The 57,671-nt window shown below is 70.8% G+C and carries 48 protein-coding genes and 1 pseudogene (1 of these 49 running past the window's edge); 27 read left to right on the forward strand and 22 right to left on the reverse strand.

The window, feature by feature from the left end:
* From ACTWQO_RS17295 to ACTWQO_RS17310, 4 genes are all read right to left on the reverse strand, one after another.
* Positions 1–405 (reverse strand): ATP-binding cassette domain-containing protein (locus ACTWQO_RS17295; protein WP_443238212.1); only part of this gene is annotated, 405 nt, incomplete at its 3' end.
* The gene (locus tag ACTWQO_RS17300; RefSeq protein WP_443238213.1) at positions 402–1,289 is read right to left on the reverse strand and encodes an ABC transporter permease; all 888 of its coding nucleotides are present in this window, start codon (positions 1,287–1,289) and stop codon (positions 402–404) included. The genes ACTWQO_RS17295 and ACTWQO_RS17300, both read right to left, overlap by 4 nt.
* On the reverse strand, positions 1,286–2,245 hold the full coding sequence (locus ACTWQO_RS17305) for an ABC transporter permease (protein ID WP_443238214.1): 960 nt from the start codon (positions 2,243–2,245) through the stop codon (positions 1,286–1,288). Before ACTWQO_RS17305 ends, ACTWQO_RS17300 begins: the two co-directional genes overlap by 4 nt.
* 4 nt (positions 2,246–2,249) lie before the next feature.
* A complete protein-coding gene (locus tag ACTWQO_RS17310) occupies positions 2,250–3,992 on the reverse strand; it encodes a peptide ABC transporter substrate-binding protein (protein WP_443238215.1) in 1,743 nt (580 codons plus the stop codon).
* A gap of 184 nt (positions 3,993–4,176) precedes the next feature.
* Between ACTWQO_RS17310 and ACTWQO_RS17315 the strand changes: the two genes are divergently transcribed.
* Together ACTWQO_RS17315 and ACTWQO_RS17320 are read left to right on the forward strand one after the other, a co-directional pair.
* Positions 4,177–5,373: an ROK family protein gene (locus ACTWQO_RS17315; RefSeq protein ID WP_443238216.1), complete on the forward strand. Its 1,197-nt coding sequence runs from the start codon at positions 4,177–4,179 to the stop codon at positions 5,371–5,373.
* A gap of 85 nt (positions 5,374–5,458) precedes the next feature.
* Positions 5,459–6,982: a M81 family metallopeptidase gene (locus ACTWQO_RS17320; protein ID WP_443238217.1), complete on the forward strand. Its 1,524-nt coding sequence runs from the start codon at positions 5,459–5,461 to the stop codon at positions 6,980–6,982.
* Here the strand turns inward: ACTWQO_RS17320 and ACTWQO_RS17325 are convergent.
* The 8 genes from ACTWQO_RS17325 to ACTWQO_RS17360 form a co-directional block, all read right to left on the reverse strand.
* The gene (locus ACTWQO_RS17325; RefSeq protein WP_443238218.1) at positions 6,963–7,580 is read right to left on the reverse strand and encodes a GTP-binding protein; all 618 of its coding nucleotides are present in this window, start codon (positions 7,578–7,580) and stop codon (positions 6,963–6,965) included. The genes ACTWQO_RS17320 and ACTWQO_RS17325 overlap by 20 nt on opposite strands.
* The gene (locus ACTWQO_RS17330; RefSeq protein ID WP_443238219.1) at positions 7,567–7,947 is read right to left on the reverse strand and encodes a DUF742 domain-containing protein; all 381 of its coding nucleotides are present in this window, start codon (positions 7,945–7,947) and stop codon (positions 7,567–7,569) included. Before ACTWQO_RS17330 ends, ACTWQO_RS17325 begins: the two co-directional genes overlap by 14 nt.
* Complete coding sequence (locus ACTWQO_RS17335) at positions 7,928–8,347, reverse strand: roadblock/LC7 domain-containing protein (protein WP_210579565.1); 420 nt, start codon at positions 8,345–8,347, stop codon at positions 7,928–7,930. Before ACTWQO_RS17335 ends, ACTWQO_RS17330 begins: the two co-directional genes overlap by 20 nt.
* Positions 8,348–8,358: 11 nt before the next feature.
* Positions 8,359–10,785 (reverse strand): sensor histidine kinase, encoded by a 2,427-nt coding sequence (locus tag ACTWQO_RS17340; RefSeq protein ID WP_443238220.1) that lies wholly within the window; start codon positions 10,783–10,785, stop codon positions 8,359–8,361.
* Positions 10,786–10,914: 129 nt separating this feature from the next.
* Positions 10,915–11,919 (reverse strand): substrate-binding domain-containing protein, encoded by a 1,005-nt coding sequence (locus ACTWQO_RS17345; protein WP_443238221.1) that lies wholly within the window; start codon positions 11,917–11,919, stop codon positions 10,915–10,917.
* Between the two features lie 228 nt (positions 11,920–12,147).
* Positions 12,148–12,951 carry an SAM-dependent methyltransferase gene (locus tag ACTWQO_RS17350; protein WP_443238222.1) on the reverse strand — a complete coding sequence of 268 codons (804 nt, stop codon included), beginning with the start codon at positions 12,949–12,951 and terminating at the stop codon, positions 12,148–12,150.
* A gap of 101 nt (positions 12,952–13,052) precedes the next feature.
* A complete protein-coding gene (locus tag ACTWQO_RS17355) occupies positions 13,053–13,466 on the reverse strand; it encodes a DUF6114 domain-containing protein (RefSeq protein ID WP_443238223.1) in 414 nt (137 codons plus the stop codon).
* Positions 13,466–14,143 (reverse strand): DUF6230 family protein, encoded by a 678-nt coding sequence (locus ACTWQO_RS17360; protein ID WP_443238224.1) that lies wholly within the window; start codon positions 14,141–14,143, stop codon positions 13,466–13,468. Before ACTWQO_RS17360 ends, ACTWQO_RS17355 begins: the two co-directional genes overlap by 1 nt.
* A 570-nt stretch (positions 14,144–14,713) precedes the next feature.
* On the opposite strand from ACTWQO_RS17360, the gene ACTWQO_RS17365 reads away from it, so the two are divergent.
* Positions 14,714–15,367 (forward strand): Tat pathway signal sequence domain protein, encoded by a 654-nt coding sequence (locus ACTWQO_RS17365; RefSeq protein ID WP_443238225.1) that lies wholly within the window; start codon positions 14,714–14,716, stop codon positions 15,365–15,367.
* 18 nt (positions 15,368–15,385) lie between these two features.
* Here ACTWQO_RS17365 and ACTWQO_RS17370 read toward each other — a convergent pair whose 3' ends face one another.
* Complete coding sequence (locus ACTWQO_RS17370; RefSeq protein WP_443238226.1) at positions 15,386–16,318, reverse strand: lytic polysaccharide monooxygenase auxiliary activity family 9 protein; 933 nt, start codon at positions 16,316–16,318, stop codon at positions 15,386–15,388.
* 372 nt (positions 16,319–16,690) lie between these two features.
* Here ACTWQO_RS17370 and ACTWQO_RS17375 point away from each other — a divergent pair, with 372 nt between their 5' ends.
* The 8 genes from ACTWQO_RS17375 to ACTWQO_RS17410 all read left to right on the forward strand — a co-directional run bounded on the left by ACTWQO_RS17375 (position 16,691) and on the right by ACTWQO_RS17410 (position 25,893).
* Positions 16,691–18,496 carry a S8 family peptidase gene (locus ACTWQO_RS17375; protein ID WP_443238227.1) on the forward strand — a complete coding sequence of 602 codons (1,806 nt, stop codon included), beginning with the start codon at positions 16,691–16,693 and terminating at the stop codon, positions 18,494–18,496.
* A 298-nt stretch (positions 18,497–18,794) separates the two neighbouring features.
* Positions 18,795–19,442, forward strand: a complete 648-nt coding sequence (locus ACTWQO_RS17380; protein WP_443238228.1) for a ScbR family autoregulator-binding transcription factor — start codon at positions 18,795–18,797, stop codon at positions 19,440–19,442.
* Positions 19,443–19,601: 159 nt separating this feature from the next.
* Entirely contained in the window at positions 19,602–20,780 is a 1,179-nt protein-coding gene (locus ACTWQO_RS17385; protein ID WP_443238229.1) for a damage-control phosphatase ARMT1 family protein, read from the forward strand.
* A gap of 122 nt (positions 20,781–20,902) precedes the next feature.
* Entirely contained in the window at positions 20,903–21,874 is a 972-nt protein-coding gene (locus ACTWQO_RS17390) for an ABC transporter substrate-binding protein (protein WP_443238230.1), read from the forward strand.
* On the forward strand, positions 21,871–22,671 hold the full coding sequence (locus ACTWQO_RS17395) for an ABC transporter permease (RefSeq protein WP_328354439.1): 801 nt from the start codon (positions 21,871–21,873) through the stop codon (positions 22,669–22,671). Before ACTWQO_RS17390 ends, ACTWQO_RS17395 begins: the two co-directional genes overlap by 4 nt.
* A complete protein-coding gene (locus ACTWQO_RS17400; RefSeq protein ID WP_443238231.1) occupies positions 22,668–23,510 on the forward strand; it encodes an ABC transporter permease in 843 nt (280 codons plus the stop codon). Before ACTWQO_RS17395 ends, ACTWQO_RS17400 begins: the two co-directional genes overlap by 4 nt.
* 19 nt (positions 23,511–23,529) lie before the next feature.
* Positions 23,530–25,134 (forward strand): benzoylformate decarboxylase, encoded by a 1,605-nt coding sequence (gene mdlC / locus ACTWQO_RS17405; RefSeq protein ID WP_443238232.1) that lies wholly within the window; start codon positions 23,530–23,532, stop codon positions 25,132–25,134.
* A gap of 9 nt (positions 25,135–25,143) precedes the next feature.
* Positions 25,144–25,893 carry an ABC transporter ATP-binding protein gene (locus ACTWQO_RS17410; protein WP_443238233.1) on the forward strand — a complete coding sequence of 250 codons (750 nt, stop codon included), beginning with the start codon at positions 25,144–25,146 and terminating at the stop codon, positions 25,891–25,893.
* A 48-nt stretch (positions 25,894–25,941) separates the two neighbouring features.
* On the opposite strand, the gene ACTWQO_RS17415 is transcribed toward ACTWQO_RS17410, so the two are convergent.
* Positions 25,942–27,180, reverse strand: a complete 1,239-nt coding sequence (locus tag ACTWQO_RS17415) for an endonuclease/exonuclease/phosphatase family protein (protein ID WP_443238234.1) — start codon at positions 27,178–27,180, stop codon at positions 25,942–25,944.
* Positions 27,181–27,346: 166 nt separating this feature from the next.
* On the opposite strand from ACTWQO_RS17415, the gene cyc2 reads away from it, so the two are divergent.
* Positions 27,347–29,503 carry a germacradienol/geosmin synthase Cyc2 gene (gene cyc2, locus ACTWQO_RS17420; RefSeq protein WP_443238235.1) on the forward strand — a complete coding sequence of 719 codons (2,157 nt, stop codon included), beginning with the start codon at positions 27,347–27,349 and terminating at the stop codon, positions 29,501–29,503.
* 29 nt (positions 29,504–29,532) lie between these two features.
* Here the strand turns inward: cyc2 and ACTWQO_RS17425 are convergent, their stop codons facing one another.
* A complete protein-coding gene (locus ACTWQO_RS17425; protein ID WP_443238236.1) occupies positions 29,533–31,062 on the reverse strand; it encodes a hypothetical protein in 1,530 nt (509 codons plus the stop codon).
* A gap of 48 nt (positions 31,063–31,110) precedes the next feature.
* On the reverse strand, positions 31,111–31,848 hold the full coding sequence (locus tag ACTWQO_RS17430; RefSeq protein WP_443238237.1) for a CTP synthase C-terminal region-related (seleno)protein: 738 nt from the start codon (positions 31,846–31,848) through the stop codon (positions 31,111–31,113).
* A gap of 93 nt (positions 31,849–31,941) precedes the next feature.
* Between ACTWQO_RS17430 and ACTWQO_RS17435 the strand changes: the two genes are divergently transcribed.
* The 4 genes from ACTWQO_RS17435 to ACTWQO_RS17450 all read left to right on the forward strand — a co-directional run bounded on the left by ACTWQO_RS17435 (position 31,942) and on the right by ACTWQO_RS17450 (position 35,945).
* Complete coding sequence (locus ACTWQO_RS17435) at positions 31,942–32,808, forward strand: LysR family transcriptional regulator (RefSeq protein ID WP_443238238.1); 867 nt, start codon at positions 31,942–31,944, stop codon at positions 32,806–32,808.
* 98 nt (positions 32,809–32,906) lie between these two features.
* Positions 32,907–33,533, forward strand: coding sequence for a PDZ domain-containing protein (locus ACTWQO_RS17440; protein WP_443238239.1), 627 nt, complete (start codon positions 32,907–32,909; stop codon positions 33,531–33,533).
* Positions 33,534–33,813: 280 nt separating this feature from the next.
* A complete protein-coding gene (locus ACTWQO_RS17445) occupies positions 33,814–34,941 on the forward strand; it encodes an aminopeptidase P family protein (protein ID WP_443238240.1) in 1,128 nt (375 codons plus the stop codon).
* 50 nt (positions 34,942–34,991) lie between these two features.
* Complete coding sequence (locus ACTWQO_RS17450; RefSeq protein ID WP_443238241.1) at positions 34,992–35,945, forward strand: aminoglycoside phosphotransferase family protein; 954 nt, start codon at positions 34,992–34,994, stop codon at positions 35,943–35,945.
* A gap of 105 nt (positions 35,946–36,050) precedes the next feature.
* On the opposite strand, the gene treZ is transcribed toward ACTWQO_RS17450, so the two are convergent.
* Positions 36,051–37,796 carry a malto-oligosyltrehalose trehalohydrolase gene (treZ, locus tag ACTWQO_RS17455; protein WP_443238242.1) on the reverse strand — a complete coding sequence of 582 codons (1,746 nt, stop codon included), beginning with the start codon at positions 37,794–37,796 and terminating at the stop codon, positions 36,051–36,053.
* A 174-nt stretch (positions 37,797–37,970) separates the two neighbouring features.
* Here treZ and ACTWQO_RS17460 point away from each other — a divergent pair, with 174 nt between their 5' ends.
* The 3 genes from ACTWQO_RS17460 (at position 37,971) to ACTWQO_RS17470 (ending at position 40,446) form a co-directional block, all read left to right on the forward strand.
* On the forward strand, positions 37,971–38,522 hold the full coding sequence (locus tag ACTWQO_RS17460) for an FHA domain-containing protein (RefSeq protein ID WP_443238243.1): 552 nt from the start codon (positions 37,971–37,973) through the stop codon (positions 38,520–38,522).
* Between the two features lie 128 nt (positions 38,523–38,650).
* Complete coding sequence (locus tag ACTWQO_RS17465; protein ID WP_443238244.1) at positions 38,651–40,030, forward strand: M14 family zinc carboxypeptidase; 1,380 nt, start codon at positions 38,651–38,653, stop codon at positions 40,028–40,030.
* Positions 40,027–40,446: an SSI family serine proteinase inhibitor gene (locus ACTWQO_RS17470; RefSeq protein ID WP_443238245.1), complete on the forward strand. Its 420-nt coding sequence runs from the start codon at positions 40,027–40,029 to the stop codon at positions 40,444–40,446. Before ACTWQO_RS17465 ends, ACTWQO_RS17470 begins: the two co-directional genes overlap by 4 nt.
* Before the next feature lie 70 nt (positions 40,447–40,516).
* Here the strand turns inward: ACTWQO_RS17470 and ACTWQO_RS17475 are convergent, their stop codons facing one another.
* The 3 genes from ACTWQO_RS17475 to glgX all read right to left on the reverse strand — a co-directional run bounded on the left by ACTWQO_RS17475 (position 40,517) and on the right by glgX (position 46,679).
* Positions 40,517–41,767, reverse strand: a complete 1,251-nt coding sequence (locus tag ACTWQO_RS17475) for a M14 family zinc carboxypeptidase (protein ID WP_443238246.1) — start codon at positions 41,765–41,767, stop codon at positions 40,517–40,519.
* A gap of 389 nt (positions 41,768–42,156) precedes the next feature.
* Positions 42,157–44,505: a malto-oligosyltrehalose synthase gene (treY, locus tag ACTWQO_RS17480; protein WP_443238247.1), complete on the reverse strand. Its 2,349-nt coding sequence runs from the start codon at positions 44,503–44,505 to the stop codon at positions 42,157–42,159.
* Between the two features lie 65 nt (positions 44,506–44,570).
* Positions 44,571–46,679: a glycogen debranching protein GlgX gene (gene glgX / locus ACTWQO_RS17485; protein ID WP_443238248.1), complete on the reverse strand. Its 2,109-nt coding sequence runs from the start codon at positions 46,677–46,679 to the stop codon at positions 44,571–44,573.
* 182 nt (positions 46,680–46,861) lie between these two features.
* Here glgX and ACTWQO_RS17490 point away from each other — a divergent pair, with 182 nt between their 5' ends.
* The 4 genes from ACTWQO_RS17490 (at position 46,862) to ACTWQO_RS17505 (ending at position 51,220) form a co-directional block, all read left to right on the forward strand.
* Positions 46,862–47,674 (forward strand): Tat pathway signal sequence domain protein, encoded by an 813-nt coding sequence (locus tag ACTWQO_RS17490; protein ID WP_443238249.1) that lies wholly within the window; start codon positions 46,862–46,864, stop codon positions 47,672–47,674.
* Between the two features lie 54 nt (positions 47,675–47,728).
* A complete protein-coding gene (locus tag ACTWQO_RS17495; protein ID WP_443238250.1) occupies positions 47,729–49,051 on the forward strand; it encodes a copper amine oxidase in 1,323 nt (440 codons plus the stop codon).
* Positions 49,052–49,153: 102 nt separating this feature from the next.
* Positions 49,154–50,392, forward strand: coding sequence for an SAV2148 family HEPN domain-containing protein (locus ACTWQO_RS17500; RefSeq protein WP_443238352.1), 1,239 nt, complete (start codon positions 49,154–49,156; stop codon positions 50,390–50,392).
* 105 nt (positions 50,393–50,497) lie between these two features.
* Entirely contained in the window at positions 50,498–51,220 is a 723-nt protein-coding gene (locus tag ACTWQO_RS17505) for a 3'-5' exonuclease (protein ID WP_443238251.1), read from the forward strand.
* Positions 51,221–51,380: 160 nt separating this feature from the next.
* Here ACTWQO_RS17505 and ACTWQO_RS17510 read toward each other — a convergent pair whose 3' ends face one another.
* Positions 51,381–52,244, reverse strand: coding sequence for a phosphotransferase enzyme family protein (locus ACTWQO_RS17510; RefSeq protein WP_443238252.1), 864 nt, complete (start codon positions 52,242–52,244; stop codon positions 51,381–51,383).
* Between the two features lie 170 nt (positions 52,245–52,414).
* On the opposite strand from ACTWQO_RS17510, the gene ACTWQO_RS17515 reads away from it, so the two are divergent.
* From ACTWQO_RS17515 to mgt, 4 genes and pseudogenes are all read left to right on the forward strand, one after another.
* Positions 52,415–53,356 carry a carbohydrate ABC transporter permease gene (locus ACTWQO_RS17515; RefSeq protein WP_443238253.1) on the forward strand — a complete coding sequence of 314 codons (942 nt, stop codon included), beginning with the start codon at positions 52,415–52,417 and terminating at the stop codon, positions 53,354–53,356.
* Entirely contained in the window at positions 53,353–54,186 is an 834-nt protein-coding gene (locus ACTWQO_RS17520; protein ID WP_443238254.1) for a carbohydrate ABC transporter permease, read from the forward strand. Before ACTWQO_RS17515 ends, ACTWQO_RS17520 begins: the two co-directional genes overlap by 4 nt.
* The gene (locus tag ACTWQO_RS17525) at positions 54,186–55,490 is read left to right on the forward strand and encodes an ABC transporter substrate-binding protein (protein ID WP_443238255.1); all 1,305 of its coding nucleotides are present in this window, start codon (positions 54,186–54,188) and stop codon (positions 55,488–55,490) included. Before ACTWQO_RS17520 ends, ACTWQO_RS17525 begins: the two co-directional genes overlap by 1 nt.
* Positions 55,487–56,744, forward strand: a pseudogene (gene mgt, locus ACTWQO_RS17530) (macrolide-inactivating glycosyltransferase). Before ACTWQO_RS17525 ends, mgt begins: the two are co-directional and overlap by 4 nt.
* 71 nt (positions 56,745–56,815) lie before the next feature.
* Here the strand turns inward: mgt and ACTWQO_RS17535 are convergent.
* Positions 56,816–57,671 carry the end of an MMPL family transporter gene (locus tag ACTWQO_RS17535; RefSeq protein WP_443238256.1) on the reverse strand. It continues 1,400 nt past the right edge of the window, so 856 of the gene's 2,256 nt are visible here — the last part of the coding sequence; its start codon lies beyond the right edge, outside the window; it ends in the stop codon at positions 56,816–56,818.

Consider the following 57,671-nt stretch of genomic DNA (forward strand, 5'->3'; position numbering starts at 1 on the left):
CAGCAGCTCGACCGCCTCGCGGGCCGCCTCCTTGGCGGAGACGGGACGGTGGTTGCGTACGACTTCCGCTATCTGCTTGCCGACGCGGGTCAGGGGGTCGAGAGCGGTCGCGGGCTCCTGGAAGACCATGGACGCGGTACGGCCGCGCAGCCGGGCGAGTTCGGTTTCGGAAGCGCTGACGACGTCCGTGCCGTTGATCGTCACCCGGCCCGATGTGCGTGCGGTGCTCGGCAGCAGCCCCATCGCCGCCAGCGCGACCGTCGACTTGCCGGAGCCGGACTCGCCGACGAGGGCGAGGGTCTCGCCCGGCCGTACGCACAGTGATATGTCACATACCGCGGGGACGTCGCCGATGTCGGTGGAGAACGTCACGTCCAGATGCTCGACGTCAAGAATGCCGCTCATCCGCGCCCCCTCACGTCGAAGGCGTCGCGCAGCCCGTCACCGATCGCGTTGAACGCGCAGACGACGAGGATGATCGCGAGGCCGGGCGGCACGATCAGCCACCAGCGGTCCGAGTACGCCGCCGTCAGACCGGCCGACAGCATGCCGCCCCAGTCCGTCGCCGGCGGCTGGACGCCAAGACCGAGATACGACACATACGCGACGAGCAGGATCGCGTCGGCGACCTGGAAGGTGGCCGCGACGACGATCGTCGACACGGAGCCCGGCAGGATGTGCCGGACGATGGCCCGGCCGTGCGTACCGCCGGTCGCGCGCAGCGTCAGCACGTAGTCACGATTCTTGAGCGTGAGCGTTTCCGCCCGCACCAGCCGGGACGGGACCAGCCAGGACACCAGACCGAGCACGACGATCAGGCCGACCGTGTCCGGCGTGGTGATCGCCGAGACCACCAGCAGGATGAACAGCGCCGGGATGGCGATCCCCGCGTCCACGACCCGCATCATCACCGCGTCCACCCAGCCGCCCGCATACCCCGCGACCGCACCCCACAGCGTGCCGATCACGGTCGCGAGGACCCCGGCCGCCAGCCCCACGAGCAGCGACACCTGCCCGCCGTACATCAGCCGCCCGAGCTCGTCGTGCCCAACGGCGTCCGTCCCGAGCCAATGCTCGGCGCCGGGTGGGAGGTTGACCTGGGTGAGGTCGGTGTGGGTCTGGTCGGTGGAGTACAGCAACGGCCCGACGAAACAGAAGAGCAGAAAGAGGCAGACGACGATGAGCCCCCCGACGGCAAGCTTGTTGCGAACGAAGCGCCGACCCCCCAGGGGCGCGGGGAACTGCGCGACCAGCCCCCACCGGCCCGCGGCTTGAGTACCACCGGTCACACCCCACCCACCTTCACCCGCGGATCCACAACCCGCTGAACGACATCCGCAAGCAACGACCCCACAACCGTCGCCACGGAAATGACAAGAACGCACCCCAGCAGCACCGGATAGTCCGAGGCCTGCGCGGCACTCCAGAACAGCAGCCCCATACCGGGGTAGTTGAACAGCTGCTCGACAACCAGCGCACCGCCGAACAGCACCGGCACGTAGTACCCGAGCATCGCCACCACCGGCGTCAGGGAGTTCCGCAGCACATGCCGGAAGAGGATCGCCCGCTGCCGCGCACCGCCGGCCCGCGCGGTGCGGACGTAGTCCTCGGAGAGGTTCTCCAGCGTCGCCGCCCGCATGTACCGGCTGAACACGGCCACCATGGAGGCCGCACCCGTGACCACCGGCAGCACCAGCGCGGCCGGATCCGCGAACACCTGGGCCAGCGTGTCCCCTTGGGGAGCCTGGGACGGGAACCAGCGCAGGGTCTGGGTGAAGAGCAGGATCAGCACGAGACCCAGGAAGTAGACAGGCGTCGAGTACGCGACGAAGCTCAGCGCGGTGATGACGTAGTCCGTCGGCTTGTTGCGCCGCACCGCCTGCCACATGCCCAGGGGGACCGCGAGCAGCAGCCCGACCAGTGCGGACAGCACGGTCAACACCAAGGTCTTCGGCAGGCGTTGCTCGATCAGCCGGGAGACCGCTTCATTGAGGGTGAACGACGTGCCCAGGTCGCCCTGGAGCAGATTGCCCAGGTAGTAGACGTACTGGACGGGCAGCGAGCGGTCCAGGCCCTGTTCGTGGTTGAACGCGGCGATCTGCTCGGCCGTCGCCTGCGGGCCGAGGATCCCGCGTGCGGGACCCCCGGGCAGCGCGTGCAGCAGACAGAAGACGACGATGGTGACGATCAGGATGACGGCCAGAGCCTGGAGAATCCGACGGGTCAGGAAGAGGACGGTTTCCATGGGGTCAGCTGGTCCACTTCCACTGCGCCGGGTGGAAGTTGGCGAGCGAGTCCTGGGAGAAGCCGCCGAGACCGTTCTTGACGACCGAGACCTGGTAGACCGGCTCCGGCAGCCAGATCACCGGCAGGTCCTTGGCCAGGGCCGCGCTGTAGTCCTGGATCGCCTGGTTCGAACTCGACGTCGTGGAGGCGGAGATGAGCTTGTCGACCTCCGGGTTGGAGTAGTTGCCGAAGTTCGAGCCGCCCTTGGACTGGAAGAGCGAGTCGCCGGTCGGGAAGGCGTTGAAGTACCAGCTGCCCGCCGTACCGAAGAAGGACAACTGCCACTTGCAGATCGACTGGTCCGACGTGCACTGCGGGGTCTGCGACAACACCGAGTTGACCGGCGCGGTCTTGATGGAGAACTTGATGCCGGTCTTCGCGAGCGAGGACTGGATCGCGCTCATCATGTTGTCCGTCACCGTCGAGCCGGACTGTGACAGCACCTGCATCTCGAACTTCGTCCCCTTGGCGATGCCTTCACCGCACTTCGTCGGTTCGGCGCAGGTCATGACGCCGCCCTGCTCGGTCCAACCGTGCTCGGTGAGGAGGCTGCGCGCCGTGTCCGTGGAAAACGGATACGGATTGTTCTTCTGCTCCTGCGCCACGAAGTCGGAGGCCTGTCCCTGCGGGATCGGCCCGTATCCGGCGACCGCCGTGCCGTTGAAGACGACCTTCGCCAGACTCGCCTGGTCGATCGAGTGCTGCACGGCCTGCCGGGCGTAGAGCTGCTTGAACACCGCGCCCATCGCCGGGTTGTTGAAGTTGTACGGCATATAGGTGATCGCCCAGCCCGACCACGGCTTCACCTCGTAGCCCTGCGCGGTGAAGCTCTCCTTCTGGTCGAGGTCGGTCGCCTCGATGTAGCCGTAGTCGACGCTGCCCGAGCGCAGTGCGTTCTTCTCGGCGTCCGCCGTGGTGAACGGCAGCAGGTTGACCGTGGAGATGCCGGGCTTCTCGCCGCCGTCGTACTTCTTGTTCGCGGTGAGGACGACCTTGCCGGCGGTCGAGAAGGACTTCACCGCGTACGGGCCGCTGATGACCTTCCACAGGGGGTCGCTCGCGTAGCCGGAGATGTTCTTCGCGGCGTCGTTGAGGTTCTTCCACACCTGCTTGGCGTCGCCGCCCTTGTCCCAGGCGTGCTGGGGCAGCGGCGTGATCTCGCTCAGCTCGTTGGCCAGCATCCACTGGGAGTTGTAGGCCTGGTCGAACGTGATCGTGAAGTGGCGGTCGTCGACGGTCTTGAAGGACGTCCAGGTGTCCGGCGCCTGGCCCGGCGTGTAGCCCGCCCACTCCGCCTTGTTCGCCTTGATGAGGTCGAACCAGAACTGGACATCGCGCGAGGTGATGGGCTTGCCGTCGCTCCAATGCCGGTCGCCGAGCGTGATGGTGACGCTCTTTCCGTCAGCGGCGAAGTCGGCGGCGGTGGCGATGGACGCCTTCTTGTTCCAGGCGATCCGGCCCGTGGAACCGTCGTAGGCGACGAGCCGCTCCCACAGACTGTCCGCGATGGAGCGGTTGTTGGTGTTCAGATGCGCCGCCGTGCCGATCGGCAGGATCCAGTTCGGCGTGAAGTTCGCGGGCAGCGCGTAGTTGATGGCGTCGCGTGACGCGGACGGGCTGTCGCTCGCCCCGGAGCAGCCCGCGAGCAGCAGCGTGCTCGCGCAGACGACAGCACCGGCGACAAGCCTCGTGCGAGCGGGGGACATGGCTCTCCTCGGCGTAAGAACAGCGAAGGCGGGGTGGCGGAAGCCAGTCAACGACCGCTGATGGCGAAGAAACAGACGCGCTGCTGTAAAAAGCCTGTTTCTGCTGTTCTGAAAAAAGCCGTGAAGCCGTCGTGCGGCCTTACGCTCGTCGCCTCGCACCCCCGGGACGGAAGTAACTCACTAGATGCCTGAAAAAAGCGTGCCGCACCGTCGGACCGCCACGGGCGGCGTCTCCGCACTCGCCGAACGCGTCCTCGAACTGCTCGCCTCCGGGCAGGCGTCCACCCGTACCGAGCTGGCCGGACTGCTCGGCGCTGCCCCGTCGACGATCTCGCTCACCGTCGGCCAGCTCGTCGCCCACGGACTGGTCGCCGAGGAGGGCACCCGCTCCTCGAACGGCGGCCGACCGCAGAAGGTGCTCCGCCTAGGCGGCAGCGACGGATTCGCGGTCGCCGCCGAACTCGGCGGCCGGCACGCCCATGTCGGCGTCGTCCTGCCCGGCGGCGGCCTCACCGACGTCTCCACCGTGCCCTTCCCCACGGCCGACGGCCCGGAGTCCGCGCTGCCCGGACTGGCCGAGACCCTCGAGTCCCTCGCCGACCGGCACGGACGGCACCTGCTGCGCGGCGTCGGCCTGTCCCTCCCCGGCCCGGTCGACGTCGTCTCCGGCGTCGTCACGCTCCCGTCCCGGATGCCCGGCTGGAACCGTTATCCCGTCCGTTCCTGGCTGGAGGACCACTTCGGCGTCCCGGCCGCCATCGAGAACGACGCCAACTGCATGGCCGTGGGCGAGCACACGGTCCAGCCCCCGGAACGCCGCCAGTCGATCATGGTCAAGACCGGCACCGCTATCGGCGCGGGCGTGATTGCCGACGGCAGGCTCTACCGTGGCGGGTCGGGCGCCGCGGGCGAGATCACCCACGTCCGGGTCGAGGCCGCCCACGACATCCCCTGCTCCTGCGGCAACACCGGCTGCCTGGAAACGGTCGCCTCGGGTGCCGCGCTGGTGCGCATCCTGCGCGAACGCGGCCTCGCCGTCGACTCCACCGAGGACGTCGTACGGCTCGCCAGCGACGCCGACCCCGAGGCGACACGCGCGGTCCGGCAGGCGGGCCGCTACCTCGGCATGGTGCTCGCCGCGAACGTCAACTTCTTCAACCCCGACGCGGTGTACCTCGGCGGCATCCTCTCCACCCTGGAACCGTTCGTCGCCGCCGTCCGCAGCCAGCTCTACGAGGGCTGCCATCCGCTGGTGACCGAGCACCTCGCCATCGAACGCGCCAGCCTCGGCGCCGACGCCGGCCTGGTCGGCGCGGGCCAGTTCGCACTCCAGCGGGCGCTCGCACATGCGCTGCACGCGGTCACGGGAGGCCACGCGTGACGTCAGGAGCCCAGCTGTGACATCCGGAGCCCGCCCCTGACATCGGGACACGAACCACCGACCGACACCCCGGAGGCACCGAACCATGACCGACTCCCGTCGCCCCGCCCAACGTCCCGTCATCGCCGTCGCCGGACTCGGCATCGAGTCCTCGACCTTCTCACCCGCCCGCACCGAGGCCCCCGCCTTCCACCCGCAGCGCGGCGCCGACGTCCTGACGCGCTACCCGTTCCTCGCCCAGGGGGAGCCCCTGCGCTCCGCCGCCGACTGGCGTGGTGCCCTGGTCGGCAAGGCGCTGCCGGGCGGCACGGTGACGGCGGCCGCGTTCGCCGAGTTGTCCGGTGAACTCATCGACCGGCTCCGGCAGTTGGGCCCGGTGGACGGTCTCTGGTACGACATCCACGGCGCGATGACGGTCGAGGGACTGGACGACGCCGAGGCCGTGCTCCTGGCGCGGATCCGTGACGTCATCGGTCCCGACGCACTCGTATCGACCTCCATGGACCTGCACGGCAACGTCTCCCGCGACCTGGTCCACCGCTCCGACCTGATCACCTGCTACCGCATGGCCCCGCACGAGGACGCCATGGAGACGAAGGAGCGCGCCGCCCGCAACCTCGTCGACCTGCTGCGCAGCGGTGCGCCCCGCCCGGCCAAGGCGTGGATCCCGGTGCCGGTGCTGCTCGCCGGGGAGCAGACCTCGACCCGTATCGAACCCGCGAAGAGCGTGTACGCGGCGGTGGCGGAGGTCGAGGCGACCGAGGGTGTGACGGACGCGGCGATCTGGGTCGGCTACGCCTGGGCGGACGAGCCGCGCAACCGGGCCGCGGTCGTCGTCACCGGAAGCTCCGAGCCCGCAGTGACGGCAGGTGCTGAGAGGCTGGCCCGCGGATTCTGGGCGGCGCGACGGGAGTTCGCGTTCGTCGCGCCGACCGGCACGCTCGACGAGTGCCTCGACGAGGCGCTGGCATCGGCCGTACGCCCGTACTTCATCAGCGACACCGGCGACAATCCGACGGCGGGCGGCGCCGGCGACGTCACCTGGGGGCTCGAACGGGTCCTGGCCCGCCCGGAGTTCAAGGACCCGGGCGGCCCGACGGTCCTCTACGCCTCACTGCCGGGCCCGGAAGCGGTGGACACGGCGGTCGGGGCGGGCGTCGGCGCCACGGTCACCGTCACCGCGGGCGCCGAGGTCGACGACCGCCACGCCGGCCCGCTCACCCTGACCGGCGTGGTCCATGCGATCCGGCACGGTGACCGGGACGCGGAAGTGGAGGTCGTCCTGCGGGTGGGGAGCGTGCATGTGATCCTCACCCGGCTGCGCAAGCCGTACCACCATGAACACGACTTCACCGACCTGGACCTGAGCCCCCGGGCCGCGGACGTGGTCATCGTCAAGATCGGCTATCTGGAACCCGAGCTGTTCGCGATGTCGGCGGACTGGAAGATGGCCCTCACGCCGGGCGGTGTCGACCAGGACCTCCTGCGACTCGGCCACCACCGCGTACGCCGCCCGCTGTTCCCCTTCGACCCGGACATGCCCGACCCGGACCTCACCGCTCGGATCGTCGCCCCCTCCAACCAGCCGCTCACCGGTCCCGACGAGTGAGACCGCCGTCCCCGTCGGCCTCGATGGCGTCGGCGATCAACTGGTCGATCAGCGCGATCAGTACGTCCCGGCAGGACTCCCGCTCCCGCGCGTCGCACAGCAGCACACGGACGTGCTCCGGCAGTGCCAGGGCGTCCCGGATGTCCTCGGGCGGGTAGGGGTGTTCGCCGTAGAAGCCGTTCACTCCCACGACGAAGGGGATGCCGCGGCGCTCGAAGAAGTCGATCGCGGCGAAGCTGGACTCGGGCCTGCGGACGTCGATCAGGACCACGGCGCCCAGAGCGCCGATGGCGAGGTCGTTCCACATGAACCAGAACCGCTGCTGCCCGGGTGTACCGAACAGATACAGCACCAGCTCCCGGCTGATGGTGATCCGGCCGAAGTCCAGGGCCACGGTCGTGGCCCGCTTCTCCCCGATGCCGTCGAGGTCGTCGATGCCCAGGCCCGCCACGGTCAGCGGTTCCTCGGTGCGCAGCGGGACGATCTCGCTGACCGACCCGACCATCGTGGTCTTGCCGACGCCGAAGCCCCCGGCGATCAGGATCTTGACCGTGTCGGGTGGCGCTACCGCCGTGGCGGCGGGCTCAGAGCCGGCCAAGACTGTCCCTCACTTTCTGCAGCAGGTCCAGGTCCGGGGAGCGGGGGGAGACGGGGTGCGGCGGGTGGGCGGTGATCAGGCCCGCCTCCAGCAGATCGCACAGCATGATCACGACGACGCTCACCGGCAGGTCGAGATGGGCCGCCAGCTCCGCCACGGCGATCGGCTCCCCGCACCGGCGCAGGATCCGCGTCTGCTCCGGCTCCGGGCGAGGCGCCAGCACCGGCGGCGGATCCACCGCGGTGACCATCGTGATCAGCGTGAAGTCGGCGCGGCTGGGCCGCGTCCGTCCGCCGGTCAGGGCGAAAAGCCGTACCAGCCGGCCCGTCGAGTCGTCTCCGGCCACCTCACGCGCCAGGACCGACATTGGCCCGCGGCGCCGCGCTCAGGTGCTCGCCGATCTTCTTCACCAGCATGTTCATCTGGTACGCCACCACACCGACGTCCGCGCCCTGGCTGGTGAGGACGACGAGATGGGCGCCCGGGCCCGCGGAGGTGAGGATCAGATAGCTGTGCGCCATCTCGATCAGCGCCTGGCGCACCGGACCGCCGCGGAAGTCCATGCTGACGCCCTTGCTGAGGCTCATCAGGCCCGACGCGGTCGCCGCCAGTCGTTCGGCGTCGTCGCGCAGAAACCCGGTGGACTTGCTGACGACCAGCCCGTCCTCGGAGAGCACGACGGCGTGGTTCACCTCGGCGACCCGCTCCACGAGTCCGGTGAGCAGCTGATCGAGCTGGGTGTGCGTGGCGGGGGTGGGGCGTGTCATGGCGGTGTCCTTCATGAGCGGTCGGCGGGCGGAGTCGAAGACTGGGGGGCGTCGGCCGCGGTCGGCTCCTCGTCGGCGCCGTCGTCACGCGCCCGGAGCGTGCCGCGCTGGAAGCCGGCGAGCGAGGAGGCGGCCTGCTCCGCGGTGAAGTCGTCCGCGTGACCGTCTTCTTCGGCGGCCGGGGCGTCTTCACGCAGCTCGGCGGCGAGGCTGGTCTGCGGCACCCGGCGGGGCAGCGGGGTGAGGCCGCCGTTGCGCGCGGCGGGGGCGGGTCGGCCGTCCGCGGCCGGGGCGGAGGCGGTACGGGCCGAGGCGGTGCCGGCCGCGACGACGGGACGGGGCTCCCGTACGGGCTCCTCGGGCTCGGCGGCCTCGGCGTGCTCGATGTCGTCCGCGTCCGTAACCGAGTCCGCGTCCGTCACCGTATCCGCGCCTGCAACCGTGTCCGTGTCCGTGTCCGTGGCCGTATTCGCTTCCGTCGCCGCATCCGTATCGGTGTCCGGCGTCGGGACGTCCCGCACCACGACATCGTGCGGGATCAGCACGATCGCCGTGGTCCCGCCGTACGGCGAGGAGCGCAGGGTGACGGAGATGCCGTGCCGGTGCGCGAGGCGGGAGATCACGAACATGCCGAGGCGGAGGTCGTCGGCGAGTGCCACCACGTCGAACTGCGGGGGCTCGGCCAACTGGGCGTTGAGGGAGGCGTAGTCCTCCTCGGACATTCCGAGGCCCCGGTCCTCGACCTCCACGGCCAGGCCCTTGGCGACCAGCGCGGCCCGCACCCCGACCGGGCTGGGCGCGGGGGAGTACACGGTCGCGTTGTCGATCAGCTCGGCCAGCAGATGGATCACGTCCGCCACCGCGGGCGGCGCGAGCGCCACCTCCTCCTCGGTGTGCACCTCCACCCGCTGGTACTCGGCGACCTCGCCGACCGCGCTGCGCAGGATGTCGGTCAGCGCGACCGGCTGCGTCCAGGTGCGGCCGGGCCGCTCGCCGCTGATGATGACGAGGTTCTCCTCGTAGCGGCGCAACTGGCTGGCCGTGGAGTCCAGTTCGTACAGGCCCTTGAGGATCTCGGGGTCCTGGTGCGCCCGCTCCAGCGCGTCCAGCTTGGTCAGCTGCAGATTGACCAGGTTCTGGCTCTGCCGGGCGATGCCCAGGATCACCTTCTGGAAGCCGCGCCGGGTGTCGGCGAGTTCGACCGCGGTGTGCACGGCCGTGCGCTGCGCGGTGTTGAACGCCGTGGCCACCTGGCCGAGTTCGTCGTGGCCGTAGTCCAGCGGCGGGGTCGCCTGCTCCACGTCGATCTTCTCGCCCCGGTTCAGCCGGGCGACCACATCGGGCAGCCGCTCCTGGGCCAGGCCGAGCGTGGCCACCCGCAGACCGCGCAGCCGCCGGGACAGGGAACGGGTGATCCGCCAGGACATCCACACGCACACCAGCAGGGCGAGCAGTCCGCCGGCACTGAGGGAACCGGCCGTGATCAGCAGGTTGTCCGACGTGTCGGCGCTCCGGTCGAGCAGTCCGGCCGTCTGCCGCTTGATCAGCAGCCCGTACTCGTCGGCGAGTTTCGCGAACGCGGTTTCCCACTGCTTCCCCACATCGGGCAGGGGGATCCTGCGGGCACCCGCGCTGTCCGCCCGGGCCGCCAGCACCTGGTCCTCGAGGGACTCCAGCGTCTGCCACTCCCGGCTCTGCAGGATCCGCTCGGTCTGCGTCTTCGCGCTGCCGCTCATCTGCGGGACGATCTGGTCCTCGACCAGCCAGCGGCGCGTGTTGACCGACTCCGCGAACCTGGACCAGGCCTCCTCGTCCAGGTACCCGGACGGCCAGGCCAGGGTGAGCCGGGCATCCTCCTGGGAGGCCAGCTCCGCCGCGTGCTCCAGCGCGACGAGCGGGCCCGCCTGGGCGGTGAGGTCGCCGTCGTCGACCTGGGAGAGCGCCTGGAAGGCGTGGATCTGCTCGTCGATGATCGCGCTGTACTGGTCCAGCGCCTGCTGTGCGGTGATGTCGGTGGGCTCGTCGACCTGCCCCCGGTAGTACTCGAGGCTGCTCACCGATCCGACGACGGAGGTCAGCCGGTCCGAGATACGGGCGGGGGCGCGCTCGATCTCGTCGTTCTGGCCGACCAGTTTGGCGACCGCCTCGTCCGTCTTCCGCCGCTGCGCGTCCAAGGCGTTCCGGGAGCCGTTCGGTGAGGCCAGCCACGCGGCCGACAGCCTGCGCTCCGTCTGCAGGGCGAGTGTGGCCTCGGTGCCCATGGCGCCGGTCGACCGGCTCAGCTCGGTCTGCCCGCGCAGCCGCAGCCCCTCCGTGAACATCTGTGTCGTCGTCACACCCCACATCGCGGCGAGGGTGACGCTGGGCACCAGGGCCAGGAGGATCAGGGAGAGACGTATGGAGCCGAGGCGGCGCCGGGAACGTGTCCGTGGAGACATCGTCGTCCTAGGGCGATCAGTGGGGCAGCGGGGGAGCGGGCGGGGGTGCGCAGGATGCTATCCGCACAAGTGACCGCACGTGTCGTAAGGGGCCGAATCTGTGGCGACACCGGTGCATGAATTGTCCGGTCAGCGCGTGCCCTTGGCGGCGAACCCGGCCACCGCGCCGACGTTCGCCCTGGAGACGATCGCCGGGCCCGTGAGCACCGGGGCCACGCCACCGCCGCTGATGTTGCCGTTCGTCCGGTACAGCCACAGGGAGTCCACGGCGAGATACCCCTGCAGATACGGCTGCTGGTCCACCGCGAACTGGACGGAACCGTTCGCCACGGCCTTGACCAGGTCGTTGTCGAGGTCGAACGTCGCCACCTTCGCGTCGCTGCCCGCCTCCTTCACGGAGCTGACCGCGGTGAGCGCGAACCGCGCGCCATTGGTGACCACTTCGTCGATGCTCCGGTCCTGGCGCAGCTCGGCCGTGATCGCGGCGGAGGTCGCGGCCATGTCGGTGCCCTCCACATAGAGCATCTGCGTCGCGCCGCCGAACGTCTTCTTCACCCCGGCGCAGCGCGCCTCCAGGGCGACGTTGCCGCGTTCGTGGATCACACAGAGGGCGTGTTTGGCCTTGAGGTCGTCCAGCTTGTCGCCGACGGCCCGGCCCGCGACGCTCTCGTCCTGGCCGAAGTACTCCAGGAGCCCCGCCGACTGCCAGGCGTCGATACCGGAGTTGAGTCCGACCACGGGTATGCCCGCCGCCTTGGCCTCGCCGACCGCACCCGTCATCGCCGCGGGCCTGGCCAGGGTCACCGCGATGCCGTCGACCTTGTCCCGGATCGCGTTCCGCATCAGCTCGGCCTGGCCCGCCGGGTCGGGATCGCTGACGTAGGTGAGGTCGACGTCGTCCTTGGCGGCCGCCGCCTCGGCCCCCTTCCGCACCCGCTCCCAGAAGACGTCGCCCTCTGCGCCGTGCGTGATCAGAGCGACCTTCATCCCAGTTCCGCCCGCCGCTGCCGTGTCCGCCCGGCTGTCGGCGTCATCGAGCCCGGAGCAGCCGGCCAGCAGTAGACAGGCGGCGGCCAGGACGGCGGCGACGCGAGCCGGACGGGGGGAACCGGAGGAAGGAGGCGGAGTCTTCATGGGGTGCGGGCACCTCGCTGTGCGGCCGAGCCGGAGGAACAGGGAGAGCGCTGGTCGGGCCGCACGAGGCGTGCGCCGAACGGGTGACTCTCACTGGGGCGGATCACATCGCGTGCGGCCACCGGTCGTCAAGTGCACCACCACGTGGAGTGAGTTGTCGCTCCCACATCGTGATGTGCGCTGGCCGGAAGCACCAAGCGCTACCGTGCCGGTTGCGCCGGTAAACCGTCAGACCGCCTTGCGCGCCACCGCCCCGTACATCGCGATGTCCTCGTCCCGGACCACCTCGGTGCCCGTGCCGTCCGGACGCCACTTGTGGACCTGGACGATGCCCGGCTCGACGAGTTCGAGGCCCGTGAAGAACTCCTCGGCCTCGGCGTGCGTCCGCAGCCGCATCGGCATGCCGCGAGCCGCGTACTCCCGCGCCACCCGTCCGACCTCCTCCGGCGCGAACTCGGCGGTACCGATGGACATCGCGAGAAAACTGCCCGTGGGAAGCGGTTCCAGCAGCCGCCGTACGATCCCCACGGCGTCGTCCTCGTCCAGCAGGAAGTGCACGATCGCGATCACCGTCAGCGCGACCGGCTCACTGAGATCGAGCGTGTCACGGAACGCCGGGGCGTCGAGCACGGCCGCCGGTTCACGCATGTCCGCCTCGATGTACGACACCCTGCCCTCCGCCGTACTCGACACCAGCCCCTCCGACAGCGCGAGCACGAGCGGATCGTTGTCGACGTACACCACCCGCGCCCCCGGCGCCGCCGCCTGGGCGATCTCATGGATGTTCGGCGAGGTCGGTATGCCCGTCCCGATGTCCAGGAACTGCCGTATCCCCGCCTCCTGAGCCAGATACCGCACCGCCCGGTTCATGAAGTCCCGGTTGGCCCGCATATGAACAGGCAACGCAGGCCACTCCCGAACCATGGCATCACCGGCTTCCCGGTCGGCCGGATAGTGGTCGTTCCCGCCGATGATGTAGTCGTAGATCCGGGCGGAGTGAGCGTGCTCGGTGTCGATGCCGTCGGTGGTCAAGTGGCCTCCCTGGTAAAGAAGTTGACGGCAGCGACCTTAGGGGCGCGGGGAACTGCGCGACCAGCCCCCACAGACCCGCACCCGCCGAATCCAGCGAAGCGCTACGGCGAGACCGCTTTCACTACCTTCCGCCTAAACCGCCGCCGAGGTTCCTGATCAGGCAGCCACCCGAACACCAGACAACTCCCCACCACACCCAACAGCAGCCCCACAAAGAAGCCACCCAGGTTCGACGTCATCCAGGTCCCCAGCGACACCAGCACCCCGGTGATCGAATAGAACAACCGCTGGGCCGGATTGAACAGAACCAGCAACCCCAGCAGCACCATCAGCGCAGGCAGCAGATACCCGGCCACCCCCTGCATCCCCACATGCAGCATGACCTTCATCGACGCCTTCATGGTGAGCAGGACCTCCACCCCGCCCAGCACGAGCAGCAGCCCGCCCCAGAACGGCCGGCCGGCCCGCCACCCCCGGAAGGCGGACCGCAGCACTCGACTCGGACGCTCCGACATCAGCAACCCTTGCTGCTGAAGCTGAGTTTGAGGCCGGGAAGCTTGAACACCGCTGCGGTGGTCGCGTAGTTGGTCTGCCGCAGATTGGCGATGCGCACGGTGTCGGCCTGCTGGCTGAACACCCCGATCGGCCCCTTCACCCCGGCCTTGGTCAACGTACTCGCGTCGTTGCCGATCTCGATGTTCTTGAAGGCGGCGTCACCGGACAGCTCGGTCGAGTCGGTGGTCAGGTTTTTCGCCCGCACCTTCTCCGCGCCACTGCCCGCCGTGATCAGCAGGTTCGTACCGCCGAGATCGACGCTCTGACACAGCTTGGTGAGCGTCGCGTCCTTGATCGCGGACGTGACGACCAGCACCTGTCCGCCGGTGTCGCCCGCGTTCGGGCTGCCCGGCGCCATGTTGTCGAGGCCGCCGAACTGCTCGAAACCGGTGCCGTTGAGTTCGGTCGCCGTGACGGTGAAGGGCATGCCGGAGATCGCGAACTGCACGCCCAGCGCCCCTTCGGCGGTGAGCACCGCGAGCGCGGCCGTGACCAGCGTGGCGGGTACCGCCATCACCGCGGCCCGGCGCAGCCGGACCCGGCCGCGTCTGTGCGGTTCGGCGGAGGTCGCGGAACCGCTTTCGGGGTTCTCGGGGGTGTGATCGACGGACGACGAGACGTCCGAGGGCGGGGTCATGTCTGCTCCCAGGTGACTGGTGAATGCGGTCGGATCGTGCACGGCACGGTGTCCTGGCGCGGACAGCGGCTGCCGCGCACGCCTCCTCACAACTCCCGGCGGGCGCAAGGGCTTTCTCGTTACGCGGCAGTAGCCGTCGAGGAAGTTACCGGGGGTTACATTTGAGGGTCAAGAGAGTTGTGAAAAAAGCGTGCCGGTTGTGTGTCACCTGTGCGCCAAGGGCTTCCCGGGCTTCCGCAAAGACCGCGGCCCGTGTCCCAACTCCGTTGAGAACCCTTGACGTTGAACAACCCTCAGGTTTACAACTTGCACTGCTCTCCCCGGATCCGTGGCGCCGGATCCGCCCCGCGGGCACTGCCCGCGTTCTCCCGGACCTCTTGTCCTCCCCCTGCGGGCATTTCCTGCCCCCCGGCCGCTCACAGGCCGGCTGCCGTTGCCGGTCCGTCACGTACGGAGAAGGCGTCACGGACCGGCAACGGCAGGCACTCACGCGCGCCCCCACCCCCACCTTCACCCCCCACCTTCACCTCTTCACTCCTTCACCCTTCACCTCAGAATCGAGGCACCCGCATGCGCACGCGAACCCTGCTCACCCTGGCCACCGCCGTCGCCGCCCTCACCCTCCCGGCCGCCGTCCCCGCCTCCGCGGCCGACACCCCGGTCCTCACCACCGGCGGACTCGCCGGCACGCCCGTCGCCGTCGGCGATGTCCTCACCGCGCCGCTGGCCAGTGGCACCACCGCCACCCTCTACTCCAGCGCGACCGGCACCAGCGGCATCTCGTGCACGTCGTCGCAGTTCACCGCGACCGTCACCGACAACCCGACCGCGCCCGGCACCGCCACGGAGTCGGTCACGGGCCACACCTTCAACAGCAGCAGCTGCACCACCAACGTCGTCGGCGTGCTCGGTGTCACCAGCATCTCCGTCGACAACCTGCCCTACACCACGTCCGTGTCCTCCGACGGCAGCCTCACCGTGACCCCGGCGAGCGGCTCCGCGATCCAGACCACGGTCGTGCTGCGCACCCTTCTGGGCAGCATCACCTGCGTCTACCAGGCCCCCAGCCTGACCGGCAGGGCGGACAACACCGACAACAGCATCGCCTTCACCGCCCAGCAGTTCACCAAGACGTCCGGCTCCTCGCTCTGCTTCGCCAACGGCTACTTCACCGCCAAGTACGCCCCCGTGACCGACGGGGGAGCGCTCGTCTACGTCAACTGACCTTCGTACGCCCGGCGTTCAGCGTCGGCGCAGACGCAGGGCCAGGGCGGCACCGCCGGTGAGCACCAGCACCGCCGCGGCGCCGCCCGCCACCATCGGGGCCGAGGGGCCGGAGTCGGCGTCGGGGGTGGAGGCGAGCGGGGTGCTGTCCGGGGTCTGCGGGGTGGCGGACGCCGTCGGACTCGGCGGTGCGCTGCTCTGGCTGGGCGTCGGCGACGGGGCCTTGCTCTTCTTGCCGGCAGGCGCCGACTTGTCGGCCGGCGACGCCGAACCCGGCGCTTTCGGCGTCGCCGCGCTCCCGCCCTGCCCGGACGCCGGGAACACCACGTCCGAGCACGAGTAGTACGTGTCCGCCGTGCTGGTGTTCTGCCAGATCGTGTACAGCACATGCCGGCCCGTCCGGTCGGACGGCAGCGTCCCGGTGATCCGGTACGCGCCGTCCGTCAGGGCCGGGTCCGTCACCTCGGCAAACGGTTGCGACGGCAGATCGGACCAGGTGAGCGGCTTCGACGGGTCGTAGCCCTGCTTCGTCAGATAGAGCCGGAACGTGCCGGTGTGCGGGATCGTCGAGGCGTACCGCATCGTCAGCGCCGCGCCCGGCTTCAGGTTCGTGGACGGCCAGTCGGAGCGGGCCAGGTCGAGGCCCCGGTACGCGGGCAGGCCGCCGCTGCACAGCTGTCCGTCGGGGACGGTCTGCCGGTCCCGGCCGTTCACGTTCGCGATCCGCAGGTTGTCCCAGGCGGTGAAGGGTGCGCCGTTCGCGCCGACGGCCGCCTCGCAGGCCGCCGAACCGGCCGCGTCGCCGCCCTCGGGGGAGCAGGCGTACACCCGGCTCACCGGGTCCGTGGGCGCGCCGTGCGCCTGTGCCGGTCCCGCCGCCCAGAGAGGAAGAAGGAACGGGGCCACGGCTACGGCCCCCAGGGCTCTGCGGTATGCGGTCATCCGGGGCATCCGGAACGTCTCCTCGGCCGGGCATGCGAACGGTCTTTTGCGTGCAGTACGGAAACCGCGTCCGGCGCGTTCATCGCGTGACGTCCGGGGTGAAAGGTGTCGTAACCGGTCAACTGCCCGCTGTCTAGGGTGTGTTTCCGGCCGGATCGAGGGTTTCCCCTGTATCCGGATGGTGATTCCTTTGCCTATCGTTCGACCTCAGCTGACCCACAGGTAACCCCTGGACGGGTCGGCATCCGCGCCTGGCCGGCCACGCAACGCACCTCGGGTTCCTCCCGACCGCTTTTCGGCTCACCCCCCGCCGCTTCGAGGACGAAGCGAACCGACCGCCGCTCCGCGCTGCCCGGAGTCCGGCAACGAAAGGCAAAGCCCTTGCGTACCTCCCCCTCGCTCAGACGGAAGCTGATATCCGTCGCGGCGGTCTCCGCCGCACTCGTCACCGCCGCCACCGCCTCGGTCGCCGTCGCCCAGGCCGCCGCCCCGGAAGCCGCCGCCGTCCCGGCCGCGCAGACCGAGGCCGCCCCCGGCACCGTCGCCGAGCGTCTCATCGTCGGCTACAAGTCCGGTGCCACCGAGGCCAAGTCGAACCGGGCCGCGGACGCCGACGCCGTGGCCAAGGGCAAGGAGGCCGGTGAAGACCTGGACTTCCAGCGCCGCCTCGGCACCGGTGCCGCCCTGGTCGACCTCGGTGAGAACCTCACGAGGACAGATGTCGCCGACGTCGTCGCCGAGTACAAGGCCGACCCGCAGGTCGCCTATGTCGTACCGGACCGCCTCAACACCCCCAAGGCCGACCCGAACGACACCGAGTACGCCAAGCAGTGGGACCTGTTCGAGACCACCGCGGGCATGAACGTGCCGGGTGCCTGGACGACCTCCACCGGCAGCGGTGTCACCGTCGCCGTCATCGACACCGGTTATGTCACGCACTCCGACCTCGCGGCGAACGTCGTAAGCGGTTACGACTTCATCTCCGACACCGCCGTCTCCGTCGACGGCAACGGCCGTGACAGCAACCCGGCCGACCCGGGCGACTGGTACAACGCGAACGAGTGCGGCGCCGGCATCCCGGCCAGCAACTCCTCCTGGCACGGCACCCATGTGGCGGGCACCATCGCCGCGGCCACCAACAACGGCAAGGGTGTCGCGGGTATCGCCCACGGCGCCAAGATCTCCCCGCTGCGGGTGCTCGGCAAGTGCGGCGGTTACGACTCCGACATCATCGACGCCATCACCTGGGCGTCCGGCGGCAGCGTCTCCGGTGTGCCCGCCAACTCCAATGTCGCCAAGGTCGTCAACATGAGCCTGGGCGGCGACGGGGCATGCAGCTCGGCGACGCAGAGCGCCATCAACGCCGCCGTGAACCGGGGCACCACGATCGTCGTGGCCGCGGGCAACGAGAACGACAACGTGGCCAACCACTCGCCGGGCAACTGCAACAACGTGATCTCGGTCGCGGCCACCAACCGCACCGGCGCCAAGGCGTCCTACTCCAACTACGGCTCCCTCGTGGACATCTCGGCGCCCGGCGGCCAGACCAGCACCGGCACCGCGAACGGCATCCTGTCCACGCTGAACTCCGGCACCAAGACGCCGTCGAGCGAGTCGTACGCCTACTACCAGGGCACCAGCATGGCCACCCCGCACATCGCGGGCCTCGCCGCGCTGATGGAGTCGGCCAACTCCGCGCTGACCCCGGCCCAGGTCGAGTCGGCCATCAAGACCAACGCCCGTGCCCTGCCCGGGGCTTGCTCGGGCGGCTGTGGCGCGGGCCTGGCGGACGCGGCCAAGACGGTGCAGGCGGTGAGCGGCTCCGGCGGCTCCACGGGGGGCACCACCTTCACCAGCAGCACGGCCGTCTCCGTCCCGGACAACGGCGCGGCCATCGAGTCCTCCATCGCGGTCAGCGGCCGCAGCGGCAACGCCCCCTCGGCCCTCCAGGTCGGTGTGGACATCACCCACACCTACCGCGGTGACCTGGTCATCGACCTGGTCGCGCCGGACGGTTCGACCTACCGCCTGAAGGCGGCCAGCTCGTCGGACTCCGCGGACAACGTCAACACCACCTACACGGTGAACGCGTCCGGCGAGACCGCGAACGGCACCTGGAAGCTGCGCGTCCAGGACACGGCGGCGCAGGACACGGGCAGGCTCAACAGCTGGAAGCTGACCTTCTGAGCGAACGGCCGAGCGGACGCATGAACTGACGAACGGCCACAAGCGGACGGGCCGACCGGTGCGGATGGGCACCGGTCGGCCCGTCGTTTTTTTGCCGTCGTTCGATACCGTCCACCCTGTTTTTCGGCCAACCCTTCACGGACGCCTCACGATGCGAAGAGTGTGAATGCGCTAGTCGTGGGAATGGAGTGAAGGTCGGCGGTGTGACTTCGGCTCGTCGATCACGCTGTACGGTGAGTTATCTTAACGGGGAGTAAGAAACAAACGGCGCGAGCCGTCTTTTTTTCAGGAGTCCCCGATGGCGAGGCAGTTACGCGCCGAGCAGACCCGCGCGGCGATCATCACCGCGGCCGCCGATCTGTTCGACCGCCAGGGTTACGAGTCGACCAGTCTGAGCGACATCGTCGAGCACGCCCGCGTCACCAAGGGCGCCCTGTATTTCCACTTCGCGGCCAAGGAGGATCTGGCCCACGCCATTCTGGAGATCCAGTCCACGGCGGCTCGAAAACTGGTGGAGGAGATGGACAGCCGGGGCTGCACCTCCCTCGAAGCGCTGATCCGCACCACGTTCGCCATCGCCCGCCTCTCCGTGGACGGCCCGATACACCGGGCCGGACTCCGGCTCGCCACCGCCGGGGTCGCCGTACGGCCGCCCCTGCGGCACCCCTTCACCGAGTGGCTGGAGTCCTTCTCGCGCAAGCTCGGCGGCGCGGTCAGGGAATCCGACGTCCACCAGGACATCGACATCGAAGCCGTCGCCCACGCACTGGTCTCCTTCTTCGTCGGCACCCGGGTCGTGGGGCGCTCCCTCGACCCGCTCGCCCGGCAGCCCCGCCGCATGGCCGAGATGTGGCACGTCCTGATCCGCGGCCTGGTCCCCGTCCCCCGCCGCGCCCGCTATCTGAGCCTCGCCACCCGCCTGGAGCGGGAAATCGCGGCTGGCTGAGCAGGTTCGGCTGCGCCCCATAGGGGCGCGGGGCTGTATCAATATGCGGCTCCGCCGCGTGGGCGCGACCAGCCACAACGGCGCCGCAGCCGACCGACGACATATCGCGCCCCTTCCAGCGGAGCGCACCCGCACAGCTGGGGCGATACGGTGACGCGCATGCCCTTCGCCCCGTCCGCGCCGGTCATCCTCGGCAACGAACCCGGCTCGTTCCCGCACAGCGTCCTCGCCGAGCGGCATCCCGCGATCGTGCGGCAGATCCGGGAGGCCTTCCCGTACGGCCCCGAGCAGCAGCGTGCGCTCGACGCGCTCCTCGACAGCTGCACCAAGGGCGTGACCGAACCGCTCCCGGCCGACGCGCCCGACCGGGAGCGCTGGCAGGCCTGGGGCGCGGGCGACCACACCGGCCGGTCCTGGTTCGACATCCCCTGGCTGTGGTCCGAGAGCTACTTCTACCGCCGACTCCTCGACGCGGTCGGCTACTTCGGCCCCGGCACCTGGCAGGGCATCGACCCCTTCCGCCCCTCCAAGCTCGCCGAACTCGACGCCCCGGAGACGGACGAGGAACTCGCCGCGCTCGACGACCTGGAGGCGAAACCGATCGACGAGCAGGCGCGCGCCCTGCTGCACGGCTCCTTGTGGGGCAACCGCGCGGACCTCGGCTTCCGCCTCTCCGCCAAGGGCGCGGGAACACCCGCCGCCACGCCCGCCCTGGTCGCCGACGACAGTGACACCCTCTGGTCGCTGCTGCCTCCCTCCGGCACCGGCACCCTCTGCCTCGTCGCCGACAACGCGGGCCGCGAACTCATCCCCGACCTGCTCCTGATCGCCCACCTCCTCGCGCACGGGCACATCGGGCGGGCGGTGCTGCACATCAAGCCCTACCCGTACTACGTCTCCGACGCCACCACCGCCGACGTCCTCGACGCGCTGCGCCGCATCACCTCCGTCCCGGGCGTGGCCGCCGGGTACGGGCGGGAGTTGTGGGCGGCGATGACCGACGGCCGCCTGTCGGTACGGGCCCACCCCTTCTCCTGTGCCCCGCTGCCGTACGCCGACATGCCCGACGACCTCCGGGCGGAGTTCGCCTCGGCGACGCTGACCGTGGTGAAGGGCGACCTCAACTACCGCCGCCTGGTGGGCGATCGGATGTGGCCGCCGACCACGCCGTTCGACGAGGTCACCGCGTACTTCCCGGGTCCCGTCGCCGCGCTGCGCACCCTGAAGTCCGATGTGATCACCGGCCTCGACACGGCCACGGAGGCCGCACTGGTCGCCGCGGAGGGACAGCGCTGGCGGACCGGCGGCACGCACGCGCTGATCCAGGTCCGCCGCTGAGGGCATACGACTACCTGACCCGGGGGAGGGGCTCGGCGAGGGACGCACAATCTGATCACGGCCGCGCGGAATGACCCACGGAACTGTGGTGATCATGACAAATCCCTGATACTCATGCGCGCATGACGTCATGTCACTTACGCGCGGGACCGCGGAAGCTCGCGGCGACCCTGGCCGCCCTGACCCTCGCCCTCACGGCATGCGGCGACGATGAGGGCTCCGATTCCTCGTCCGGCGGTGGGAAGACCGTCACCGTGGCCGCACTGCCGCTGATCGACTGCGCCGCGCTGTACATCGCCCGGGACCGTGGGCTCTTCGAGAAGGAGGGCCTGGACGTGCGGATCCAGCAGATCCAGCAGAGCCTCCAGGCGCTGCCCGCGCTGTCCAAGGGCCAGGTCGACATGGTGGCGAGCGCCAACTACGTCACCTACTTCCAGGCCCATGAGCAGGGCACCCTCGACATCCGGATCGTTGCCGAGTCGATCCGGGCCGCGCCGCACATGATGGACGTACTGGTGCCGAAGGACTCGGACATCAAGACCGTCGCCGACCTCAAGGGGCGGAAACTCGCCGTAAACGTTCTCAACAACGTTCAGTCGCTGACCCTGAACGAGATCCTGGAGAAGGAGGGCGTCGGCAAGCCCGTCTACCGGCAGGTCGCCTTCCCGCAGATGGGCGCCGCCCTGGAGAAGGGGCAGGTCGACGCGGTCCACGCGGTCGAGCCCTTCGACAGCGTGATCCAGGACGAGTTGCAGGCCAGGGTCGTGGTGGACGGTGCGGCCGCGCCCATCGAGGACATTCCGCTCAGCGGTTACCTCACCTCCAGCCAGTTCGCGGACGAGAACGAGGAGACCCTCGCCGCCTTCCAGCGGGCCCTCAAGGCCGCCGCGGAGATCGCCGGGAAAGACCCGTCGGCGGTACGGGAGATCGTGCCGACGTACACGAAGGTGACCGAGGGGCAGTCGGAGCAGATCGGGCTGCCGACCTTTCCGCCCACCGTGGACGCCGAGCAGATCTCCCGGCTCACCGACCTGATGAAGAAACAGGGGATGCTGAAGAAGCCGATCGACCCGGCGACCCTCGTGGTGAAGTGAAACGACGTCAGGAACTGGGGCTCGGTCTCCTCGGCGTGCTCCTCGCCTTCGGGGTGTGCGAGGCGGTGAGCCGGGCCGGGATCGTGCGCCGCAGCTATCTGCCGCCCGCCTCCGAAGTCCTCTCGCGGGCCTTGGAGTTGGCGGGTGACAGCGTTTTCCTGGACGGTATCGGGGCCACCCTGCGCGCCTGGGTGCTCGGGCTCGGCCTCGCGTGCGCGATCGCGGTCCCGCTGGGTCTGCTGCTGGGCAGCGTGCCCCTCGTCGACGCCGCCGTACGCGCGATCGTGGAGTTCCTGCGGCCGCTGCCGTCCGTCGCGCTGATCCCCCTGGTCTCCCTGCTGCTCGGCTCCGGCACCGAGACCAAGGTCGCGCTGATCACCTACGCGTGCGTGTGGCCGATCCTCTTCAACACCATCTACGGCCTCGGCGAGACCGACCCCCTCGCCAAGGACACCCTGCGCGCCTTCGGCTTCGGGCGGCTCGCGGTCCTGCTGCGCGTCGAACTCCCCGGCACGGCCCCCTTCATCGCCGCCGGCATCCGCATCTCGGCCGCCGTCGCGCTCATCCTCGCCGTCGCCACGGAGATCCTCGCGGGCTTCGGCGAGGGCCTCGGCATCTTCATCGCCCAGGCGAGCCTGTCGACGGACGGCACCCGGGACGTGCTCGCGGGTGTGGTGTGGGCGGGCGCGCTGGGTCTCGTCATCAACGGCGTCCTGGTGTGGGGCGAACGGCGGTTGTTCCCGTGGACGCCGGAGCAGCGGGAGCGGGCGGCGGCCTATCGGGGGAGGGGCGTGTGAGCCGGGACGGTGCGGCGGCGGTGGCGGTGCGGGGCGGTGGCGTACGGCAGGTCGGTCGGGTTGCCGTGGGCGGTGTGCTGCTGCGCTGGGTCGTGCTCGCCGTCGCCGTCGGCTGCTGGGAGGTGGCCGCCCGGGCGCATGACAGCGTCTACTTCCCGCCACCGGGCCGTATCGCCCACCACGCCTACGAGTTGTGGTTCTCCGGCCCGGTCCGGCATGTCTTCCTCACCGACGCGGCCGTCGACAACATCGGCCCCAGCCTCGGCCGGATGGCCGCCGGGTTCCTGATCGCCGCCGTCGTCGGCATCGCGCTCGGCTTGGCGGTGGGCCGCTCGCGCCGGACGTACGCGCTGTGCAACCCGGTGCTCCAGTTCGCGCGGGCCGTACCACCCCCCGCCCTCGTCCCCGTCTTCGTCGTCGTCCTCGACTTCGGTACGCAGATGCAGGTCGCGTCGATCGCCTTCAGCGCGGTCTGGCCGGTGCTGATCAACACCGCGGAGGGGGCCCGTAACACGGACCCGCTGCGCCTCGATGTCGCGGCGGTCCTGCGGCTGAACGCCGTCGAAAGGCTCCGCTTCCTCCTCCTTCCCTCGGCGCTGCCGCGCATCTTCGCGGGGCTGCGCCTGAGCCTTTCGCTCTCCCTCATCCTCATGGTGTTCTCGGAACTGCTGCCGGGCACCGCGAACGGCATCGGCTTTACGCTCACCGACGCCCAGTCCCGTTCCGACCTGCTCACCGTATGGGCTGCGCTGGTCCTGCTCGGCGCCCTCGGATACCTGCTCAACACCGGCCTGCTGGCGGTCGAGAAACGGCTGATCGGCAAGGGGAGGCTCATATGAGCTCGCAGGGGAGGCCCGTATGAGCGGAACCGTCCTGCACGCCGTCGTGCGGCTGCTGCGCGACACCGGCATGACCACCGTCTTCGGCAACCCCGGCTCCACGGAACTGCGCATGTTCCGCGACTGGCCCGACGACTTCACCTACGTCCTCGGCCTCCAGGAGTCCACGGCCGTCGCCATGGCCGCCGGACACGCCCTCGGCACCCGGCGCGCCGCCTTCGTCTCCCTCCACTCCGCCGGCGGTGTCGGCCACGGCCTCGGCGCCGTCTTCAACGCCTACCGCGACCGCGTCCCCCTGGTGATCGTCGCGGGCCAGCAGGCACGCTCGCTGATCCAGCTGCGCCCCTTCCTCGGCGCCGACCAACCCGCCGACTTCCCGCGCCCGTACGTGAAGTTCGCCCGCCAGCCGGAACGCGCCGCCGACGTGCCCGCCGTCCTCGCCGAGGCGCACCGGATCGCGATGACCCATCCGCGCGGGCCGGTCTTCGTCTCCGTACCGGAGGACGACTGGGACCGGCCCGCCGAGCCCGTGGCGCCGCGGACCGTGCACGACGGCTTCATGGCCTCCCCTTCGACGCTCGCCCACCTGGCCGCCCGGCTCGACGCCTGCGCCCGGCCCGCGCTCGTGATCGGCCCCGGCGTGGACGACGAGGAGGCGCAGTCCGAGGCGCGTGCGCTGGCCGAGCGCACCAGGTCGGCGGTGTGGATCAGCCCGATGTCCGGCCGCTCGGGCTTCCCCGAGACCCACCCGCTCTTCCAGGGCTTCCTGCCCCCGGTCGCAGGCGCACTCGCCGCGCGCCTGGCACCGTACGACGTGGTCGTGGCCCTCGGCGCGCCCCTGTTCACGTACCACGTCGCCGACGACGGACCGCTCCTGCCTCCCGGCACCGAGCTGTTCCACCTGGACTGCGACCCGGCGCAGGCGGCCTGGCTGCCCCTCGGCACCAGCCTCGTCACCACCCTCAAACCGGCCCTCGCCCACCTCACCGCGCTGCTGAAGGACCCCGACCGCGCACCGCCCCCGCCCCGCCCGGAACCCGAACCCGTGTCGGCCGCGCCGGACATCACCCCGGAGCTGGTCTTCGACCTCCTGCGCGAGCGCCTGCCCCACGACCGCGTCCTCGTCGAGGAGGCCCCCAGCCACCGCGACCCGCTCCACGCGCGCGTGCCCGTCGACCTCCCCGGCGGCTATCTGACCACCGGCAGCGGAGCCCTCGGCTGGGGACTGCCTCTCGCGGTCGGCCGAGCCCTCGCTGACCGGCGCCGGGTGGTGTGCGTGATCGGCGACGGCTCCGCGCTGTACTCGGTGCAGGCCCTGTGGACCGCCGCGAGCCTCGGCGCACCGGTCAGTTACCTCGTCCTCGACAACCGCGGCTACGGCGCCGTCCGCGCCCTCGGCCGCCGGATCGGCATCTCTCCCGTCCCCGGCACGGACATCGAAGGCATCGACTTCGCCGCCCTCGCCGCCGCCTTCGGCTGCCCCGCCTCGTACGCCGCCCACCCCGACGACCTCCCCGCCGCCCTCGACCGCGCCCTGAACGCGGGCGACGACGCGGGTCCGCACCTCCTCCACCTCCGCGTCGCCGACACCGAGGGCGCGCTCTACGAACCCTGGGCCAGGTGACGCTCCCGGATGCTCCGCCTAGACGAAGTCGCCCAGCACTACGGCGACCACCCCGTCCTGCACGACATCACCCTCACCGTCCCCGACGGCCAGCTCCTGAGCGTCGTCGGGCCGTCCGGCTGCGGCAAGTCCACCCTGCTGCGCACCATCGCGGGCCTGCTCCCCGCCCGCGAGGGCACGGTCACGATCGACGGCACACCGGTCACCGGCGTGCCCGGCCAACTCGCCGTGGTCTTCCAGGACTACGGCCGTTCCCTCTTCCCCTGGCTCACCGTCCGCGAGAACGTCGCCCTGCCGCTGCGCCGCCGCGGCCTCGGCCGGACCGAGCGGCGCGCCGAGGCCGAGCGGATCCTGGAACGCGTCGGCCTCGACGGCGCCGCCCGCCGTCACCCCTGGCAGCTCTCCGGCGGAATGCAGCAGCGCGTCGCCATCGCCCGCGCCCTGGTCTGCCGCCCCTCGCTCCTCCTCATGGACGAGCCCTTCGGCTCCCTCGACGCCCAGACCCGCGAGGACCTCGAAGACCTCCTCCTCGAGGTCCACCGCACCGACGGCACCACCATCGTCTTCGTCACCCACGACATCGACGAGAGCGTCTACGTCGGCGATCGCGTCGTCGTCCTCTCCCCGGGCCCCGGCTCCCGCGTCGTACGGGACCTGCCGGTCGAACTCCCCGGCAAGCGGGACCAGATCACCACCCGGGGACTGCCCGAGTTCGTGGCGCTGCGGACCGAGGTGGGCCGGGCGGTGCGGGGCGCCTGACGGGGAGTCCTGACGGGGAGTCCTGAGGAGCAGTCCTGACGGGGACGGTCAGACCACGCGCACGTCCTGCCACACCAGCCGGTGATCGGAGGTCGGCACGTTCGCCCCGCCACCCACCAGCCGGTACAGCGGGTCGTCGGTCGTCGGCCAGAACACGCCGTTCGACCCGGGTATCAGCCCTCTGGACGGCAGGACGTAGTCGACACGCAGATTGCCCGGAGCGGTGTCGCCGAAGTCCGCCGTGTCGTACGCGGGATCGCCGATGTGCGAGGTGTTGGCACCCCCCTGGAGCCGCGTCGCCTCGACCGCGCCCTTGCTCGTGGGCGGCGCCTTGGGCAGGTGGACCGCCGGGTGGTCGAGGAGCAGGCGGATGGCGTGGTCGTAGCTGTCGCCGTCGTACGGATCGGCGTTCTGATCGCCGGCCAGCACGAAGCGCGCCCCCGGCCGCAGACCGCCGCGCCTGCCCTTGTCGTCGTACAGGTACGAGCTGCGCCGGCGCCCGCCGATGTAGTCGGCCCACAGGCGGATCTCGTCGTGGTTGCGCCGGCCGTTGCGGTCCTCAGGGCCGTCGAAGGTGGGCGGCGTGGGGTGCGACACCAGGAAGTGCACGGTCTCGTGACCGACGCACACCGGCACGTCCCAGTGGCTCTTGGAGGAGAGCCGGAGGACCGCCTGCGCCTCGGCGCTGTAGTAATCGGTCGGCATGAGGTTGCCCGGCATGTCCCGCCACAGGAAATTCTGGAACGTGCGCACCGCGCGGGTGTCGATCGGGTATTTGGAGAGCACGGCCATGCCGTACTGCCCGGGGAACCAGCCGTACCCGTACGCGTCCTGGCCGTACGCGTCCGAACCGGGCGTCGTCACCGCGCCGTTGCGCCCGTCGAGGTCCAGACCCGAGGCCACGCCCGTGTTCACCGGGGCGGTGAAGTGGTACCCGTAGCGGACCGGCTTCGCGCCGTTCTGCCCGACGGCGAGGTAGTTGCGCAGGAAGAGGCGGACCGCCGCACCGGACTCGACGTAGTCGAACTCGTTGATCAGCAGCACGTCCGGGTCGACCCGCTGGATCGTCTCGGCGACGTTCTTCGCCTGGGTGTTGTCCGGCGTGGACAGATCGGTGACGAGCGCGCCCTGAGTGCCGCGGTTCAAGGAGGCGTTGAACGTGGCGAAACGCACCGCACGACCACGGCGGTCCGATGCCGCTGCCGGCAGGGCCGAGGTGCCGGCCAGCGCCGCCCCGGCGAGTGCGGCGAGCGTGGTGCGGCGGGAGAGGGATCTGGGCTGGTTCATCGGAACTCCCTTACGGAGGGGCACGTGAATTTCCGTAGTCTGCGCGCGTAGAGATGAACGCCACAAGTCCCGTCGAGAACTCCCGGATTCACCGCTGATTCACGCGATGGTGTGATCATGTCCGGGGCCGCGGATGCCGCCCGAAACGCGTGGGTAGGGCCCGGCCATGACGCAGCAGCCCTTCGAACTCCCGCACTTCTACATGCCGTACCCCGCGCGGCTGAACCCGCATGTCGACGAGGCCCGCGCCCACTCGACCGCGTGGGCGCGCGAGATGGGCATGCTGGAGGGGTCCGGGATCTGGGAACAGTCCGACCTCGACGCGCATGACTACGGCCTGCTCTGCGCCTACACCCATCCCGACTGCGACGGACCCGCCCTCTCCCTCATCACCGACTGGTACGTGTGGGTCTTCTTCTTCGACGACCACTTCCTGGAGATCTTCAAGCGGACCCAGGACCGCGCCGGCGGCAAGGCCTACCTGGACCGGCTGCCGCTGTTCATGCCGATGGACCTGTCCGCCGAGGTGCCCGAGCCGCAGAACCCGGTGGAGGCCGGCCTCGCCGACCTGTGGGCCCGCACGGTGCCCGCCATGTCCGCCGACTGGCGGGCGCGCTTCTCCGTCGCCACCGAGCATCTGCTCAACGAGTCCCTGTGGGAGCTGTCCAACATCAACGAGGGGCGGATCGCCAACCCCGTCGAATACATCGAGATGCGCCGCAAGGTGGGCGGCGCCCCCTGGTCGTCGGGGCTCGTGGAGTACGCGACCGCCGAAGTGCCCGCGGCCGTCGCCGGGTCGAGGCCGCTCAGGGTCCTGATGGAGACGTTCTCCGACGCGGTGCACCTGCGCAACGACCTCTTCTCCTACCAGCGGGAGGTCGAGGACGAGGGCGAACTCAGCAACGGCGTACTCGTCCTGGAGACCTTCTTCGGCTGCACCACCCAGGAGGCCGCCGACACCGTCAACGACATCCTGACCTCCCGGCTGCACCAGTTCGAGCACACCGCCCTCACCGAAGTGCCCGCGCTGGCCCTGGAGAAGGGCCTCACCCCCGGAGAACTCGCCGCGATCGCCGCGTACACCAAGGGACTTCAGGACTGGCAGTCCGGTGGCCACGAATGGCACATGCGCTCCAGCCGGTACATGAACGAGCGCGCTCGAGCCACCTCCCCCTGGCAGGGCTTGACCGGCCCCGGCACCTCCGCCGCCGACGTCGGCGCTCTCCTCGCCACGGCCGGCGCCGAGCGTCTGCGTGCCTACACCCATGTCCCGTTCCAGAAGGTCGGCCCGTCCCTGCTGCCCGACTTCCACATGCCCTTCCAGGTGGAACTGAGCCCGCACCTCGATGACGCCCGCCACCGCCTCACCGGCTGGGCGCAGCGCATGGGCATCCTCCAGGAAGGCGTCTGGGACGAGGACAAACTCCGCGCCTACGACCTCGCGCTGTGCTCGGCGGGCCTCGACCCCGACGCCACCCCCGAGGCACTCGACCTCAGCGCCCAGTGGCTCGCCTGGGGCACCTATGGCGACGACTACTACCCGCTCGTCTTCGGCCACCGCCGCGACCTGGCCGCCGCCCGCCTGACCACGGAGCGCCTGTCCGCCTGCATGCCCGTCGACGGCGAAGAGGTCCCCGCCCCCGCGAACGCGATGGAACGCGGACTGATCGACCTCTGGGCCCGCACGACGGCGGAGATGACCACCGAGCAACGGCGCACCGTGAAGGCCACGGTGGACGTCATGACCGAGAGCTGGGTGTGGGAGCTGTCCAACCAGCTCCAGAACCGCGTCCCCGACCCGGTCGACTACCTGGAGATGCGGCGCGCCACCTTCGGCGCCGACCTCACCATGAGCCTGTGCCGGATGGGCCACGGCCCCGCCGTCCCCGCGGAGGTGTACCGCAGCGGCCCCGTCCGCTCCCTGGAGAACGCGGCCGTCGACTACGCCTGCCTGGTGAACGACGTCTTCTCCTACCAGAAGGAGATCGAGTACGAGGGCGAGATCCACAACGCTGTCCTTGTCGTCCAGAACTTCTTCGGCTGCGACTACCCGACGGCGGTCGGCGTCGTCCATGACCTGATGACCCAGCGCATGCAGCAGTTCCAGCATGTCGCCGCCCATGAACTGCCCGTCGTCTACGAGGACTTCGGGCTCTCCGACGAGGCCCGCGCGATCATGCAGGGCTATGTCACCGACCTGCAGAACTGGATGGCGGGCATCCTGAACTGGCACCGGACGGTCGACCGCTACAAGGCCGACTGGCTGGCCCGGCGCGCCCACGGCTTCCTCCCGGACCGTCCGCCGGCGCTGCCCGTCGGCTGACGTCAGCGGTCATCTGCTGAGGTCGGCGGTCAGCTCAAGTCCCGCACCCGCTCCGCGGTCTCCTCGGCGAGCTCCCGGACGCCGTTCGCGGCGTTCTCCGAGAGCTCGCCGAGTATCGCGTCAGCGGCGGTGAGGAGCGCGCGGGCGTCCTCGGAGGGGCCCGCTTCGGCCAGGGCTCGGGTGAGGACGTAGTGCTCCTCGGCTATGAAGCGACCGAGGTTGACGCTGTGCCAGTGACGCAGGGAGTCGTCGCCCGGATTCGCCAGGATGCCCAGAAGGGTGGCCAACGTGCGGGTGGCGTACGGGAGTTGCCCGCACTCGCGCTCCAGGCGGGCCTGGGTCAGGCAGGCCGAGACACGATCCCAGGCCGTGTCCTGGAGGGTGGTGTGGAGGCGCTGGGCGCGCAGCGCCTGGGGGAGGTCGCCCGCCCGTTCCAACTCACGGGCGAGCGAGCTGAGGCGGGATGTCTCCAGCCGTCCCGGATCCCCGGCCCGTCGGAGCGTGCTCTGATCCATGACGATCTCGTCGAGCCTGCGGATCAGTGCGGTCCGGGCGAGTTCGGTCATGCCCTGGTCCAGGGCCAGCTCGGTCCAGGTGCAGAGCGGCTCGTCGGCCGGGTCCGCACCGAACAGCGAGTCGTCCAGGTCCCGGGCCCAGCGCACCAATTCGGCGGCGTCCGCGCCCGGTTGGGGCATCTCGCTGAGGCCACAGTGCGTGTCGAAGTCCGTCTCCCGGACCTCATGCAGCAAGGGCAGATCGGCGACGTCACCCCGCAGCCCCACCAGTACGGCCGCGAGCCGCAGTTCGTCGGTCATCGACGAGTCCGCCTCATGCCGCAGCAGATGCCTCAGCAGACCGAGGTCGCCCTCCGCGCGGTCGAACTGTGCGGCACGCAGGGCGAGTCGGCGTCGTACGGGATCCTCGGCCATCAGATCCCACACCGTCCGCTCGCCCGCCCGCAGCGCGGCCAGATCGGCGCGGCCGCGCGCGAGCACCGGCTCCCACAGCGGGGGCCGGGGATGCTGGTCGAGCAGGTCGTAGGCGCACAACTCCTCCCCGTTCAGCAGCAGGAAATCGGGTTCGGTGCGCAACAGGGCGGCATGCAGCATCCCGATCAGCTCGACCGGGGAGCGCTCGGGCAGGCCCAGCGCGGCACGGAGCTCGGCCCGCTCCTCGTCGATCGAGTGGTACTCCCGGATCTCCTCCTCGATCTCCGCGACCCGCGCGAGGATCGCCTGCTCGCCGTCGCTGGGCGACAGATCCAAGTAGTCGTGCCAGCCTGGCAGACCGATCACTGTCTCCAGCGCCTCGTCGACACTCGAGCCGATGATCCCGGCCGAGCCCTCGGAGTCGGCGTAGAGCAGGGAGCCGTCCGCGCACACGAAATACGTACCGCCCGTGTCGTCCCCGGCCACCACCTCCAGCGGTCCGCCCGAGGCCAGGCGGACCGGCTCGACATGGGCCGCGTCCGCGCGAGCCAGGTCGAAGTTGAAGGGAAACGCGGCCAGTTCGGCCAGGTGGGAGTCCTGCCTGAGAAGCCGCAAGGCGTGATCGGTCATGTCACAGAACGTAACAGCCGCCACTGACAATGGGAGGTGCCGCTCGGCTCACACGGGCTGACGTACATGTCCCGTGGCGGCCTGACGTGCGTGTTCCACGGCTGCGCGGGCCAGCGCGCGGACCATCGGGTGCGGGCGCGATCCGTCACCGGACAGTTCCGGCTGGAAGAGCGAGGCCAGGAAGAAGGGATGGCCCGGGAGTTCGGCGATGCGTGGGTGGCCGTCCTCGTCGTGGCCGGTGAAGCGCAGCCCGTGGGTGCGCAGGGTGTCGAGGTGGCGGGTCGGGCCGTATGCGCAGAAGTAGCGCTCGACCGTCCGCTCGGAGCCGATCACGGTCTGCGCGAGGGAGCCCGGCTCGATCCTGACCACGGCCTCGTGTCCGGCGAGCGAACAGGCCAGCGGCTCGATGAGCGGGTCCTCGGCGGCGGGGTCGTTCTCCGCGTGGGCCACCCGCGTCAGTCCGCAGACGTCACGGGCGTACTCGAGGAGGGCGTGCTGGAACCCGCCGCACGTGCCCAGGAACGGAATGCCCTCCACGCGCGCCGTACGGATCGCCGTGAGCACACCGGCCTCGCTGCGGTACGGACTGCCCGGCAGCACCCACACCGCGTCGAACCCGCGTACGGCGTCGGGGTCCTCGGCGTCCTCGGAACCGATCCAGTAGGCGTCGAGCACCAGCCGGTCGCGCTCGGCGAGCGCGTCGAGCAGGAGGGGGATCCGGGTGTGCGAGGCGACGTTGGGGGAGCGGTCGCCGACCAGGGCGAGACGGGCTGCTGTGTTCGTCATGGTCTTCATCCTGGGTTCGCCCAGAGGTTCACGTCCAACGATGATTTCTGCACTGTCGATAAGCCATGCTGATGCGGTGGGATCCTGAGGCGCATGGACCCGCACCTCCTGCGTACGTACGTCACCGTCGCCCGCCTCGCCTCCTTCTCCGACGCCGCCCGCGACCTCGGCTACACCCAGTCGGCGGTCTCCCAGCACATTGCGGCGCTCGAACAGGACCTGGGGGCTTCGCTGCTCACTCGCCGCCCCGTCGCTCCGACAGCGGCCGGTGAGCGGCTGCTCGAACACGCGGGACCGTTGCTGCTGCGCCTGGACGCGGCGCGCGCGGACGTCGTACGGATGGCGGTGGCGCCCGCGCACGGCCTGACGCTCGCCGCCGCGCCGACCGCGCTCGGGCCCCGGGTCCTGGCCGCGCTCCCGGTCGCGGGCGTGACCTTGCGGGTGCTGTCTCGCGACGGGATTCCGGCGGCCGTGGCCACCGGCACAGCCGACCTCGGTCTGGTCGACGGCCTGGCCGCGCCCAGCGATCCGCTGCGGCTGCCCGACGTGGCGCCGCTGACCACGTACGGCGTGGGGGAGGAACCCGTATGCGTCCTCCTGCCCGCTACGCATCCGCTGGCCCGGCGCTCCGGACTGCGCCTGGGCGACCTCGCCGACGCCCGCTGGCTCGACGCCCCCGACACGGGACTGCCGCTCGCCCATCTCCGGGCCGCCAACGGCGGTCACGGCTTCCGCCCCGCCCTTCGCTACGACGGTACGGACGTCCGCACCCTCACCGCCCTGGCCGCCGCGGGGCACGGCCTGACCCTGCTGCCCCGCTCGGCGGCCGAGGCGGTGCCGGGTACGGTCGCCGTGCCGGTCACGCAACCGCGGGTCGTGCACCGCACGGAGCTGGTGCACGGGGGAGCGGTGCGGGGAGCGGCGGCAGCGGTGGTGGAGGCGTTGACCGAACGGGCGTGAGTCACTATGGCTTCCCGTTCTTGACCATGGGTCAGTCTCACTCGTTCGTGGCTCGTCGTGCGCCGGCGCTCCGGGTAGTTCTCAGCCGGAGGCGAGACATGGAACAGACAGCGTTGCGTCCCAAGCCGATGCCCGGTCAGGAGCCCGGCGGCAGCCCCGCGCCCGGCGGGAGCCCCACGCCCGGGCCCGTCCGGCGCCCGCACGCCGCCCGCCGGCGTCGCCGACGGCTCACCACCCTGCTGTTCGGCCTGTTCGTCGGGACGGTCCTGATCCTGTCCGGCGTCGGCCTCGGGACGGTGGGCGCCACCGTGATCGGCATGAGCAAACTGGCCGATCTGCAAGGCCAGGCCGGGAGTTCGGGCCGACCGGGCCACGGTGCGGCGCCGCTGAACCCGTCCGCCTCGGCGCTCCCCGGCCCCACTCCACCGCCGGCCACGCCCACCCCGTCACCGGCGCCCGCAGGTGCCACGCTCGGCGTGGAGGCCGTGGACGCCGAGAAGTCCGGAGCGCTGGTCGTCGGCGTCCATGTGCCCGGCCCGGGCTACACGGCGGGCCTGGTCAGGGGTGACGTACTCCTCGCCTTCGACACGACCCGGATCGACTCGGCCGCCGACCTCGCGCAAGCGGTCGCCGACACCCGACCGGGAGCCGCGGTCACCTTGACGGTGCGTCATGAGGGCGGTGGCTACCAGCAGTTGACGGTTATTCCGGGCGTCGTCACCTGACCACGTGTGCGTTGCCCGGGCAGGTCGGCACCGGGAACGGCGCGTGGCCGTCGCGCAGGCCCAGGATGCGGACGGCCTTCTCGTACTCCGCCTTCGTTCCCGAGGATGGTTTTAATGGCTTGCGGCCATCTATGCATTAGCTCTAACGGTTGATCAATGGCCTTCCGTCAAGGGCGGTGGTCGGCGCCGCGCCGAAAGGTCGGGCCAATCGGCTCGCGCGACCCCCGCCGTGCGGGCAGGATGCTCCCCGTAGTCCTTTGAGCCGCACAGGGAGGCCAGGATGACCGGCACCGCGCCCGCGCCCTTCGGCGCCGACGACTACCGGGCCCGGATGGAGCGCGCGGCGCGGGCGGCCGCCGACGCGGGGCTCGCCGGGCTGCTCGTGGCGCCGGGGCCGGACCTCGTGTGGCTGACGGGTTACGCGCCCACCGCGGTCACCGAACGGCTCACCCTGCTGGTGCTCACCCCCGGGCAGGATCCCGTACTCGTCGTGCCCACCCTGGAGGCCCCGGACGCGGCGAAGGCGGCCGGTGCGCCCGCGCTGAGGCTGCGGGACTGGACCGACGGCAAGGACCCCTACGCCGCCACCGCCGCGCTCCTCGACTCCATCGGGCGGTTCGGCATCAGCGACAACGCCTGGGCCATGCATCTGCTGGGCCTGCAGAAGGCGCTGCCCGGCACCTCCTACGCCTCCCTCACCGAGGCCCTGCCGATGCTCCGTGCTGTCAAGGACGCGGCGGAACTGAGGCTTCTGGCGGCCGCCGGGGCGGCCGCAGACGCAACGTTCGAGGAGATCCGGAAGGTTCCCTTCGCCGGCCGCAAGGAGTCCGACGTCGCCGCCGACCTCGCCGATCTGCTGCGCCGGTTCGGCCACTCCCAGGTCGACTTCACCATCGTCGCCTCCGGCCCGAACGGGGCCAATCCGCACCACGAAGTCGGCAACAGGGTCATCGAGCACGGCGACATGGTCGTCCTCGACTTCGGCGGCCTGAAGGACGGCTACGGCTCCGACACCTCCCGCACGGTCCACGTCGGCGAACCGACCGACGAGGAGCGCCGGGTCCACGACCTCGTCTGCGAGGCCCAGGAGGCGGGCTTCAGGGCCGTACGGCCCGGGGTGGCCTGCCAGGAGGTGGACCGGGCCGCCCGCGCGGTCATCGCCGACGCCGGATACGGCGATTACTTCATCCACCGCACCGGACACGGCATCGGCGTCACCACGCACGAGCCGCCGTACATGATCGAGGGCGAGCAGCAGCCCCTCGTGCCCGGCATGTGCTTCTCCGTCGAGCCCGGCGTCTATCTGCCCGGCCGCTTCGGCGTCCGCATCGAGGACATCGTCACGGTCACCGAGGACGGCGCCCGCCGCCTCAACGACACCACTCGCGAGCTGGTCATAGTGAACTGACCGAGCATCAGGAGCCTCCCACGACGACTTCGAGCGACGACGGCGCGACCATGACCCAGGCACCGACACCCACCGCGGACACCGTCCGCCGACTGGTCCGTTCTCTGCTCAAGGACGGCGCCTACGCCGCGAAGGGCGCCGCCGGACCCGACGTCCGGCCGGTCGCCGAGGGCGGCGGGCACGCCACCTGGTGGGTCGGCACCCGCCATGTCCTGCGTCTGGCCCCCGACCGCGACGCCACCGTCCGCCAGCGCCGCGAACTGCGCCTGCGCGACCTCGTCCGCCCGCACCTCCCGGTCGCCGTGCCGACGAGCGTGGCGCACGGCGAGTGGGCTCCCGGGCTGACCTACACCCTGGACACCAAGGTGCCCGGCGGCTCGGCCGAGGAGCACGACGTGTCCGCCGTCGGGGAGGCCGACCTGGCCGGGCTGCTCACCGGGCTGCGCGAGGTGCCCGTACGACAGGCCGAGACCCTCGGCGTCCCGCGCGCCGCACCCCGCTCCCTGGAGGCGCTGCGCCGGTCCGCCGAACGCGCCGCCGGGCGCCTCGCCGCCGCCGACGAGTTCGACGCCGTACGCCTCCAGCAGCTCACCGCAGCCGCCGCGGTCCAGCTCGCCGCCCAGCCCGGCACCGCGGTCCTCGTCCACCACGCACTCACCGGCGAGCACCTCGTGGTCAGCGCCGACGGCCGGGTACGCGGCGTCCTCGGCTGGGCCGACGCGGTCCTCGGCGACCCCGCCGAGGACATCGCCGGCCTCGCGCTCGCCGTCGGATCCCCCGCCGCCGTCCGCGCCGCCACCCTCGCCGGCTACGGCGCCCGCCCTTGTCTGCGCGGCCTCTGGCTCGCCCGCTGCGACACCCTGATCCGCCTCGCCGAACGCCTCGAAGGCCGGGGCGCCGGCCCCCTGCCTCTGCTGCGGGAGCAGCTGGAGCGGGCCTGGGAGGCGATCCTGCTGGAGCGGGTGACGGAGTTGCGGGACGAGGAGAAGGACGAGGGGGCATAGGGGACGCCGGGCCGAGGCCAACAGGGTGCACAGGTCACGCGCAAGCGATTGCGCAAACGCTTACGCGCATCTTCGTTCAGCGCCCCGCACCGACGCGGGCACCGCTCACGCCTGCAACAGCACCACGCACGACTCCCCGGGCAGATGCAGCATTCCGTCCGCGCCCGGCGCTTCGACCGGCTCCCACGCGGCGAGCACCTGCGCCGGATGCGGGCCCAGAGGGATCGCCGCCGGCTCCTTGGCGAAGTTGACGGCCACGCGGACGTCCCCGCGCCGGAAGGCGAGCCAGCGCCCCACCTCGTCGTAGGCCACCTTGGTGTCGGCGATGTCGGGGTCGGTGAGGTCGGCCTGCTCGTGGCGCAGGGCGATGAGGCGGCGGTACCAGGCCAGCACGCGCGCGTGGGGCTCGTTCTCCGGCTCGGACCAGTCGAGGCAGGAACGGTCGCGGGTCGCCGGGTCCTGCGGGTCGGGCACGTCCTCCTCGGCCCACCCGTGTGCGGCGAACTCCCGCCGTCTGCCCCGGCGTACGGACTCGGCGAGTTCGGGGTCGGTGTGGTCGGTGAAGAACTGCCAGGGAGTGCCCGCGGCCCACTCCTCGCCCATGAACAGCATGGGCGTGAACGGCGCGGTCAGCGTCAGTGTCGCCGCGCAGGCCAGCAGCCCGGGGGAGAGGGACGCCGAAAGCCGGTCTCCCAGGGCGCGGTTGCCCACCTGGTCGTGGGTCTGGGCGTAGCCGAGGAGCCGGTGCGCGGCCACGCGCGTGCGGTCCAGGGGGCGGCCGTGGCACCGGCCCCGGAAGCTCGAATACGTGCCGTCGTGGAAGTAGCCGCCCGTGAGCGTCTTGGCGAGCGCCGCGAACGGGGCACGCGCGAAGTCGGCGTAGTAGCCCTGGGACTCGCCGGTCAGCGCCGTGTGCAGGGAGTGGTGGAAGTCGTCGTTCCACTGCGCGTGCAGGCCCAGGCCGCCCTCCTGGCGCGGGGTGACCAGCCGGGGGTCGTTCAGATCGGCCTCGGCGACGAGGAAGAGCGGCCGGCCCAGGTCGGCGGCCAGGGCGTCCACGGCCGTCGACAGTTCCTCCAGGAAGTGGCACGCGCGCGTGTCGGCCAGCGCGTGCACCGCGTCCAGACGCAGCCCGTCGATCCGGTAGTCCCGCAGCCACGCCAGCGAACTGCCCAGCAGATACGCGCGCACCTCGTCCGAACCGGGCGCGTCCAGGTTGACGGCGGAACCCCAGGGCGTGTGGTGCGTGTCGGTGAAGTACGGGCCGAACCGGGGGAGGTAGTTCCCGGACGGCCCCAGGTGGTTGTGCACCACGTCGAGGACCACGCCCAGGCCCAGTTCGTGCGCCCGGTCGACGAACCGTTTCAGCGCCTCGGGGCCGCCGTACGGCTCGTGCACCGCCCACAGCGACACCCCCTCGTACCCCCAGCCGTGCCGCCCGGGGAACGGGCACACCGGCATCAACTCGACGTGCGTGACGCCCAGTTCGACGAGATGCCCGAGCCGCTCGGCGGCCGCGTCCAGGGTGCCCTCGCGGGTGTACGTGCCCACATGCAGTTCGTACAGGACCGCGCCGGGCAGCGGGCGCCCGGCCCACTCACTGCGCCACGTGTACCGCTCGTGGTCGACGACCGCGCTCAGCCCGTCCGGGCCGTCCGGTTGCCGACGCGAGCACGGGTCGGGCAGCACGGGGCCGCCGTCCAGCGCGAACCCGTACCGCGAGCCGTCATCGGCCTCGGCCTCCCCCCTCCACCAGCCCGCTCGGTCAGGATCGCGCTCCAACGCGCGCGTGGCGCTCTCGCACTGGAGCGTCACACGGTCTGCCTGCGGTGCCCACACCTCGAACTGCACGGACGGTTCCCCTTCGTCTGCTCACCGTGATGTAGCCCGTCCATGGTGCTTCAAACGAGATCAATCCGCTTTTGAATCTTCCCTTTTGCGGCGGGTGTCGTCGGAGCACGCGCGCGTGGCGGCTGTTCTCACCTTTTCTGGACACCCGGCGTTCACTGCCCGACAATCACGAGCGTGACGCCGTTTTTCGAGTTCAACACGTACCCCGCGCGGATCTCCGACGCGGAGCGCGACAGGGCGCTGAAGGTGCTCCGGGACGGCGTCGCCATGGGCCGCCTGTCGCACGACACATTCATCCGGCGCATGGAGCTGGCCCTGACCGCCCGACGGTCCGAGGACCTCGCGCTCCTCACCGCCGACCTGCCCACCGAGAGCCGGCTGTCGCGGCTGGTGTTCGGCACCGTCGAGGCCGTCTCCGGCTTCACGGTACGGCTGCGCAGGGCCTGGCAGGCCGAGCGGCTGCCCAAGCTGCTGCTGCCCCACGCGGGCAACGGCCATCCGCTGCGCATAGGGCGCGACCCCGCCAACGGACTCCGGCTGACCCACGAGACGGTGTCCCGGGTGCACGCCGAACTCAGTCGGCAGGGCGGCATATGGGTGCTGCGGGACCTCGGCTCGACCAACGGGACGACGGTCAACGGGCGACGTGTCATCGGTGCCGCCGTCGTCCGTGAGGGTGATCAGGTCGGCTTCGGGCGGATGTCGTTCCGGCTCGCCTCGAACTGAGTCCGGCGCCGGTCGGGATCGCGCCCCGGTGGCCGAAATGCCATTGCCTCTCGCGGTGTTGACGTACCCGTCATCTCGTGACTGACTGTGCGTACACCATGCACACCAGGTGAACCGACGGCACCACATTGTGGAGGTGTGCCCTGCCGCCACTCCTCCGCTACCCGACCGTCGACGAGTTGCACGCCCGGGCGGCGACGCTCGTCGCCCGGCATCCCCGGGACGCCCGACTGCGCCGTGTCGGAAGCTCCCGCGCGGGCACGCCCCTGTGGCTGCTGTCCGTCGGCCACGGCAGCCGCCAGGCCCTCGTCGTCGCCGGCCCGCACGCCAACGAACCCGTGGGCGGCGCCACCGCCCTGCGGCTCGCCGAAAGAGCGCTCGCCGACCCCCGGCTCACCGAAGGAGCCGACGCCACCTGGAACCTGCTGCTCTGCCTCGACCCCGACGGCCTGCGCCGCAACGAGGGCTGGCTGCACGGGCCGTACACCCTGGGCCACTACTTCCGGCACTTCTTTCGGCCCGGCTTCCTGGAGCAGCCCGAATGGCTGCCCGACGGCGCGGCAGCCGCCGTACTGCCGGAGACCCGCGCCCTGCTCGACCTCCAGGACGAACTGCGGCCGTTCCTCCAGTGCTCCCTGCACGGCGTCGACGTGGGCGGCGGCTTCGTCGAACTCACCCGCGACCTCCCCGGCCTCGCCGGACGCATCGCGCACACCGCGGCGCGCCTCGGCATCCCGCGCGAACTCGGCCCGTACGACACCCTGTACTGGCCCGGCCTGGGCCCCGCCGTCTACCGGATCCCGCCGCCGCAGCGGGGCGACCTGGCCGCCGCCATCACCGAGGCCGCCGTCGAGTCGACCTGGTTCCACCCGCACCCGTACGGCACCGTGACCGCGGTCGTCGAGGCGCCCATGTGGAGCGTGGCCGCCGTGGAGGACGCCACCGAGCCCGCCGACCCGGCCGGAGTGCTGCGGACCGTCAGCCACACGCTGCGCCACGACACCGAGGTGCTGCAGCGGCTCCTGGCGCGGATCCGGTCCCACCACGCGGGCGCACCGGACGCGGCGCGCCTGCTCGCCCCGGTCGACGACTATTTACTCGTCTGCCCCGGCCTCGCCGACGCATGGGATCCGGACATCGAGGACGCTGACGGAGCCGACGGCGCGCGCCCGCTGCCCCCGCTCAGCACCGCCCACCTGGCCACCCTGCGCATCGCCGGACGCCGGCTCGCGCTGCGTACGGCGGGGCTGCTGCACCAGCTCGTCGCGGGCGCGGGCCGTGACCCGGCCGGGGTGCTGCCGGAGCTGGACCGGCTGGTCGACGCGTGGTGCGCGGACTACCGCGACGGCTGCGGGGCCCGCTGGATCCCGGTCGCCCGGCAGGTGGAGTACCAGGCCCGGGTGGTGCTCGCCGCCTTCGAACTGGCCGGACGGCACGGGCCGGTGCGCTCCCGTTCGGGTGAGTCGGGGTGGGGCTCACAGGCCGCCGTGCCGATGCATCGGGAATGACGCACTTCACCACAGCGAAAGCGGTACGGGGCGGCCTGCTCGCGGCGGTCGCCCTCCTCGTCGCCTCCGCGACCCCGGCGCAGGCGGGGCCCCGGCCGGCTCCCCCGGACAACTGGCTCTACCTCACGGTCACCCAGGGCGACGCACGGGCCGGCGAGACGCCCGGCAAGCTGCTCCTGTGCAACCCGCCCCAGGGGCCCGCACGTGCGGCCGAGGCCTGCGCGGAACTGGAGGCCGCGGGCGGCGACATCGGCGGCATCCCGCAGAAGGACACCTTCTGCACGATGATCTACGCGCCGGTGACCGTCCACGCGCGCGGGGAGTGGAACGGACGGCCGGTCACGTACACGAAGACGTTCTCGAACCCGTGCGTGATGACGGCCTCGACGGGGTCGGTGTTCGCGCGCCCCGCCTGACCATCGGGCGGGCCCGGCCGGTACGCGCGCGTGAAGGGTGTGCCCATGGGGGCACCGGTCACCCGAGGCGTCACGCCTCCCGGTCGCGCGCGTGCCGCACCGCCGCGACGACCGTGCGGGACTGGTGCTCGACCTGGTGCTCCAGTGGCACCCAGCGGGCGCGGAAACGTTCCGCGAAGGCGTCGCTCCAGGTAGCGACGAGGCGCTCCAACTGGGGCGCCGCGTGGTCGCCGTTCTCCTGGAGGACCCGCATCAGCATGGCCGCCGCCCGCAACGGCAGCCGGCGCGCGAACGCGTCCACGCTTCCGACGTACGCCATGGAATCGTCGGCGGGCTGTGTGTGGATCCAGTCCTCGGCCAGCCCCGGAACCAGCTCCAGCGCCCATCTGGCCGCGCGCAGCAGGGGCCCGTCGACGTCGACGAGCCGCGGCAGCGCCTCGGCGAGCACCCGCTCCACTTCGAGCGAGTCGCGCAGCAGCCGTCCCGCCAGCCGCCGTATCTCGGCTGCCGGCGCCGGATGCGGCGCCGGGTCGTCCACGAGGTCACTCGCCCACATCGGCACCTCGACGACCGCGGTCAGACCGCCGTACCGGTGCACGTGGTACCAGGTGCTGTGCCGCGCGTCGTCCGGCATGCTCGGGTACGCGGCGCCCGCGCCGGGGCCGGGCATCACATGCACGCCGGGTCCGGAGGCGGGCCAGCCCGCGGCGTCGGAGGCGCCGGTCTCCACCGGGATGTGCAGCTCCGCCGCGGACTTGGCGAACGGCTCGGCGAGACCGGGAACGTCCTTCGTCAGCTGCACCCAGCTGCCGCCCAGGTCGGTGCCGTGCAGGGTCACCTGGAGGAAGGGGCGCAACTCGTCGATGACGTGGGTCAGGGCGCGGGTCTCCGGCGGCAGCCGGTCCGGCGGCAGTGCGGACGGCGCCCATTCCGGCTGCTCGGGTGCGGCGGGCCGGAAGAAGCCGCGGTGGTAGTCGTGGAGGCTGCGCGGCGCCGGGGTCACATGCAGGCTCGCTCCGTCGGGGTCGGCGCACAGCAGGAAGTGCCAGGAGGTGTCGGCCCGCAACTGCCGTTCGTGCAGCACCCGTTCCGCGAGGGCGAGGGTCGTCGAGCCCCCGGTCGGCTCGTTGGCGTGGGCGCCGGCGACGACCAGGACGGCGCGGCGGGCGTGGCCCATCGACAGTAGGTGGAGGGGTCTGCCCGCGCGGGAGACCCCCACTTGTCTCAGGGCACAGAGGCCGGGCCGGTGAGCGGCCAACGTCCGGGCGGACGAGACAAGTTCGGAAACGGTGGGGTAGCGCGGCTCCGGCAGGACACTCACCCCCGTCACATCCGCCCGGCTTCGCAATCCGCAGTACCCCACGGTCGCCGTGCAGTGTCAAGGCGGTGGCGGGGGAGGCTCCAGGGGGCGCCCAGATGCATTTACCGGCAGCGGGAAGGGCCGTTGGTGCCAGCAGGGTTACGGGGCCCCGTGCGGCGCCGATGCGTGGCCCCCGGCGGTCTCCGCGCCCGCCTCGAAATCACCCGAATGGGTGTATGGGGCTGCTGCTGAGCTGGCACGGCAGCCGGCTGAGCACGCCGTTCATCCGTGCGCCGGGCACGGACCACCAGCTCCCCGCTCGTACGGCCTGCACCACGGCGTGGACCACCGGACACGCGCCCCTCATGGGCGACTCGTCCAGCGCTCACCGACTCTCCCCGCCGGCCTGGCTAGCCCACCCGCTCCAGCAGCGCCACCGGCAGCCGCTCGAACAGCTCGTCCACGCGCGCGTGCCCGGTGAACTCCCGCTCCGGAGCGAGCACATCGGCCCACCGCCCCGGCGGCAGCGGCAGCAGCGTGTCGCGCCAGCCGCCCGCCTCGGCGAGCCGCAGGGACAGCCGTGTCACGGCGGTCACCACCTCACCCGACCGTACGAACGCCACGCAGTGCGCGGCGCCCGGACCCTCCGAAGCCAGCGGCGCGTATGTCGCCGAGTCACCGAAGACGTCGGCGCGGCGCCCGCGCAGCCGCAGGGCCGCCTCGGTCACCGCGCCCTTGTCGCCGGGATCCTCCGGAGGGAAGGACACGGGCCGCCGGTTGTCCGGGTCCACCAGCGCCCGGTACTCGCCCTCCGTGCCCTGGTAGAGATCGGGCACGCCCGGCATCGTCAGCTGGACCAGGGCGGTGCCCAGCACGTTCGCCCGGATGTGGGGCTCCAGGGTGGCGCGGAAGTCGGTCACGCGTGCGCCCGGAGCCCCGCACGGCCCCGCCGCGACGAACGCGGCCACCGCGTCCTCGTACGGGGGCTCCTGTTCCGTCCAGCTCGTGTACAGCCCGGCCTCGCGCACATGCTTCAGCAGCGCCCCCTGCACCCGGTCCGCCTCCGCCGCGCCGAGCCCGAACACGGTCTGCCAGGCCGCCCACGCCAGCTGCGCGTCCGGGACGCCCTCGCCGGTGCGGGTCACCTCGGCCAGGACGTCCGCCCAGCGCTGCGGGCACTCGGTGAGCACGGCCAGCGCGGCCCGTACGTCGGCGCTGCGCTTGGTGTCGTGCGTTGAGACGACGGTACCGGTGGCCGGCCAGTCGCGCTGCACGCGCGCGCAGTAGGCGTGGAAGTCCTCCGGTGACACGGCCGGGCTGCCCGGGTTCCCGCCCACCTCGGTAGCCGACAGCAGCGGCACATAGCGGTAGAACGCGGTGTCCTCCACGGACTTGGCGCGCAGCGCGGACGCGGTCTGGGCGAACCGGGCCCGGAAATCCGCGTGGCCGGGCCCGTCATCGGCCCGCCCGAGCACCAGGTCGCGTACGACGTCGACGGCACCGGCCTCCTCGGGGACGACGAAGGCCTGCCGGGACTCGGCCGCGGCCTCCTCGGTGACGACCGCGGCGGCGTCCCCGGACTCGTACGGCCGGTAGACCTCCAGACGGACGAGGAGTTCCTGCAGGGCGGTGCGCAGCGCCCAGGGTGCCCGGTCGCGCAGCGTGGGGTCCGCCGACGTGTCGCACAGGCGGCTCGCGACCCGGGTCAGCCGCTCGACCTCGGCGGCCAGCTCATGCGTGAGCACCTTGTACGCCGCCCGCCGTACGGTCGCCTCCCACTGCCCGCCACGGTCGGTCTGAGGGGCCGCGAAACGCCGGTACTGGCCGAGGAGTTCCCCGTACCCCGCCGGATCCGTGAAGAGGCCGTCCACGTGCCGCAGGGCGTCGTATCCGGTGGTGCCCGCGACCGGCCAGGAGGCCGGCAGGTGCTCACCGTCCGACAGGATCTTCTCCACCACCGTCCAGCGGCCGCCGGTCGCCTCGTGGAGCCGCCGCAGATACGCGTCCGGGTCGGCGAGTCCGTCGGGGTGGTCGATCCGCAGCCCGTCGAACACGCCCTCGTGCAGCAGCTGCAGGATCTTGGCGTGCGTGGCCTCGAAGACCTCCGGGTCCTCCACCCGCACCCCGATGAGCTCCGAGATGCTGAAGAACCGCCGGTAGTTCAGCTCCGTACGGGCCAGCCGCCACCACACCGGGCGATACCACTGCGCATCCAGGAGCTGCGGCAGCGGCAGCTCCTCGGTGCCCTCACGCAACGGGAACACATGGTCGTAGTAGCGCAGGACGTCGCCGTCGACCGCCAGGGCGTCCCTCTCCGCGCCGACGGGATGTCCGAGCACCGGCAGCAGCAGCCGGCCGCCCTGCGCCTCCCAGTCGATGTCGAACCATCGCGCGTACGGCGACTTCGGGCCCTCCCGGAGCACCTCCCACAGGGCGCGGTTGTGGCGCGGAGCCATCGCCATGTGGTTGGGGACGATGTCGGCGATCAGACCGAGACCGTGCTCCCGCGCGGTGCGCGCCAGCAGGCGCAGCCCCTCCTCGCCGCCCAGCTCGCCGCGCACGCGCGCGTGGTCCACGACGTCGTAGCCGTGCGCGGAGCCCGGGACGGCCTCCAGGACGGGGGACAGATGCAGATGCGAGACGCCGAGCGACGCCAGGTACGGTACGGCCGTCGCGGCGGCCTCGAACGGAAAGTCGGGCTGCAGCTGCAGCCGGTAGGTGGCCGTCGGCACCACCGGGTCAGGACGCTCAGGTGTCATGGAAACCTACGTACCCGCCCTGCCCTCTTTCGTGTCATCGACTTCCCCTGGACGAGTCCGTTCTCCTAGTCGGGCCGCTGCAACACCGTCATGCTCCGGTCCACCAGCGTCAGCCGGTCCCCGGCCTGCACCTTCGTGCGCGTGCCCGGCGGTACGCCGTCCGCGCGGGCGGTGTCGACGACCACCTGCCACTGGCGGCCGTGGTTGACCGGCACCACGAAGTCCAGTGACTTGTGCGAGGCGTTGAACATCAGCAGGAACGAGTCGTCGCTGATGCGCTCGCCGCGCGAGCCGGGCTCCGAGATCGCGTTCCCGTTGAGGAACACCGTCAGCGCCGACGCCTGCGCCGAGTCCCAGTCCCGCTGGAGCATCTCCTTGCCCTCGGGGGTGAACCAGGCGATGTCCGACAGGTCGTCGTGGGTGCCCTCCACGGGCCGGCCGTGGAAGAAGCGGCGCCTGCGGAAGACCGGATGGTCCTTGCGCAGCCACACCATCGCGCGCGTGAAGTCCAGCAGCTCACTGCCGTCCTCGGGCCACGCCACCCAGGCCAGCTCGCTGTCCTGGCAGTAGGCGTTGTTGTTGCCGCGCTGCGTACGGGCGAATTCGTCCCCGTGGCTGATCATCGGCACGCCCTGGGACAGCATCAGCGTCGCGATGAAGTTGCGCATCTGACGCTGCCGCAGCTCCAGCACCGCCGGATCGTCGGTCTCGCCCTCGGCCCCGCAGTTCCACGACCGGTTGTGGCTCTCGCCGTCCCGGTTGTCCTCACCGTTGGCCTGGTTGTGCTTGTCGTTGTACGACACCAGGTCATGCAGCGTGAACCCGTCGTGGCAGGTCACGAAGTTGATGGAGGCGAGCGGACGCCGGCCGTCGTCCTGGTAGAGGTCCGAGGAGCCCGTGAGGCGGGAGGCGAACTCCGCCAGCGTGCGCGGCTCGCCCCGCCACACGTCCCGTACCGTGTCGCGGTACTTGCCGTTCCACTCCGTCCACAGCGGCGGGAAGTTGCCCACCTGGTAGCCGCCCTCGCCCACGTCCCACGGCTCGGCGATCAGCTTCACCTGCGAGACCACCGGGTCCTGCTGGACCAGGTCGAAGAACGACGACAGCCGGTCCACCTCGTGGAACTGCCGGGCGAGCGTCGCCGCGAGGTCGAAGCGGAAGCCGTCGACATGCATCTCGGTGACCCAGTAGCGCAGCGAGTCCATGATCAGCTGGAGGACGTGCGGGGACCGCATCAGCAGGGAGTTGCCGGTGCCCGTGGTGTCCATGTAGTAGCGCGGGTCGTTCGCCAGCCGGTAGTACTGCGGATTGTCCAGGCCCCGGAAGGACAGCGTCGGGCCCAGATGGTTGCCCTCGGCCGTGTGGTTGTAGACCACGTCCAGGATGACCTCGATACCGGCCTCGTGCAGCGCCCGCACCGCCGACTTGAACTCCAGGACCTGCTGGCCGCGGTCGCCCCAGGAGGCGTACGCGTTGTGCGGGGCGAAGAAGCCGATCGTGTTGTAGCCCCAGTAGTTGTTCAGGCCCATGTCCACCAGACGGTGGTCGTTCACGAACTGGTGGACCGGCATCAGCTCCAGCGCGGTGACGCCCAGCTCGGTGAGATGCTCGATCACCGCCGGATGCGCCAGCGCCGCGTAGGTGCCGCGCAGTTCCTCCGGCAGTCCCGGGTGCCGCATCGTGAGGCCCTTGACGTGCGCCTCGTAGATGACGGTGTGGTGGTACTCGGTGCGCGGGCGCCGGTCGTCGCCCCAGTCGAAGTACGGGTTGACCACGACCGACGTCATCGTGTGCGGGGCGGAGTCGAGGTCGTTGCGCTCGTCGGGCGCGCCGAAGTGATAGCCGTACACCTCCTCGCCCCACTCGATCGAACCGCTGATCGCGCGCGCGTACGGGTCGAGCAGCAGCTTCGCGGAGTTGCAGCGCAGGCCGCGCTCGGGGGCGTACGGGCCGTGCGCCCGGAAGCCGTACCGCTGGCCCGGCATGACGCCCGGCAGGTACGCGTGCCGCACGAACGCGTCGCTCTCCCGCAGTTCCACCGCCGTCTCCGAGCCGTCGTCGTGCAGCAGACACAGCTCTACTCGGTCCGCGGTCTCCGTGAAGACCGCGAAGTTGGTCCCGGCGCCGTCGTACGTGGCACCGAGTGGATACGCCTCTCCAGGCCAGACCTGCATGGATACGACTCTTTCAGGTGTGCCTCGCCGCTGGGGGCGCCTTGGCCCCGAGTCTCCCCGAAAGTGAGGGAACCTCCTATGACTTACGTCCCTCTTACCTCTCGACCAGTGCATACACGGTATGCCGAACCAGTGGGGCAACACGTACTCCCAGGGTTGTTGGGGGAGTAGGGGGCAACAACGTGCGCAATGCAGTGCACCGTCATCTCGGCAAGGTGGTGGCAGGGGCCGCCATCGCGGTGGCCTCGACCGCCGTGATGGTCGCCGTCACCCTGCCGGGGTCGGCGGGGGCCGACGAGAAGGACGGCCGGCAGACGGCCGGCGGGGCCGGACAGCAGGCGGTACCGGGGCAGGGCGAGGCCGTCGCACCCGGTGTCGTCGAGGAGGCCCCGGCCGAGGGCGAGAAGGGCAAGGGCAATGACCCGCTGACCGACGACGAGATGAAGCGGGCCGAACAGCTCGCGGTCAACCGGCAGTTGTTCAACGCCAGCGAGGACGTCGAGGGCGAACGCGGCCCGCAGCGCGTGAGCATCGACCTGGCCGAGCCGGAGGCCGACTCCGGCGCCGGCGCGGACGGGCCCCGGCGCGCCGACGTCACGTTCTACGACTACCGGGACGACACCCTCGTCACCAGGACCGTGGACCTCGACACCGGCAAGGTCGTGGAGACCACCAGCCGGCAGAGCGTCCAGCCGCCGCCCAGCCGGGCCGAGAGCATCGAGGCGGCGAGTCTGCTGATCGCCGACCCGCTGGGCGCGGACCTCAAGGCGGACTACAAGGACGCGACCGGCAAGGAACTCACCTCACCGGACCAGCTGCGGCTGAGCGGAGGCATCTACCGGGCCACGCCGGGCGCGCAGCCCGCCGTACTGGACAAGTGCGGCGAGCACCGCTGCGTACGGCTGTTCACGAAGGTCAAGAACGGGTCGTGGATCGACACCATGTCCCTGGTGATCGACCTGAGTGCCCGCAAGGTCGCCGACCTCGACGGCTGAGCCGACCTCCGTCCACTTTTCCAACCCGCACCTCCTGCAGGGAGTCACTTCTTCATGCGCGTGCACAACAGAATCAGCCGTGCCCACCGCCGGACGGCGGCCCTCGGTGTCGCCGTGGCCGCGCTGGCCGCCGGTCTGACGACCGGGACCGGACCGGCCGCCGCCCAGCCGAAGACCGCCGCCGCGGCCGCCGCCGACTGCAGCGCCGCCTACCGCATCGAGCAGAAGCTCGCCGGCGGCACCACCTGGCGGATGTGCTGGCACTACGACAGCAAGGCCGGTCTCGTCCTGGACGACGTCTCCTACCAGCCCAAGGGCGAGGCCAAGCCGATCAAGGTCCTCAACAGCGGCCGGCTCGGCCAGATCCACGTCCCGTACGACGACGGAGGCGCGGAGTACGACGACCTGACGGGCCAGGACTTCGCCAAGGACCTGATGCCCCTGGCGCCCGGCGAGTGCCCCGGCGGCACCATCAAGACCGTCAAGGTCCCGGACCCGCACGAGGGCGTGAACCCGAACGTCAAGGGCCTGTGCACCACCACCCGGGCCCGCGGCCACGCCTACCGGATGCAGGGCGACACCGCGAACAAGGTCTACCAGGCCCAGGGCAAGGACCTTCTCGTCTACACGGTCAACCAGGTCGGCTGGTACGAGTACATGACCGAATGGCGTTTCCAGGACGACGGCACGATCAACATGAACGTCGGCGCGACCGGCAGCCTCTCCCCGGTCGACTACGACGCGGGCGACGGACGCGGCTGGCCGATCGGCAAGGGCCCCAAGGCCAAGGCCACCAGCCACAGCCACAACGCCTTCTGGCGGCTCGACTTCGCCCTCGACGGCTCCACCAAGAACCGGGTCGAGCAGTACGACTCGGCCGTCTCCCCGCCCCGCGGCCAGCAGCAGGCCCCGACGACCAAGACCACCAGCACCAAGGTCACCAAGGAACTCGCGGGCGACGCCAAGGGCTACCGCTGGTGGCGGATGGTCAGCGCGACCGGCAAGAACAAGGACGGCCACGCGCGCTCGTACGAGTTCGTCCCCGGCCCCAGCACCAAGTACCCGGGCCGCAGTTTCACCAAGCACGACATGTACTTCACCCAGTACAACAAGTGCGAGCTCTTCGCCAGCAACAACCCGGGCTGTGCCAACACCCACCCCAAGGCCGTCGACAAGTGGGTCAACGGACAGACCCTCACCCACCCCGTGGCCTGGGTCAATGTGGGCTTCCATCACATAGCCCGGGACGAGGACCAGCAGCCCATGCCGGTCCACTGGCAGGGATTCTCCATCGCCCCGCGCGATGTCACCGCCATGAATCCGCTCACTCCGGCTGAGCTCGCCGATCAGAACGGCAATCCCATGGACGGTAGTTGAGAAACGGTCCGTCCATCCGGCTGCACCTCGGGCCGCTCCCGGAGTACCCTTCCTTGATCGTTGACACGGGGAGTGCTCGGGGGAGCGGAAGGCGGTGCGCGGGTGGGCTCGGGAGGGCTGGAGTTGCCCCCTGGTGACGAGGGTCACGAGGGGAACTCCGCAGACGTCCCGCCCGGCACGGTGTCCTTGGCCCGTCCGATGGACACGGGTTCCATTGGACCGGAGCTGGACTGGGACGCCGACGCCTGGCGCGAGGTACGTACGCGCGCCCAGCGAGCCGGCCGGGCCTACATCTGGCTGAACCTCGTCGAACAGCGGCTGCGCGCGGTCGTGGCCGCTGTTCTGCGTCCCATCTACGAACCCGTCCACGGCGACGAGTGGGTGGTCGCCGCGGCCGGACCCGCCGGGCAGGAGTGGGTGCAGCGCGCGGTCGCGGTACGCGAAGTCAGCCGCCGCAAGGGCTACTTGCTCGACCCGGCCGACGACAACGTGCTCAGCTTCCTCACCCTGCCGCAACTGCGCGAGCTGATGGTGCAGCACTGGCCCTGCTTCGAGCCCTACTTCGACGAGCGCCGGGACGTCGAACTGGCCCTGGACGAGCTGGAAGTCACCCGGAACGTCGTCTCCCGCAACCGGGCCCTGTCCGAAGCGGTCCTCAATCAGGCCGAGCGGGCCTCCGCCCGCCTCCTCGACATACTCGGCACGGCAGGCGACGTACCGTCCGCGCGCCGGCTGCCCGTCGACGCGGTCGAGGACCTCGTCGGCGACCGGTACGCCGACGTGGTCGCCGTGCACTCCGACCGGGTGCGCCTGCTGCGGCAGTTCCCCGCCGAGGACATCTTCGGCGGCGCCCGCCGGCTCGACGCCATCGGTATCGGCCTCAACCTGCTCGTACAGAACTTCTCCGGACGACGGCTGGTCCGGCTGGCCGAGACGGGCTGCCGGGTACGGCTGCTGTTCCTCAACCCGGCCTCCAGCGCGGTCAAGCGCCGTGAGCGTGAACTCGGCATCAAGCGCGGTGAGTTGAGCCGCGCGGTCGAGATGAACATCCTGCACATGCGGCGGGTGCGGTCCAGGCTGCGCGACCCGGGCGCCTTCGAGATCCAGGTCTACGACGAGACGCCTCGCTTCACCGCCTACCTCGTCGACGGCGACGGCTCGGACGGGATCGCCGTCGTGCAGTCCTATCTGCGGCGGGCGCGGGGCATGGAGGCGCCGGTGCTGGTGCTGCGCAACGGCAGCAAGGTGGTCAAGCCGGGCGAAGTCGACGAGAGCGGGCTGTTTCCGACGTACCGCGAGGAGTTCGAGCAGGCTTGGGCGGATTCGCGGCCGGTGTCCTGACAAGTCCCCCGCCGGGTAAGCGGAATGCCCGTCCTCTGATTGTCAGTGGCTCATGGGAAGGTGGAGACCACTGGGGGAAAGCACCACCGAGAAGGGGGGCCAGGCATGGGCTGGCACCGAGAGCTGCTGATCGGCTTCGACCTGGAGACGACGGGCACGGACCCGCGCAAGGCGCGGATCGTCACGGGGGCCGTGATCGAGGTCAGGGCCGGGCAGCCCATAGGGCGCCGGGAATGGCTGGCCGATCCCGGGGTGGAGATCCCCGCGGACGCGGTGGCGGTACACGGCATCAGCAATGAGCGCGCCACCGCCGAGGGCCGCCCGGCCGACCGGGTCGCGGACGCCATCGCGGACGTCCTGGCGACGTACTGGAAGACGGGCGTCCCGGTCGTCGCCTACAACGCGGCCTTCGACCTGACCCTGCTGGCGGCCGAGCTACAGCGGCATGGCCTTCCGTCGCTGCGTGACCGCCTGGGCGGCGTCGACCCCGCCCCGGTCATCGACCCGTACACCATCGACCGGTCCGTCGACCGCTACCGCCGCGGCAAGCGCAACCTCGAAGCGGTCTGCGCCGAATACGGCGTCGCCCTCGACTCCGCCCACGACGCCACATCCGACGCCCTCGCCGCAGCCGAACTGGCCTGTGCCATAGCCACCCGCCACCCCAAGATCGCCGCCCTCGGCCCGGCCGAACTCCACCGCCGCCAGATGGAGTGGTACGCCGAAAGAGCCGCCGACTTCCAGAACTTCCTGCGCAGCAAGGGCGAGGCGGACGCGGTGATCGACGGAACATGGCCACTACGGGAGCCGGCGGACGAGCCCGTCTGACGGCAAGGTGCGGATGACGGGTCTACAGACCCGCTGACGGCAGGTGCGCGAGCCGTCGGCGGTCTGTCTGTCCGCCCAAGCCGCGGGCAGTCGTGCCGCCTGGGGCGGCACGGGTGGGCGCAGGCGGCACCCCGTCAGCGCCAGGCTGCGCGACGCCCCCTCAGAACGAAAACCACCGCACCGTCTCATCCCCGTCCCGCAAAGACCCCACCCGTCGCTGAAACTCGACCAACGCATCAGGATTGCTCGGCGCATGCTGCGCGACCCACGCACAACTGGCGGTCTCCCGGGCACCGCGCAGCACAGAACACCCGTCCCACTCACGCACATCCCAGCCATACGCATCGGTGAAGGAGTCGTACGCCGCGGCCGGCAGCCCGTAGCGGTCACGGGAGAGCGCCATGACCACCAGATCGTGCTCACGCAGATCGGCCGAGAACGTCTCCAGATCGACCAGCACCGGCCCGTCCGGCCCGACATGCACATTGCGCGGCAGCGCGTCCCCATGGATCGGCCCGGGCGCCAGATGCGGGACCAGGGCAGCCGCGGCCGTCGCGAAGCCGTACCGGCGCTCACGCAGATAGTCCGCGTCGGCCGGAGAAATCGCGTCGCCCGCCAGCCGCAGCCAGCGTTCCACACCGCCCAGCAGATCGCGGGGCGGCAGTTCGAAGGAGGGAGAGGGCAGTGCATGGACGACCCGTAGCAGTTCGGCCAAATCCCGTGGCTCCGCGGGCCGTACGGGATCGGGCATCCGATGCCACACGGTCACCGGATGCCCCTCGACCAGGAGCGCCTTCGGCTCGGCGGCACGCACCGTCGGCACACCCGCGGCCTCCAGCCAGAGCGCGATGTCCAGTTCCCGCCGCGCCCGGTCCAGGAGTTCGGCGTCGCGGCCCACCTTGACGACCAGGTCACCGGCGGCGAACACGGCGTTCTCACCCAGGGCGAGCAACCGCGCATCCCGTGCCGGTCCCGGCAGCACCCCTGCCGCGGCCAGTACGTCCCGCGCCCCTGCCTCGTCCATCGTCCGCCTCCGAGTGATCCTGTGCGTCTGCGTACGGCGTCACCTTCCCGCCATCCGCCGGTCAGTGTCGCATTCGCACAGGTCGCGCCGGGCGCGCGGTGTCTTGACGACGCCGACCGCCTTCACGACCATGACGGGGCCCGTCCGAGCCGCGCAAAGGGGCTGATTCTGTGACATTGGTGACGGAGGTGCGTGGGGAGGGCGCGGCGAAACGCGCGCCGAGCACCGGCCGGAAACGCCCTGCCGCCGATCACGGCGCCTGGTTCCTGGTGTTACCCGCCCTGATACCGATCCTGCTGCTGAGTGTCGGACCACTGCTGTACGGGATCCTGCTCGCGTTCACCGACGCCCAGTCGGGCCGCACCGAGCCCACGGAGTGGATCGGTACGCTCAACTTCCGGGATCTGCTGCACGACACGCTGTTCTGGGAGTCGTTCCGGATCGGTCTGGTCTGGGCCGTCGGCGTGACCGTGCCGCAGTTCCTGCTCGCCCTGGGTCTCGCCCTGCTGCTCAACCAGGAGTTGCGCCTGAGATGGCTGGCGCGCGCCCTGGCCATCATCCCGTGGGCGATGCCCGAGGTGGTCGTCGGCGTGATGTGGCGGCTCGTCTACAACCCGGACGCGGGCATCCTCAACGAGACCCTGCGCGACCTCGGCCTCGGCGACGGCCGTGACTGGCTCAGCGGCCTCGCGACCGCCCTGCCCGCGGTGATCGTCGTCGGCGTCTGGGCGGGCATGCCGCAGACGACGGTCGCCCTGCTCGCCGGGCTGCAGAACACCCCGCGCGAACTCCACGAGGCGGCCGCGATGGACGGCGCGGGCCCCTGGCGCCGGTTCCGTACGGTCACCTGGCCGGCCCTCAGGCCGGTCGCGCTGGCGATCACCGCGCTCAACTTCATCTGGAACTTCAACTCGTTCGCGCTGGTCTATGTGCTGACCAGCGGCGGACCCGGCGGCCGCACCCGCCTGCCCATGCTGTTCGCCTACGAAGAGGCCTTCCGCTACGGGCAGTTCGGCTATGCGGCGGCGATGGGATGCGTGATGGTCGCGGTGATCTCGGTGCTCCTCGCCGTCTTCCTCGCCGGCCGTCTGAGGGGAGGACAGGACGCATGAGGACCAGTCAGGCGGCCCGCACGGGCCAGTACGTGGCACTGCTCGGGTATCTCGTCTTCCTCGCCTTCCCCTTCCTCTGGCTGATCTCCACCGCGTTCAAACCGCCACGCGAGCTGGGCAGCCTGCACCCCACCTGGATCCCGGAGAACCCCACCCTGGCCAACTTCCGCCAGGCCTTCGACGAACAGCCGCTGCTGCACGCCGCGTTCAACTCCCTCGTCGCGGCGCTCGGGGCCGCGGTGATCGCCGTACTGATCGCGACACCGATGGCGTACGTCATGGCCCGGCACCGCACCCGGCTCGCGAGGGCCGCGACCGGCTGGGTGGTCGTCAGCCAGGCGTTCCCGCTCGTGCTGGTGATCATCCCGCTGTTCCTGGTGCTCAAGAACCTCCGGCTGATCAACTCCGTGCCCGGACTGGTCATGGTGTACGTGGTGTGGACGCTGCCGTTCGCGCTGTGGATGCTCGTGGGGTACGTGCGCGCGGTGCCGACCGAGTTGGAGGAGGCGGCGGCCGTCGACGGCGCCGGGCGGCTGCGGACCCTCGTCTCGGTGGTCGCGCCGTTGCTCGCGCCGGGGATCGTGGCGACGGCTCTGTTCGCGTTCATCACCGCGTGGAACGAGTTCTTCTTCGCGCTGGTGCTGCTCAAGACGCCGGAGAAACAGACGCTGCCGGTCGTGCTCACGCACTTCATCGGCGCGGAGGGCGTCGCCGACCTCGGCCCGCTCGCCGCCGCCGCGTTCCTCGCCACCCTGCCCTCGCTGGTCGTCTTCGCGATCATCCAGCGACGGATCACGGGCGGCATGCTCGCCGGGGCGGTGAAGAGCTGATGCACACCCTCTGGAGCGGCCTGCGGCCCCGATGGCTCCCGGCCCTGGCGCTGGCCCTCACCCTGCTGCTCACCGGCTGCACCAACGACGACGTGGCCCAGGACGGCCGTATCACGCTGCGCTTCCAGTCCCTCGCCTGGCAGGAGGAGTCCGTCGCGGCCAACAAGGAGCTGGTGGCGCAGTGGAACGCGTCCCATCCCGAGGTCAAGGTCGAGTATGTGCAGGGGAGTTGGGACAGCGTCCACGACCAGCTGCTCACCTCCTTCGAGGGCGGTGAGGCGCCGGACATCATCCATGACGCCTCGGACGACCTCGCCGACTTCGCGTACGGCGGCTATCTGGCCGACCTCACCGACCTGCTGCCGCAGCGGCTGAAGTCCGACATCCCGCAGCGCAGTTGGCGCACGACGATCTTCGGGGACGGGATCTACGGCGTGCCCTTCCTCCAGGAGCCCCGCGTGCTCATCGCCAACGCCACCTGGCTGAAGCAGTCCGGAGTGCGCATCCCCACGCCCGAAAAGCCCTGGAGCTGGGCCGAGTTCCGGCAGGTCACCGAGGAGCTGAGCGGCGACGGGAAGTACGGCGTGGCCTGGCCGCTCAAGGAGCCCGTCTCCGCCACGCTCAACCTGTCCCTCTCCACCGGAGGACAGCTGTTCCACCGGAACCAGGACGGCAAGGTCACCATCCGCTTCGGGACGGTCGACCAGATGGTGCCCGACACCATCCACGACCAGGTCAACACCGATCGCAGCGCCTCGCCCACCACCCTCGGCAGCGGCGGCTCGGACACCCTGCCCGGGTTCTTCGGTGGGAAGTACGCGATGGTCCCGCTCGGCTTCTCGTACCGCCAGCAGATCGTGCAGCAGGCTCCCAAGGGCTTCGACTGGCAGGTACTGCCCGCCCCCGCCGGAGCCGACGGGCTCGCCCAGGGAGTCAGCCCGCAGACGCTGTCCGTCGCCGAGGAGAGCCCGCACAAGAAGGAGGCCGCCGCCTTCATCGACTTCCTGCTCCGGCCGGAGAACATGGTCCGGCTGGCGCTGGGCGACTGGATGCTCCCCACCGGCACGCAGGCACTGAAGGACCCCGCCCTGCACACGGCGGAGCACGACTGGGCCACCGGTACCGCCCTAGCCGCCCACTTGCGCTCGGCACCCGCGCAGTCCGTCCGCGGCTATCCCGAGTGGAAGGACAAGGTGGCTACCCCGGCGTTCCAGGAGTTCTACAGCGGCGCGATCGGACCGGACGAACTGCGGGAGCGGCTGGAGGAGGACGGGAACCTGGTGCTGGCGCGCTACCAACGCTGACAGCCCATCTATTCCAGTTGCACGAGACGTCTCGTCTCGAATACTGTCTCTCGCATGACCACCCCCGCCCACATCGCCATGTTCTCCATCGCCGCCCACGGCCACGTGAACCCGAGTCTCGAAGTGATCCGCGAGCTCGTCGCGCGCGGGCACCGGGTGACGTACGCGATTCCTCCGGTGTTCGCGGAGAAGGTCGCCGAGACCGGAGCCGAGCCCAAGCCGTGGAACTCGACGCTGCCCTCGCCCGACGATGATCCGGAGGCGTGGGGGAGCACCCTGCTGGACCATGTCGAGCCGTTCCTCGACGACGCGATCCAGGCGCTGCCCCAGTTGATCGCCGCGTACGAGGGCGACGAGCCGGACCTCGTGCTCCAGGACATCACCGCCTACCCGGCCCGCGTCCTGGCTCACCGCTGGGGTGTGCCCGCGATCTCGCTCTCCCCGAACCTCGTCGCCTGGGAGGGCTACGAGCAGGAGGTCGCCGAGCCCATGTGGGAGGAGCCGAAGAAGACCGAGCGCGGGCGTGCCTACTACGCCAAGTTCCACAACTGGCTGCAGGAGAACGGGATCACCGAGCACCCCGACCCCTTCGTCGGCCGCCCCGCCCGCTCCCTGGTCCTCATCCCGAAGGCACTGCAGCCCAACGCCGACCGGGTCGACGAGAGCGTGTACACCTTCGTCGGCGCCTGCCAGGGCGACCGCTCGCACGAGGGCGACTGGCAGCGGCCGGCCGGTGCCGAGAAGGTGGTCCTGGTGTCGCTGGGATCGTCCTTCACCAAGCAGCCCGGTTTCTATCGCGAGTGCGTCAAGGCGTTCGGCGAGCTGCCGGGCTGGCACCTGGTCCTGCAGATCGGCCGGCACGTGGACCCCGCCGAGCTGGGTGACGTACCGGACAACGTCGAAGTGCGGTCCTGGATCCCGCAGTTGGCGGTCCTCAAGCAGGCCGATCTGTTCGTCACGCACGCCGGGGCGGGCGGCAGCCAGGAGGGAATGGCAACCGCCACGCCGATGATCGCCGTACCGCAGATGGTGGACCAGTTCGGCAACGCGGACATGCTCCAGGCGCTCGGTGTCGCCCGGCACCTTCCCATGGAGGAGGCGACCGCCGAGGCGCTGCGCACCGCCGCCCTCGCGCTCGTCGACGACCCCGAAGTCGCCCGGCGGCTGCGGGACCTCCAGGCCGAGATGGCTCAGGAGGGCGGCACGCAGCGGGCGGCCGACCTCATCGAGGCGGAGCTGCCCCAGAAGAAGTGAGCCAGAAGAAGTGAGCAAGAGAGGGCCCGTTGGCTCCCCTGTAGCCAACGGGCCCTCCGCTCGGGGTGAGGTCAGACCCTCACCGGCTCACCCTCGTCGTCCCGCGACTGCGTCCCCCGCGTCACGGCCTCGGGCGCCTCGTCGTGCGTGAGGTCAGGCATCCGGTTCAGCCACTTCGGCAGATACCAGTTGCGCTCGCCCAGCAGCGCCATCACCGCCGGGAGCAGCACGCCCCGGATGATCGTCGCGTCGATGAGCACCGCGGCCGCGAGGCCCACGCCCATCTGCTTCATGGACTGCATCGACAGCGTCCCGAAGATCGCGAACACGGCGACCATGATGACCGCGGCGCTGGTGACGACGCCGGCCGTGGTGACCACACCGTGCGTGATCGCGTCCTTCGTCGTGCGGCCGCGCAGTCGCGCCTCGCGGATCCGCGAGACCACGAACACGTGGTAGTCCATCGACAGGCCGAACAGGATCACGAAGAGGAACAGCGGCAGCCAGGTGATGATGGCGCCGACGCCCTCCGCGCCCACCAGGGACGCGCCCCAGCCGTGCTGGAAGACGGCGACGAGGATGCCGTACGCCGCACCCACCGACAGCAGGTTCAGCACGATCGAGGTGATCGCGATGGTCAGCGAGCGGAAGCACAGCAGCATCAGCAGGAAGGCGAAGACCACGACGAACGCGAAGACCGGGACGACCGCTCCGGCCAGCTGGTCGTTGAAGTCCTTCGAGCCGGCGACCTGTCCGGTGATCGGCGCCTCGACGCCGTCGACCTTGCCGAGCGTGGCCGGCCGTACCTCGTCGCGCAGCTTGTCCAGACTCGCGCCCGCCTTGTCCAGGTCGGAGCCGCCGACCAGTGGGACGTAGACGAAGGCGACGTTCTGCGCGTCGTGCAGCTTGATGTCCACCGGGCCGCGC

The sequence above is a fragment of the Streptomyces sp. 4N124 genome (genome assembly GCF_052245395.1).
In the GTDB taxonomy this organism is placed as follows: Bacteria; Actinomycetota; Actinomycetes; order Streptomycetales; family Streptomycetaceae; genus Streptomyces.

Coding starts and splice junctions, on each gene's coding strand:
- ACTWQO_RS17305 (WP_443238214.1), bottom strand. CDS start 2,245: ATGGAAACCGTCCTCTTCCTGACCCGTCGGATTCTCCAGGCTCTGGCC.
- ACTWQO_RS17310 (WP_443238215.1), bottom strand. CDS start 3,992: ATGTCCCCCGCTCGCACGAGGCTTGTCGCCGGTGCTGTCGTCTGCGCG.
- ACTWQO_RS17315 (WP_443238216.1), top strand. CDS start 4,177: ATGCCTGAAAAAAGCGTGCCGCACCGTCGGACCGCCACGGGCGGCGTC.
- ACTWQO_RS17320 (WP_443238217.1), top strand. CDS start 5,459: ATGACCGACTCCCGTCGCCCCGCCCAACGTCCCGTCATCGCCGTCGCC.
- ACTWQO_RS17330 (WP_443238219.1), bottom strand. CDS start 7,947: ATGTCGGTCCTGGCGCGTGAGGTGGCCGGAGACGACTCGACGGGCCGG.
- ACTWQO_RS17335 (WP_210579565.1), bottom strand. CDS start 8,347: ATGACACGCCCCACCCCCGCCACGCACACCCAGCTCGATCAGCTGCTC.
- ACTWQO_RS17340 (WP_443238220.1), bottom strand. CDS start 10,785: ATGTCTCCACGGACACGTTCCCGGCGCCGCCTCGGCTCCATACGTCTC.
- ACTWQO_RS17345 (WP_443238221.1), bottom strand. CDS start 11,919: ATGAAGACTCCGCCTCCTTCCTCCGGTTCCCCCCGTCCGGCTCGCGTC.
- ACTWQO_RS17355 (WP_443238223.1), bottom strand. CDS start 13,466: ATGTCGGAGCGTCCGAGTCGAGTGCTGCGGTCCGCCTTCCGGGGGTGG.
- ACTWQO_RS17360 (WP_443238224.1), bottom strand. CDS start 14,143: ATGACCCCGCCCTCGGACGTCTCGTCGTCCGTCGATCACACCCCCGAG.
- ACTWQO_RS17365 (WP_443238225.1), top strand. CDS start 14,714: ATGCGCACGCGAACCCTGCTCACCCTGGCCACCGCCGTCGCCGCCCTC.
- ACTWQO_RS17370 (WP_443238226.1), bottom strand. CDS start 16,318: ATGCCCCGGATGACCGCATACCGCAGAGCCCTGGGGGCCGTAGCCGTG.
- ACTWQO_RS17380 (WP_443238228.1), top strand. CDS start 18,795: ATGGCGAGGCAGTTACGCGCCGAGCAGACCCGCGCGGCGATCATCACC.
- ACTWQO_RS17385 (WP_443238229.1), top strand. CDS start 19,602: ATGCCCTTCGCCCCGTCCGCGCCGGTCATCCTCGGCAACGAACCCGGC.
- ACTWQO_RS17390 (WP_443238230.1), top strand. CDS start 20,903: ATGACGTCATGTCACTTACGCGCGGGACCGCGGAAGCTCGCGGCGACC.
- mdlC (WP_443238232.1), top strand. CDS start 23,530: ATGAGCGGAACCGTCCTGCACGCCGTCGTGCGGCTGCTGCGCGACACC.
- ACTWQO_RS17410 (WP_443238233.1), top strand. CDS start 25,144: ATGCTCCGCCTAGACGAAGTCGCCCAGCACTACGGCGACCACCCCGTC.
- ACTWQO_RS17415 (WP_443238234.1), bottom strand. CDS start 27,180: ATGAACCAGCCCAGATCCCTCTCCCGCCGCACCACGCTCGCCGCACTC.
- cyc2 (WP_443238235.1), top strand. CDS start 27,347: ATGACGCAGCAGCCCTTCGAACTCCCGCACTTCTACATGCCGTACCCC.
- ACTWQO_RS17425 (WP_443238236.1), bottom strand. CDS start 31,062: ATGACCGATCACGCCTTGCGGCTTCTCAGGCAGGACTCCCACCTGGCC.
- ACTWQO_RS17430 (WP_443238237.1), bottom strand. CDS start 31,848: ATGACGAACACAGCAGCCCGTCTCGCCCTGGTCGGCGACCGCTCCCCC.
- ACTWQO_RS17435 (WP_443238238.1), top strand. CDS start 31,942: ATGGACCCGCACCTCCTGCGTACGTACGTCACCGTCGCCCGCCTCGCC.
- ACTWQO_RS17440 (WP_443238239.1), top strand. CDS start 32,907: ATGGAACAGACAGCGTTGCGTCCCAAGCCGATGCCCGGTCAGGAGCCC.
- ACTWQO_RS17445 (WP_443238240.1), top strand. CDS start 33,814: ATGACCGGCACCGCGCCCGCGCCCTTCGGCGCCGACGACTACCGGGCC.
- ACTWQO_RS17450 (WP_443238241.1), top strand. CDS start 34,992: ATGACCCAGGCACCGACACCCACCGCGGACACCGTCCGCCGACTGGTC.
- ACTWQO_RS17470 (WP_443238245.1), top strand. CDS start 40,027: ATGACGCACTTCACCACAGCGAAAGCGGTACGGGGCGGCCTGCTCGCG.
- treY (WP_443238247.1), bottom strand. CDS start 44,505: ATGACACCTGAGCGTCCTGACCCGGTGGTGCCGACGGCCACCTACCGG.
- glgX (WP_443238248.1), bottom strand. CDS start 46,679: ATGCAGGTCTGGCCTGGAGAGGCGTATCCACTCGGTGCCACGTACGAC.
- ACTWQO_RS17495 (WP_443238250.1), top strand. CDS start 47,729: ATGCGCGTGCACAACAGAATCAGCCGTGCCCACCGCCGGACGGCGGCC.
- ACTWQO_RS17505 (WP_443238251.1), top strand. CDS start 50,498: ATGGGCTGGCACCGAGAGCTGCTGATCGGCTTCGACCTGGAGACGACG.
- ACTWQO_RS17510 (WP_443238252.1), bottom strand. CDS start 52,244: ATGGACGAGGCAGGGGCGCGGGACGTACTGGCCGCGGCAGGGGTGCTG.
- ACTWQO_RS17520 (WP_443238254.1), top strand. CDS start 53,353: ATGAGGACCAGTCAGGCGGCCCGCACGGGCCAGTACGTGGCACTGCTC.
- ACTWQO_RS17525 (WP_443238255.1), top strand. CDS start 54,186: ATGCACACCCTCTGGAGCGGCCTGCGGCCCCGATGGCTCCCGGCCCTG.